The sequence below is a fragment of the Pseudomonas sp. MWU13-2517 genome, assembly GCF_023242545.1.
In the GTDB taxonomy this organism is placed as follows: Bacteria; Pseudomonadota; Gammaproteobacteria; order Pseudomonadales; family Pseudomonadaceae; genus Aquipseudomonas.
The window spans coordinates 229,162-269,829 of the sequence record NZ_JALMFA010000009.1; the positions used below are offsets into that span (position 1 = coordinate 229,162).

At 60.1% G+C, this 40,668-nt stretch carries 38 protein-coding genes and 5 tRNA genes (1 of these 43 only partly in view); 9 read left to right on the forward strand and 34 right to left on the reverse strand.

Features of this window, described 5'->3' with window-relative positions:
- Nucleotides 1-1,104, reverse strand: partial view of a sugar ABC transporter ATP-binding protein gene (locus tag M5B97_RS15375; protein ID WP_248731940.1) — the 5' portion only. The gene continues 450 nt to the left of window position 1, outside the view; only the first 1,104 of its 1,554 coding nucleotides appear in the window; the start codon lies at nt 1,102-1,104; the stop codon falls past the left edge of the window.
- 57 nt (nt 1,105-1,161) lie between these two features.
- Nucleotides 1,162-2,121, reverse strand: a complete 960-nt coding sequence (locus tag M5B97_RS15380; protein ID WP_134656749.1) for a sugar ABC transporter substrate-binding protein — start codon at nt 2,119-2,121, stop codon at nt 1,162-1,164.
- 562 nt (nt 2,122-2,683) lie between these two features.
- Between M5B97_RS15380 and M5B97_RS15385 the strand changes: the two genes are divergently transcribed.
- From M5B97_RS15385 to M5B97_RS15395, 3 genes are all read left to right on the forward strand, one after another.
- Nucleotides 2,684-3,772, forward strand: a complete 1,089-nt coding sequence (locus tag M5B97_RS15385; protein WP_134656750.1) for an asparaginase — start codon at nt 2,684-2,686, stop codon at nt 3,770-3,772.
- A 180-nt stretch (nt 3,773-3,952) separates the two neighbouring features.
- Nucleotides 3,953-4,195 carry a DUF1654 domain-containing protein gene (locus M5B97_RS15390; protein ID WP_177421565.1) on the forward strand — a complete coding sequence of 81 codons (243 nt, stop codon included), beginning with the start codon at nt 3,953-3,955 and terminating at the stop codon, nt 4,193-4,195.
- Between the two features lie 4 nt (nt 4,196-4,199).
- A complete protein-coding gene (locus tag M5B97_RS15395) occupies nt 4,200-4,889 on the forward strand; it encodes an endonuclease I family protein (RefSeq protein ID WP_123716875.1) in 690 nt (229 codons plus the stop codon).
- A gap of 31 nt (nt 4,890-4,920) precedes the next feature.
- Here M5B97_RS15395 and M5B97_RS15400 read toward each other — a convergent pair whose 3' ends face one another.
- The gene (locus M5B97_RS15400) at nt 4,921-5,286 is read right to left on the reverse strand and encodes an SPOR domain-containing protein (protein WP_248731963.1); all 366 of its coding nucleotides are present in this window, start codon (nt 5,284-5,286) and stop codon (nt 4,921-4,923) included.
- A gap of 262 nt (nt 5,287-5,548) precedes the next feature.
- Here M5B97_RS15400 and csrA point away from each other — a divergent pair, with 262 nt between their 5' ends.
- The 3 genes from csrA to M5B97_RS15415 all read left to right on the forward strand — a co-directional run bounded on the left by csrA (nt 5,549) and on the right by M5B97_RS15415 (nt 6,604).
- Nucleotides 5,549-5,743, forward strand: coding sequence for a carbon storage regulator CsrA (gene csrA, locus M5B97_RS15405; protein WP_003192511.1), 195 nt, complete (start codon nt 5,549-5,551; stop codon nt 5,741-5,743).
- Nucleotides 5,744-5,953: 210 nt separating this feature from the next.
- Nucleotides 5,954-6,217 (forward strand): hypothetical protein, encoded by a 264-nt coding sequence (locus tag M5B97_RS15410; protein WP_134656751.1) that lies wholly within the window; start codon nt 5,954-5,956, stop codon nt 6,215-6,217.
- A 90-nt stretch (nt 6,218-6,307) separates the two neighbouring features.
- Nucleotides 6,308-6,604, forward strand: coding sequence for a hypothetical protein (locus M5B97_RS15415; RefSeq protein ID WP_248731941.1), 297 nt, complete (start codon nt 6,308-6,310; stop codon nt 6,602-6,604).
- A gap of 19 nt (nt 6,605-6,623) precedes the next feature.
- On the opposite strand, the gene M5B97_RS15420 is transcribed toward M5B97_RS15415, so the two are convergent.
- The 6 genes from M5B97_RS15420 to M5B97_RS15445 all read right to left on the reverse strand — a co-directional run bounded on the left by M5B97_RS15420 (nt 6,624) and on the right by M5B97_RS15445 (nt 10,996).
- Nucleotides 6,624-7,301 carry an HAD family hydrolase gene (locus M5B97_RS15420; protein ID WP_248731942.1) on the reverse strand — a complete coding sequence of 226 codons (678 nt, stop codon included), beginning with the start codon at nt 7,299-7,301 and terminating at the stop codon, nt 6,624-6,626.
- A gap of 263 nt (nt 7,302-7,564) precedes the next feature.
- The gene (locus M5B97_RS15425) at nt 7,565-8,011 is read right to left on the reverse strand and encodes an anti-virulence regulator CigR family protein (protein ID WP_134656754.1); all 447 of its coding nucleotides are present in this window, start codon (nt 8,009-8,011) and stop codon (nt 7,565-7,567) included.
- Between the two features lie 78 nt (nt 8,012-8,089).
- Nucleotides 8,090-8,719, reverse strand: a complete 630-nt coding sequence (gene pcp / locus M5B97_RS15430) for a pyroglutamyl-peptidase I (RefSeq protein ID WP_248731943.1) — start codon at nt 8,717-8,719, stop codon at nt 8,090-8,092.
- Nucleotides 8,720-8,726: 7 nt separating this feature from the next.
- Nucleotides 8,727-9,677, reverse strand: coding sequence for a DUF979 domain-containing protein (locus M5B97_RS15435; protein ID WP_248731944.1), 951 nt, complete (start codon nt 9,675-9,677; stop codon nt 8,727-8,729).
- Nucleotides 9,674-10,390, reverse strand: coding sequence for a DUF969 domain-containing protein (locus tag M5B97_RS15440; RefSeq protein ID WP_248731945.1), 717 nt, complete (start codon nt 10,388-10,390; stop codon nt 9,674-9,676). The genes M5B97_RS15435 and M5B97_RS15440 overlap by 4 nt, the downstream gene beginning before the upstream one ends.
- 529 nt (nt 10,391-10,919) lie before the next feature.
- A tRNA-Val gene (locus M5B97_RS15445) sits at nt 10,920-10,996 on the reverse strand.
- 184 nt (nt 10,997-11,180) lie between these two features.
- Here M5B97_RS15445 and M5B97_RS15450 point away from each other — a divergent pair.
- The gene (locus tag M5B97_RS15450) at nt 11,181-12,464 is read left to right on the forward strand and encodes an FAD-binding oxidoreductase (protein WP_248731946.1); all 1,284 of its coding nucleotides are present in this window, start codon (nt 11,181-11,183) and stop codon (nt 12,462-12,464) included.
- A gap of 158 nt (nt 12,465-12,622) precedes the next feature.
- On the opposite strand, the gene M5B97_RS15455 is transcribed toward M5B97_RS15450, so the two are convergent.
- The 19 genes from M5B97_RS15455 to leuC all read right to left on the reverse strand — a co-directional run bounded on the left by M5B97_RS15455 (nt 12,623) and on the right by leuC (nt 31,669).
- Nucleotides 12,623-12,699 (reverse strand) — tRNA-Asp (locus M5B97_RS15455).
- Nucleotides 12,700-12,804: 105 nt separating this feature from the next.
- Nucleotides 12,805-12,881 (reverse strand) — tRNA-Asp (locus M5B97_RS15460).
- A 56-nt stretch (nt 12,882-12,937) separates the two neighbouring features.
- Nucleotides 12,938-13,013: transfer RNA gene (locus M5B97_RS15465), tRNA-Val, on the reverse strand.
- Nucleotides 13,014-13,173: 160 nt separating this feature from the next.
- Nucleotides 13,174-13,938 (reverse strand): SDR family oxidoreductase, encoded by a 765-nt coding sequence (locus tag M5B97_RS15470; protein WP_123716864.1) that lies wholly within the window; start codon nt 13,936-13,938, stop codon nt 13,174-13,176.
- An 11-nt stretch (nt 13,939-13,949) separates the two neighbouring features.
- The gene (locus M5B97_RS15475) at nt 13,950-15,161 is read right to left on the reverse strand and encodes an O-succinylhomoserine sulfhydrylase (protein ID WP_248731947.1); all 1,212 of its coding nucleotides are present in this window, start codon (nt 15,159-15,161) and stop codon (nt 13,950-13,952) included.
- Between the two features lie 65 nt (nt 15,162-15,226).
- Entirely contained in the window at nt 15,227-16,732 is a 1,506-nt protein-coding gene (gene purF, locus M5B97_RS15480; RefSeq protein WP_123716862.1) for an amidophosphoribosyltransferase, read from the reverse strand.
- A gap of 41 nt (nt 16,733-16,773) precedes the next feature.
- Complete coding sequence (locus tag M5B97_RS15485) at nt 16,774-17,331, reverse strand: CvpA family protein (RefSeq protein ID WP_248731948.1); 558 nt, start codon at nt 17,329-17,331, stop codon at nt 16,774-16,776.
- A 258-nt stretch (nt 17,332-17,589) separates the two neighbouring features.
- Nucleotides 17,590-18,252, reverse strand: a complete 663-nt coding sequence (locus M5B97_RS15490; protein ID WP_248731949.1) for an SPOR domain-containing protein — start codon at nt 18,250-18,252, stop codon at nt 17,590-17,592.
- A complete protein-coding gene (gene folC / locus M5B97_RS15495; RefSeq protein WP_248731950.1) occupies nt 18,236-19,543 on the reverse strand; it encodes a bifunctional tetrahydrofolate synthase/dihydrofolate synthase in 1,308 nt (435 codons plus the stop codon). Before folC ends, M5B97_RS15490 begins: the two co-directional genes overlap by 17 nt.
- The gene (accD, locus tag M5B97_RS15500; protein ID WP_123716859.1) at nt 19,540-20,460 is read right to left on the reverse strand and encodes an acetyl-CoA carboxylase, carboxyltransferase subunit beta; all 921 of its coding nucleotides are present in this window, start codon (nt 20,458-20,460) and stop codon (nt 19,540-19,542) included. The genes folC and accD overlap by 4 nt, the downstream gene beginning before the upstream one ends.
- A 244-nt stretch (nt 20,461-20,704) precedes the next feature.
- Nucleotides 20,705-21,337, reverse strand: coding sequence for a phosphoribosylanthranilate isomerase (locus M5B97_RS15505; protein WP_134656760.1), 633 nt, complete (start codon nt 21,335-21,337; stop codon nt 20,705-20,707).
- 63 nt (nt 21,338-21,400) lie between these two features.
- Nucleotides 21,401-22,225: a tRNA pseudouridine(38-40) synthase TruA gene (gene truA / locus M5B97_RS15510; RefSeq protein ID WP_123716857.1), complete on the reverse strand. Its 825-nt coding sequence runs from the start codon at nt 22,223-22,225 to the stop codon at nt 21,401-21,403.
- 148 nt (nt 22,226-22,373) lie between these two features.
- Nucleotides 22,374-24,950: a FimV/HubP family polar landmark protein gene (locus M5B97_RS15515; protein ID WP_248731951.1), complete on the reverse strand. Its 2,577-nt coding sequence runs from the start codon at nt 24,948-24,950 to the stop codon at nt 22,374-22,376.
- Between the two features lie 161 nt (nt 24,951-25,111).
- Nucleotides 25,112-26,122, reverse strand: coding sequence for an aspartate-semialdehyde dehydrogenase (locus tag M5B97_RS15520; protein ID WP_248731952.1), 1,011 nt, complete (start codon nt 26,120-26,122; stop codon nt 25,112-25,114).
- 249 nt (nt 26,123-26,371) lie between these two features.
- On the reverse strand, nt 26,372-27,484 hold the full coding sequence (asd, locus tag M5B97_RS15525) for an aspartate-semialdehyde dehydrogenase (protein WP_025856452.1): 1,113 nt from the start codon (nt 27,482-27,484) through the stop codon (nt 26,372-26,374).
- A 64-nt stretch (nt 27,485-27,548) separates the two neighbouring features.
- Nucleotides 27,549-28,631 carry a 3-isopropylmalate dehydrogenase gene (gene leuB, locus M5B97_RS15530; protein ID WP_248731953.1) on the reverse strand — a complete coding sequence of 361 codons (1,083 nt, stop codon included), beginning with the start codon at nt 28,629-28,631 and terminating at the stop codon, nt 27,549-27,551.
- A gap of 53 nt (nt 28,632-28,684) precedes the next feature.
- Nucleotides 28,685-29,449: a class I SAM-dependent methyltransferase gene (locus tag M5B97_RS15535; protein ID WP_123717679.1), complete on the reverse strand. Its 765-nt coding sequence runs from the start codon at nt 29,447-29,449 to the stop codon at nt 28,685-28,687.
- Nucleotides 29,450-29,595: 146 nt separating this feature from the next.
- Nucleotides 29,596-30,240 carry a 3-isopropylmalate dehydratase small subunit gene (leuD, locus tag M5B97_RS15540; protein WP_123717678.1) on the reverse strand — a complete coding sequence of 215 codons (645 nt, stop codon included), beginning with the start codon at nt 30,238-30,240 and terminating at the stop codon, nt 29,596-29,598.
- A 10-nt stretch (nt 30,241-30,250) separates the two neighbouring features.
- Nucleotides 30,251-31,669 carry a 3-isopropylmalate dehydratase large subunit gene (gene leuC / locus M5B97_RS15545; RefSeq protein WP_123717677.1) on the reverse strand — a complete coding sequence of 473 codons (1,419 nt, stop codon included), beginning with the start codon at nt 31,667-31,669 and terminating at the stop codon, nt 30,251-30,253.
- Nucleotides 31,670-31,816: 147 nt separating this feature from the next.
- Here leuC and M5B97_RS15550 point away from each other — a divergent pair, with 147 nt between their 5' ends.
- Together M5B97_RS15550 and M5B97_RS15555 are read left to right on the forward strand one after the other, a co-directional pair.
- Nucleotides 31,817-32,707 carry a LysR family transcriptional regulator gene (locus M5B97_RS15550; protein ID WP_123717676.1) on the forward strand — a complete coding sequence of 297 codons (891 nt, stop codon included), beginning with the start codon at nt 31,817-31,819 and terminating at the stop codon, nt 32,705-32,707.
- A 66-nt stretch (nt 32,708-32,773) separates the two neighbouring features.
- The gene (locus M5B97_RS15555) at nt 32,774-36,052 is read left to right on the forward strand and encodes an EAL domain-containing protein (RefSeq protein ID WP_248731954.1); all 3,279 of its coding nucleotides are present in this window, start codon (nt 32,774-32,776) and stop codon (nt 36,050-36,052) included.
- Nucleotides 36,053-36,110: 58 nt separating this feature from the next.
- On the opposite strand, the gene M5B97_RS15560 is transcribed toward M5B97_RS15555, so the two are convergent.
- The 6 genes from M5B97_RS15560 to M5B97_RS15585 form a co-directional block, all read right to left on the reverse strand.
- Nucleotides 36,111-37,373 carry a hypothetical protein gene (locus tag M5B97_RS15560; protein ID WP_248731955.1) on the reverse strand — a complete coding sequence of 421 codons (1,263 nt, stop codon included), beginning with the start codon at nt 37,371-37,373 and terminating at the stop codon, nt 36,111-36,113.
- A 121-nt stretch (nt 37,374-37,494) separates the two neighbouring features.
- The gene (locus M5B97_RS15565; RefSeq protein WP_123717673.1) at nt 37,495-38,457 is read right to left on the reverse strand and encodes a tRNA-dihydrouridine synthase family protein; all 963 of its coding nucleotides are present in this window, start codon (nt 38,455-38,457) and stop codon (nt 37,495-37,497) included.
- 55 nt (nt 38,458-38,512) lie between these two features.
- Nucleotides 38,513-38,947: a thioesterase family protein gene (locus M5B97_RS15570; RefSeq protein WP_248731956.1), complete on the reverse strand. Its 435-nt coding sequence runs from the start codon at nt 38,945-38,947 to the stop codon at nt 38,513-38,515.
- A gap of 39 nt (nt 38,948-38,986) precedes the next feature.
- Nucleotides 38,987-39,820, reverse strand: coding sequence for an alpha/beta hydrolase (locus M5B97_RS15575; protein WP_248731957.1), 834 nt, complete (start codon nt 39,818-39,820; stop codon nt 38,987-38,989).
- A 15-nt stretch (nt 39,821-39,835) separates the two neighbouring features.
- Nucleotides 39,836-40,375, reverse strand: a complete 540-nt coding sequence (locus M5B97_RS15580; protein ID WP_123717670.1) for a TetR/AcrR family transcriptional regulator — start codon at nt 40,373-40,375, stop codon at nt 39,836-39,838.
- Nucleotides 40,376-40,558: 183 nt separating this feature from the next.
- Nucleotides 40,559-40,634: transfer RNA gene (locus M5B97_RS15585), tRNA-Glu, on the reverse strand.
- Nucleotides 40,635-40,668: the final 34 nt, after the last annotated feature.

Sequence of the window (40,668 nt, forward strand, 5' to 3'; positions counted from 1 at the left end):
ACCGGAAATCTTAGGCATGTTGCCCAGCGCGATGTTGGCGCTGATGGATTGGGTCAGCAGCAAGCCTTCACCTTTGCGGTCTTCGGTGATCAAGGCAATGCCATGCCCCACAGCGTCTACCGGCGAACGAATGCTCACCACCTGGGCTGGCGAGCCAAGGGCAATGGTGCCACTGTCGGCCAGATCAGCGCCAAAGATCAGGCGCAGCAGTTCAGTACGACCGGCACCAATCAGGCCGGAGATGCCGAAGATTTCACCGGCACGCACTTCAAAGGACACGTCGCGGACCTTGTCCGAACGGGTCAGCCCACTCACGGTCAACGCGGGGCCACCAATGGTCCGTGGCCCCAGGTCGATCTGCTCGCCCAGCTCACGGCCAACCATCAGGGTAACCAGTTGCTCGCTGTTGTAGTTGGCCATCGGCTCGACGCAGACCAGACTGCCATCACGCAATACCGCGATGCGTTGGGCAACACGGGCCAGTTCTTCGAGCCGGTGCGAGATGTAGATGATCGCCACGCCCCGAGCCTGCAGGCGGGTGATCTGCTCGAACAGCATCTCGACTTCACGGGCAGTGAGCATGGCCGTGGGCTCGTCGAGGATCAATACATGGCAATCGCCGATCAGGTTGCGCGCAATTTCGACCATTTGTTGATGACCGATACCCAGGCTACCGACGAGGGTGTCCGGGTCGATTGCATCCAGGCCGACCTGGGCCATGGCTTCGATGGCGGCCGTGCGTAATTGCTTGCGGCTGATCCAACCGCACTTGCTGGGCAGGTTATCCAGGAACAGGTTCTCGGCCACGGTCAGCGTCGGCAGCAAATTGAGCTCCTGCATGACCATGCGCACGCCCAGCTCTTCGGCCTGGGTGCGACTGCCCGGGCGATAGTCCTGACCATTGAACTGCATGTGCCCGGCGGTCGGCGTAACCAACCCACCGATAATTTTCGACAGTGTGCTTTTACCTGCACCGTTCTCACCGGTCAGTGCCAGCACTTCCCCACGATTGAGCGTCAGGGTGATGTCAGCCAGAACCGGTTGGGCATAGGTCTTGCCGATACCGCTGACCGAGAGGACAGCGTTCGGGGCGGAAGATGACATAGGAAAATCTCCAGGCGCCCGCTCAGGACGAGCGGGCGCTGTTGGGTACTGCCAGGATTACTTCTTGAGGACGAGTTCGACAGGGGTTTCGATCACGCCGTCTTTGGCATCGACTTTCTCACCCTTGACCAGCTTGAGCGCGTTCTGGATACCGAATACGGCCTGCTGGGCAGCAGCCTGGTCGGCGGTCGCCAGTACACGGCCGTCCTGCAGCATCGGCTTGATGGCTTCGATGTTGTCATAGCCGACCACCAGCACTTTACCGGCCTTGCCTGCCGCACGTACGGCAGAGACAGCACCCAGGGCCATGTTGTCGTTACCGGCCAGGAGTGCCTTGAGGTCCGGGTATTCGCTCAGCATGGCGGAAGCCACCTTCTGACCCTGGTCGATTTCCCAGTTGCCGGACTGGGTGGAGACGATCTTCATGCCGGCGGCGTCCATCGCATCTTTGTAGCCCGCGGTGCGCTGCTGGGCATTGGTGGTGGTTGGCACGCCTTCGATGATCGCGACCTTGTCACCCGAGGTCAGGTGCTTGGCCAGGTAATCGCCGACCAGCTTGGAGCCTTTGCGGTTATCGGGGCCTACGAATGGAATGTCGAGGTTCTTGCTTTTCAGCACCTCAGGATCGAGACGGTTATCAATATTGACGACCTTGATGCCCGCATCCGAGGCTTTCTTCAGCACGGTGACCAGCGCCTTGGAGTCTGCAGGAGCAATCACGATGGCGTTAACCTTGGCGAGGATCATCTGGTTGACGATATCGATCTGCGCGCTGGTATCGGTTTCGTTCTTGATGCCGTTGGTGATCATGTCGAAGTCGGCGGCGTGGGCCTTCTGGTAGTCCTTGGCACCGTCTTGCATCGTGACGAAAAATTCATTGGCGAGGGATTTCATGACCAGGCCGACCTTGGGTTTGGCGGCGGCGTCATCGGCAAATGCAGAGGAGAGAGGCAAGGCAGCGGATGCGGCAGCAAGCACAGCGACAGCAAGAAGACGTCCAGCAAATGGCAGCTTCATGGGTTCACTCCGATCTTATGATTATTGTGAGCAACGCTTGCACCGAAACCCTCTTCGGCAGCCGTCCCACCCGGGTGGCTTAAACGAGCTGTCACGACACTCCAGGAGCGCACCGTGAAACATCTCGCAAACGTTTGCGTTATTCAAACTATGCGAACCTTGTCGAGATTTGTCAACGGGGGAAACCGTCTTTCATCCAAGGTTTTCAGCCCCTGCTTTATGCACCGTCATGGATGCGCTTGAGCATCGCCTTCGCCTGGCCTTGCTCCGAAACGACAGGCTCTGACGCCAGGGTCATACCAGAGCGAGGAATACTCCGTCATATTTTTCGGACAACCGAACGAAATACCAGCGCACCGTTCGGAAAGCCGGACAACCAAGCCTTTCACACATTAAAAAAGACAAATTAATGTGTTTTAAATCAATACGTTAATTTATATCCATGCACACAATCGGCCTGGTACAAATCCTGCTCTTTCTCAGCACCTTGAGGCGTTCAGAACCGCCCGGGTGTTCTAGATGAACCTGCTACCGCACTCATCAAAAACCAGAGAGAAAAACAATGAAATCTGCATTGAAGAACTTTGTTCCGGGCGCCCTCGCCCTTCTGCTGCTGTTTCCCGTTGCCGCCCACGCAAAGGAAGCTGAAACCAAGACCAAGCTGTCCAACGTGGTGATCCTCGCCACCGGCGGCACCATTGCCGGCGCTGGCGCCAGTGCGGCCAACAGCGCTACCTATCAGGCGGCTAAAGTCGGCATCGAACAACTGATCGCCGGCGTTCCCGAGCTTGGCCAGATCGCCAACGTACGTGGCGAACAAGTGATGCAAATTGCCTCGGAAAGCATCAATAACGAAAACCTGCTGCAATTGGGCCGCCGCGTGGCCGAACTGGCCGACAGCAAAGATGTTGACGGCATCGTCATCACCCACGGTACCGACACCCTGGAAGAAACCGCCTACTTCCTGAACCTGGTGGAAAAAACCGATAAGCCAATCGTGGTGGTCGGCTCCATGCGTCCAGGCACCGCAATGTCGGCAGACGGCATGCTCAACCTGTACAACGCCGTGGCCGTGGCCGGGAGCAAAGATGCTCGTGGCAAGGGCGTTTTGGTGACCATGAACGACGAGATCCAGTCGGGTCGCGACGTCAGCAAAATGATCAACATCAAGACCGAAGCGTTCAAGAGCCCATGGGGCCCGCTGGGCATGGTGGTGGAAGGCAAGTCCTACTGGTTCCGTCTGCCTGCCAAACGCCACACCATGGATTCGGAATTCGACATCAAGACCATCAAGAGCCTGCCTGATGTTGAAATTGCCTACGGCTACGGCAATGTGAGCGACACCGCCTACAAAGCACTGGCGCAAGCTGGCGCCAAAGCCATCATCCATGCCGGTACCGGTAATGGTTCGGTATCGTCCAAAGTCGTTCCTGCGCTGGTGGAATTGCGCAAGCAAGGCGTACAGATCATCCGCTCTTCCCACGTCAACGCCGGCGGTATGGTTCTGCGTAATGCCGAACAGCCGGACGACAAATACGACTGGGTCGCCGCCCTTGACCTGAACCCACAGAAAGCCCGCATCCTGGCAATGGTCGCCCTGACCAAGACCCAGGACAGCAAAGAGCTGCAGCGGATGTTCTGGGAATACTGATTTGCGCTGATACTCGGTAGGGGCTTTACCGCCCCTATCTCCCCCGCCTCCCCCATAAAACTCCCGCCCTACACCAAACCTCCTGAACCGCTGTCAGACGAACTTCTTGAATTTTAAGTAGTTGCGAAATCGCCCACAGTTAAATACTGTATGTGCGTACAGCCAATTAAGGAAACCTCGGTGGCAAACTCCTCTTCCGCAGCGCCCGACGCTTACGAGCGCCTGGCCCTTCGCGTGCAAAAGATCATCAATTCAACCAACGCCCAGAAAGCCAAGGCAGCGTTGATCTTCCGCCTGCCGGATGAACCTGTGGATGAATGGGAGCGCCTGCTGGAAGAGATCGCCGAGAACGACAACGTCACCCTCGCCTATCGGGATGACGGGGGCGTACAGATTTTCTGGGTTGTGCCGAAGGAAGATTGATTGAATGAGTGTCCGTTTTATTGCTGCGTGCTGCCTGCTTTTTACCCTCACCGCCAACGCCCAAGCCCCTCGAACCTTCAGCGAAGCCAAGAAAATCGCCTGGAAGCTCTACGCTCCGCAATCCACCGAGTTCTATTGCGGCTGCAAATACACCGGCAACCGTGTGGACCTGAAAGCCTGTGGTTACATCCCGCGCAAAAATGCCAACCGCGCCGCGCGCATTGAGTGGGAACACATTGTGCCGGCCTGGCAAATCGGGCATCAGCGCCAGTGCTGGCAAAATGGCGGGCGAAAAAACTGCACGCGCCACGATGATGTGTTCAAGCGCGCCGAGGCGGACCTGCACAATCTGGTGCCGAGTATCGGCGAAGTGAATGGCGACCGTAACAACTTCAGCTTTGGCTGGTTGCCGGTACAAAGCGGGCAGTACGGCTCATGCCTGACCCAAGTGGACTTCAAGGCCAAGAAAGTCATGCCGCGCCCGTCCATCCGCGGAATGATCGCTCGCACGTACTTTTATATGAGCAAGCAATACGGCTTGCGCCTGTCAAAACAGGATCGCCAACTGTACGAAGCCTGGAACAAGACCTATCCGGTGCAGACCTGGGAGCGCCAGCGCAACCAGACAGTCGCTTGCGTGATGGGGCGCGGCAATGAATTCGTCGGCCCGGTGAACTTGAAAGCCTGCAGTTGAATGTGGGCGGCACTCCCGCCCAACCTGCCCACTACTGCGCGGTTTTGTGCTCGACGACCTGCGACTCGGTGTCGTTCTTCTTGGCACGGGCCAACTTTTCGGTCAGCAGTGCCTGCTTGGCTTCGGCTTCGGCTTTGCTGGCAAACGGCCCTAGAAATACCTCGTCCTTACCGTCCACTTTCACAATATAAAAACTGAAGCCGTGTTCCAGCAACCAGGCGGTCAGGTCGGTGATCGCCTGCAGTTTGTGGTCCGGAGGACCGACCCACACATCCCATTCCTGAGCGGCAATTGCACCGGTTTGTGGCTGGCTTTCGGTCACGGCAGGCTTGGCCTTGGGAGAATCGACACTTTTACCTTCACCGCAACCGGCCAACGCCAACACCGCAATTGCCATCGCTACTTTACGCACAGCCCTGCTCCTTTGAGGATAAAGAGGCAACTTTACCATTCACTGTCTATTCTGGCCGTCATAAACGTTGGCTTAAACAATGCGAATGATGTACCGCAGACCTGTATGATGCCGCCATGGGAATTAATGTCGCCTCTATGCGTCCTAAAAGAGGCAGTCACAGGGAAGCGCTTAGCAGTAAGCTACACACATCTGACACCTACCCTGTCTGAAACATGTGTCCTTAAAAGTAATCAAGGAGAAGTCCATGCTTATACTCACCCGCAAAGTCGGTGAAAGCATAAACATCGGTGATGACATTACGATCACCATCCTGGGCGTCAGCGGCCAGCAAGTTCGAATCGGCATCAACGCCCCCAAGGACGTTGCCGTGCATCGTGAGGAAATTTACCAACGCATCCAGGCCGGCCTTACAGCTCCGGACAAAAACCAGACTCCTTGAAGCACCCCGAGTAGCCAGCCTTTTCGTTCACAGTGATGGCTGGCGAAAACCCGTTCAGCCTGCTCGCGTTTGCTTACGTGACCAGCGCGCCTAGTGCATTTCCCCTCGCCGTGAGATGAAACTGTCATGAAGCCTGGAACTTGCTGCGTTATTCGCAGCCGAACCTTCAGATAATCATCCTGCCATCTGTGTGCATTTAGGAGCACGTCGATGAGGCATCCAGCAACACAACCGCTTATTTCCAGGTCCTGGATGATCGCCCTGCTCATAGGGTTGGTTTTGTTCGCTGCCGGATGCGGTTTGAGGTTCGAAATCGAAGGCGCCACCGATCCGAGTACTCACTCCTGGCTGGACCTCGCGTTACTGTTGTGTGGTTACCTGCTGGTGTTCTGCCTCAAGCCGATCCAGAAGACTGTTTTGCGTAAGTTGTGCCAACGGGCAGCCCATCGAGCGCCTCAGAAGACCACACGTTGACATTGCCACGCTATCAGATTGCCGGTATTTACAGACTCGCAGTAACACCTATGCTTGGGCTGGCACGGGCAGTGAAAGGTGCTAAAGCTGATGGACACTCTCAATAAATCTCAAATCGAACAGGCACTGGCCGCACGCTTGCCCAGCTACACGGTGACCTGCACGCTGCATGCGGACGGCACCCTGTCAGCCATTCTCAGTGGCCCGGAAACCGACCACTTTGCGATTACCGGAATCGTGCGTGCACACTATCGCGGCGCCGAAGCCATTGCCCGGCTCGCCAATGAGATACTCAGGGAGATGGTGCTCTCGCGTCAGGGCATGAGAAGCAGCCGGTTGCAAGCCTCATCAGCTCTTGCCATGTGTGAAGAACACCGAGACCGATAACAGCCTCGGTGCTTTCACATCACCTTGGCAAATGCCTCAAGTACAACAAGCCGTCAGCATCGCGCCGGGCTTGCAGTCCCTCATACCCGTCTATGTAGGCATGCGCCGTCGCCAGGGGCGTGAGGTGCGTTGAGGTGACCACAATCACATCTGCTCCCGCAGCCTCCCCCGCGCGAATTCCCACCGTGGCATCCTCGAACACCAGGCAGTCCTGCACCGGTACGCCCAGGCGCTGCGCGCCCAGCACGTAACAGGCAGGATCAGGCTTGCCGCGATCAACATCTTCCGCCGCCACCAACACCGCCGGCGCGGCAATGCCCGCCGCTTGCAAGCGACGCAATGCCAACGCCTTGGGTGCTGATGTAACCAACGCCCATTGTTCACCTGGCAGGCTGTTCAGAAACTCGACAGCACCGGGAATCGCCACAACCCCCTGGACGTCATCGATTTCAGCCTCGGTAATCCATTGCGCTTCGGCCTCCGGGTCAACGCCCGGTAACGCCTGGCGGGTGATGGTATCGATGGCCCGGGCACCATGAATAGTGGCGAGGAACGCCTCGACATCCAAGCCATGGCGCCCAGCCCAGCGGCTCCACACACGCTCGGCGGCGGCAATGGAATTGAGCAGGGTGCCGTCCATATCGAACAGAAAGGCACGGTAGCGTTGGTTAAATACGGAGGGGCCTGGAGCGGACACTGCTGGTTTTCCTTATTCGCGAACATGGGCTGACCCCGATGCAATCTACGGATCACGCCATTGCATCGCAACCTTGGAATAAAGCGACAGGTACTCGGCCATCAACCCTGATCGGGTAGATTTCCTCGCCAGGCATATGCGCGCCAACACTCTCGAGCGACCGCCACGCACCCGCATAACGGGCGGTACCGCGTGAGCAATGAACACGGGGCGACGTGCTTTGAGCGGTGTTTACCTGATCATGAGGTGCGAGGGGCTGCAGCTCAATCAAAAACACCGTTAAGCACTTCGTAGATGATGCCAGTGGCAATGGTCACCAATATCAAGTCGGTGCCCACTTGCTGCCACTCGTAGCCATCGTAACGGGGCAAATGCCCCACCAAGCGGCCGTCCAGCTTCTTGGCGATGCCCGGCGGCAGCGGCTTGCCACGTGCCAATTTCTTTTGAATGCCAGGCGGCAAGGCCGGCCCGGGGCTCCAATAATTGCGGTAGCCACCCAACGCACTCAGGACTGCGCCGCGATCAACGTTGGGGCCGCCCCTGGCTGACCCACCCTTGCCAGTAAGCTTGTCCGGCCCCTGATCACCATGGGCATTGCCTTTATTATTACCCTGCCCTTTTCCATTACCCGGATCGGCGAAGGCCAGGCCACTGGTCACGGACACTACAAGCGTTAAAACTGCAGATACTAATTTCATCCGTTTGAACATGGTGACATTCCGCGGCAATGGTGTGCTTGAACCATAGTCGAAACGGATGCACAGCGTACTGAATCGTAGCGCCTGTCGTCAGCTTATCCGGCCACCGGGCAAGACGACGTCCACTTGGGTTTGCCAGGCTGCCGAAACCGCAACACGCAGCCCCTCCACCACCGTCGATAGCGCCATTGAGGGCTCTCCCGATCCAGGCAGGTTTGGTATGTGAATAAACCCACTGCGCACCGCAGTCCCCGCCAATGCGTGCTGCAACCGATAAAACACCTGATTGCACACAAAAGTCCCCGCCGTCTGCGAAACCGAGGCCGCAACACCCGCTTCGCGCACCGCCCTGACCATGCTCTTGATCGGCAATGTCGAGAAGTACGCAGCCGGGCCACCGTCCAGCACTGCCGTATCGATCGGCTGCGCCCCCAGATTGTCGGGAATGCGCGCATCGTTGACGTTGATTGCAATGCGCTCGATGGAAATATCGCTGCGCCCAGGTCCCAAGCCGGTGGCGATGACCATTACCGGGTGCAGTTCGTGGATCAACCGGACCAACGTCTCGGCAGCGGTGGCAAATGCGCAGGGCAGGCAACGTGCAACAATCTGCACCCCTTCGCCGAGCAGAACACCATCCAACTGACGCACCGCCTCCCATGAGGGATTCACCAGGTCGTTATCAAAAGGCTCGAAGCCCGTCAGCAGTAAACTTTGCATAGCGGCCTCACATCAACAGGTAAAGCAGCACGATATTGACCGCCAGCATCATTAATGCAGTCGGTATCTGCGCCTTGATAACCGCATTTTTATCGGGCAACTCCAGCAACGCAGCCGGAACAATATTGAAGTTGGCCGCCATCGGCGTCATCAGTGTCCCGCAGTAGCCGGAAAACATACCGATGGCTGCCATCACCGCAGGGTTGCCGCCATAAATCCCCACCAGTACCGGCACACCGACGCCGCCAGTCATAACAGGAAAAGCCGCAAAACCATTGCCCATGATCACGGTAAACAAGGCCATGCCCAGCACATAAACCATCACCGCCACCAACTTGTAGTCCAAGTTGACGTATGTGGTGGTGACATGGGCGACAGCAGCGCCAACCCCGGCTTCATTGAACAGCAACCCGAGCATCGCCAACATCTGCGGGAGCACCATGGCCCAGCCCAGCGCTTCGGTCAGACGACGGGATTCGCGCAGGGCCTGTAACGGTGTGTCGCGGGTCAGCCAACAGGCCAGGCCAAGCGCAATCAGGCAGCCGATGCCCAGGGAAACGAAAGTAGTGTTTTTCGGGTCCAGCAGCGGTATACCGCCAATTTCGGTGTGCTTGAGCAACACCGAACCCAACACCGTGGTCAGTGGGATAGCCAGCGCCGGGATAAACAGCTTGTGGCCCAGGCGTCCGGCACTGGCGCGGGAAGCCTTATCGTGAAGTTCGGCGTGCTGGCCACGGCCAACGCCGCCCAAGCCCGCGATCAATGCCATCACCACTACGCCGACACCGATGACCACCGAAGGCAGACGCTCCCCAATCAGGAACGGCACGGCGAACAATAACCAGAACAGTGCGCTGGACCACCGCTTGGGGTGGGAACGGTCCAGCAGGATCATGCCGGCGGTGATCAGCAACAGAACACCCGCCAGCCAGTAGAGATATTGAATGGAAATGATCATTGAGCAGCCTCCACCGGGGCGGCAGCAGGGCTCATTTCGTGGGTCAGCCGTCGATCGAAGCGATGGAGCCGGATCGCATGAATGATGAAGGCGCAGATCGCCGTCGGGATGCCCCACACCGCAATGTGCAACGGCTCCACATCAATTCCCGAGCCGAGCAGGAAGGTGTGCATCAACGCAATCGCACCGAAGGCAACAAAGATGTCTTCACCAAAAAACAGCCCGACATTGTCGGTGGCAGCGCACATGGCCAGTACCTTGTGGCGCAGCTTGTCTGGCAGCTTGCCATAGCGTTTCTCCGCCGCGCCTTCGGCCATCGGTGCCAACAGCGGCCGCACCATTTGTGGATGCCCACCGAGACTGGTCAGCCCCATGGCAGCCGTGGACTCACGCACGAACAGATACATGATCAGCAAGCGCCCAACCGTCGCACGCTCGAAACGGGCGATCCAGTTTTGAGCATGCAGGCGCAGGCCATGGCGTTCCAGCAAGCCAATCACCGCCAGCGGCAATAACAGAATCAGTTGCAGGGCACGGGTCTGAAGGAAGCCGTCCCCCATGGAGGCAAGAATTTTTTCCAGCGGGAACTGGGCGGCGAATCCGGTGGCGATGGCTGCCGCGGTGACTACCAACAGCGGATTGAAGCGTAATACAAAGCCGACCACGATGACAAGTACGCCGATCAACGGCCATAAGTTCACAACTGTTTGCATGGCGGAGAGGTCCTTTAGTGCGCGCTGCGGCGCCATTACAGCAGGATGTGGGCAAGGGCTCACAGCATGAAAGTGGTGTGCAGTCGGCTCGGTTTTTTTATTGTTGACCTGGAAGGTCGAGCGTCAGTGGCGGCAACTTTGCTGCCTGGAGACGGGGGTGTCCAACAAGAAAAATTGTTGCTGCGAACCAATAAATTTTGTGGGCAATGGGCAGTGGAGGAGCGCGCGCAATACGGTGCGTCGGCCCGAACGGGCTCGACAGTGAAGAATTCGATTGGGAATCTATACTCGGATAAGCAGTGGCGCGCTCGTGCGCATGCAGCGCGGCAATATCGCCGACAAAGAGGTGGCCATTATGTACGCCGGACAAAAGAGCATGGCGACAACTACAACTCTAGGTGAGTTTCGGTGCCAGGTGGTGGTTCAAATCATCTGCCTGCTATCGATAGCGACGCTTTTTTGTTGACGACAAAAAAGGGCCCACCTTTCGGTGAGCCCTTCTAGACCGCCCAGCAGAGCGGATTTTGTTTGGTAGGCGCGATTGGACTCGAACCAACGACCCCCACCATGTCAAGGTGGTGCTCTAACCAACTGAGCTACGTGCCTGCTGTGAGGCGGCATTCTACGGAATTCCGGAGGGGTGTCAACATCTTTTTTGCAGCTAACCCTATGAATATGCGAATTTTTTATTTGCGGCAGGGATGCCCGTGATTTTTGGGTGGCTGGCAGGCAATTTTCAACTCAGGTAGGATCGGAGCACTCGTAAAAAATATAAAACAGAGGTTCCAGGATGGCGAACACCCCCTACCCCCAGTCGTATTATGCAGCGTCCGCCAATGCGGTCCCGCCTCGCCCGACGCTGCAGGGCGAAGTGGAAACCGACGTATGCGTGATTGGCGCCGGCTATACCGGCCTCTCCAGCGCGTTGTTTCTGCTGGAGAACGGTTTTCGCGTGACGGTGCTGGAGGCCGCCAAAGTGGGGTTCGGCGCCTCGGGCCGCAATGGCGGGCAAATCGTCAACAGCTACAGCCGTGACATTGATGTGATCGAGCGCAGTGTCGGCCCAAGGCAAGCACAACTACTGGGGCAAATGGCTTTCGAAGGCGGCAAGATCATTCGCGAGCGCGTGGCCAAGTATCAGATCCAGTGCGACTTGAAGGACGGCGGCGTGTTCGCGGCCCTCAACAGCAAGCACATGGCTCACCTGGAGTCGCAGAAGCGCCTGTGGGAACGCTTTGGCCACACCCAGCTGGAGTTGCTGGACGAACGCCGCATTCGCGACGTGGTGGCCTGTGACAACTATGTGGGCGGCATGCTGGACATGAGCGGCGGGCATATTCACCCACTCAATCTTGCACTGGGCGAAGCCGCGGCAGTGGAGTCCCTGGGCGGTACGATCTACGAACAATCGGCGGCGGTGCGTATCGAGCGTGGTGCCAATCCGGTGGTACACACCGCCGAAGGCAAGGTCAGGGCCAAATTCATCATCGTCGCGGGCAATGCCTACCTGGGCAACCTGGTTCCGGAGCTGGCGGCCAAGTCGATGCCTTGCGGCACTCAGGTGATCACCACCGCGCCACTCGGGGATGAGTTGGCCAAGACCCTACTGCCGCAGGATTACTGCGTAGAGGACTGCAACTACTTGCTCGACTACTATCGCCTTACCAGTGACAAGCGCCTGATCTTCGGCGGCGGCGTGGTGTATGGCGCGCGCGACCCGGCGAACATCGAAGCAATCATCCGCCCGAAGATGCTCAAGGCCTTCCCGCAACTCAAGGATGTGAAGATCGACTACGCCTGGACCGGCAACTTCCTGCTGACCCTGTCGCGCTTGCCGCAGGTCGGGCGCCTGGGTGACAACATCTACTACTCGCAGGGCTGCAGCGGTCATGGCGTGACGTACACCCACTTGGCGGGCAAGGTCCTGGCGGAAGCGCTGAGAGGCCAGGCAGAGCGCTTCGATGCGTTTGCCGACCTGCCGCACTACCCATTCCCAGGCGGGCAACTGCTGCGTACGCCGTTCGCGGCACTGGGGGCCTGGTATTACGGGCTGCGGGATAAGCTGGGGTTCTGACAATACAGCGGGAGCCGGTTCGCCGGCTCTTCCAGCAGGTTTTCCGAATCCCGGAAACAAAAAACCCCGGTCTTTCGACCAGGGTCTTTGCTATCGGATCAAAGTAGCCAGAGGCTTTCTTTGTGCTTCAAGGCGTTCAGTGGGCCTTGAAACAGATATGGCGCAGCGGACGGGACTCGAACCCGCGACCCCCGGCGTGACAGGCCGGTATTCTAACCGACTGAACTACCGCTGCGTATCGCTTGACCGGCCGAGTAAAACCCCTCAACCGTCTTTAAACATCTGACTGATCAGCGTTGGCTGTTCAATCTCAAACCCGAAAAATCAGGCCTGGAAAATATGGCGCAGCGGACGGGACTCGAACCCGCGACCCCCGGCGTGACAGGCCGGTATTCTAACCGACTGAACTACCGCTGCGCGTCGGTGCAACCTTTAACGTTGCGTCTTGCCCCAAGGGCAAAACTCTCAAGAAGTGGTGGGTGATGACGGGATCGAACCGCCGACCCTCTGCTTGTAAGGCAGATGCTCTCCCAGCTGAGCTAATCACCCTTTGCTTCGTTGAGGCCGCGAAATTTACGCAGGTAGCGGACCTAAGTCAATAGCAGGATTGAGTTTTTTTCAAAACAGCTCCGAGTTGCAAGCTTCAAGCGACAAGTTAAAAGCCACCACAATCCGCCCTCACTTGCAGCGTGTTACTTGAAGCTGCTCTTCACTGCTCATAGACCATCTTCTTGCTCATGCCACCGTCCACCACAAACTCTTGCCCGGTAACGAACCCCGCTTGGCGCGACAGCAGCCATGCCACCATCGCCGCCACGTCCTCTACCGTACCCACCCTGCCCGCCGGATGCTGGGCATGATCGGCATCAGTCAAAGGTTCGGCACGCCGCGCAGCGGGATCACGGGCATCAATCCAGCCAGGGCTGACCGCATTCACCCGCACTTCCGGCCCGAGGCTCATCGCCAAGGCGTGAGTGAGCGCCAACAGGCCGCCCTTGCTCGCCGCATAAGCCTCGGTATCCGGCTCCGACTGACGGGCCCGGGTCGACGCCAGGTTGACGATAGCCCCGCCGTGGGCCCGCAGGTAGGGCGCACAGTGCTTGGCCAGCAACATTGGCCCACTGAGGTTAACGGCCAGCACACGGTTCCAGTAAGCCAGGTCAAGGCTTTCCAGGGTGATATTGTGCGGATCGGCCACCGCAGCGTTACAGACCAATGCGTCCAAACGACCGAATTGCCCGAGGACTTCGGCGACCCCTTGGGCCACCTGTTTCTCGTCAGCCACATCCATGGTGATAAACCAGGCATTCTCGCCCAGCACCTTGGACACCTTGGAGCCGCGCTCGCGGTCCAGATCGGTCAAGACCACCTGCCAGCCTTCGCTGATCAGCCACGCGGCAATCCCGAGGCCAATGCCCCGCGCCGCGCCCGTCACCAGGGCGACGCGCCCATTACTGGCCGTTGCGGCCTCCATGGACCACTCGATCACAAGGCAGCCAGCCCGCGAGCCAGGTCAGCCTGCAGATCAGCGACGTCTTCCAGGCCTACCGCGATACGGATCAGGCTGTCTCGGATGCCCGCCGCTTCACGCTCCTGCGGCGCCAGGCGACCATGTGAGGTGGTGCTTGGGTGAGTGATGGTGGTCTTGCTGTCACCCAGGTTGGCGGTGATGGAGATCAGGCGGGTCGCATCGATAAAGCGCCAGGCGCCCTCTTTGCCGCCCTTCACCTCGAAACTCACCACGGCGCCGAAACCCCGTTGCTGACGCTGGGCCAGTTCGTGCTGCGGATGGCTCTTGAGGCCGGCGTAATGCACTTTCTCGATACCGTCCTGCTGCTCCAGCCACTCGGCCAGTGCCTGGGCGTTGGCACAATGGGCCTTCATCCGCAGGTTGAGGGTTTCCAGACCCTTGAGGAAGATCCAGGCGTTGAACGGGCTCAGGGTCGGGCCAGCGGTGCGCAAGAAGCCCACCACTTCCTTCATCTGCTCGCCGCGACCGGCAACCACGCCACCCATGCAACGGCCCTGACCGTCGATGAACTTGGTGGCCGAGTGCACCACAATGTCTGCACCCAGCTTCAGCGGCTGCTGCAAGGCAGGCGTGCAGAAGCAGTTGTCGACCACCAGCATCGCGCCTTTGGCGTGCGCCACTTCGGACAATGCGGCGATATCCACCAACTCGGCCAGCGGATTGGACGGCGACTCGACGAACAACAGCTTGGTGTTGGACTTGATGGCCGCATCCCAGCCGGACAAATCCGCCAGGGGCACGTAGTCCACTTCAATGCCGAAGCGCTTGAAGTACTTTTCGAACAGGCTGATGGTCGAACCAAACACGCTGCGCGATACCAGCACGTGGTCGCCGGCACTGCACAGGCTCATCACCACCGCCAGGATGGCAGCCATGCCAGTCGCTGTGGCCACCGCCTGCTCGGCGCCCTCCAGCGCTGCGATACGCTCTTCGAAGGCACGCACGGTCGGGTTCGTATAACGCGAATACACGTTGCCCGGCACCTCACCGGCAAAGCGCGCAGCGGCGTCGGCAGCGGTACGGAACACGTAGCTGGACGTGAAGAACATCGGGTCACCGTGCTCACCTTCCGGAGTGCGGTGCTGGCCGGCGCGCACAGCCAGGGTGTCGAACGCTACGCCATCGAGGTCGCTGTCCAACCGACCGGCATCCCATTCCTGACTCATGCTGCGACTCCTTACTCAATTCTTTATTTAAGATACAAAACCGGCCCCTCAGGGCCGGTGTTCACTCAGTTGTTGTACAGATCGATGATCGCGCTGACCGCCTGGGTCTTGATCTTCGAGGAGTCGTTACGCGCCTGCTCGATCTTGTTCAGGTAGGTTTCATCGACATCACCGGTCACGTACTTGCCGTCGAACACGGCGCAGTCGAACTGCTCGATCTTGATCTTGCCACCGCCGACCGCTTCGATCAGGTCCGGCAGGTCCTGATAGATCAGCCAGTCGGCGCCGATCAGGTCCGCCACGTCCTGGGTGGTGCGGTTGTGGGCGATCAGTTCGTGGGCGCTCGGCATGTCGATACCGTACACGTTCGGGTAACGCACGGCTGGTGCGGCGGAACAGAAGTACACATTCTTCGCGCCGGCTTCGCGGGCCATCTGGATGATCTGCTTGCACGTGGTGCCACGCACGATGGAGTCATCCACCAGCATGACGTTCTTGCCGCGGAACTCCAGTTCGATTGCGTTGAGCTTCTGGCGTACCGACTTCTTGCGCGCCGCCTGGCCCGGCATGATGAACGTACGGCCGATGTAACGGTTCTTCACGAAGCCTTCGCGGAACTTGACGCCCAGATGGTTGGCCAGCTCCAGCGCAGCGGTACGGCTGGTGTCCGGAATCGGGATGACCACGTCGATATCGTGCTCAGGACGCTCGCGCAGGATCTTCTCGGCCAGTTTCTCGCCCATGCGCAGACGTGCTTTGTAAACCGAAACGCCATCGATGATCGAATCCGGACGCGCCAGGTAGACATGTTCGAAGATGCACGGGGTGAGTTTCGGGGCAACGGCGCACTGGCGGGTATGCAGCTTGCCATCTTCGGTGATGTACACCGCTTCGCCCGGCGCCAGGTCGCGGATCAGGGTGAAGCCCAACACGTCCAGGGATACGCTTTCAGAAGCGATCATGTACTCGACGCCTTCGTCGGTGTGACGCTGGCCGAACACGATAGGACGGATACCGTGGGGGTCGCGGAACCCGACGATGCCATAACCGGTGACCATGGCCACGACGGCGTAACCGCCGACACAACGGTTGTGCACGTCGGTGACGGCAGCGAACACGTCCTCTTCGGTCGGCTGGAGCTTGCCGCGCTGGGCCAGCTCGTGAGCAAACACGTTGAGCAACACTTCCGAGTCGGAGCTGGTGTTGACGTGGCGCAGGTCAGATTCGTAAATCTCCTTGGCCAATTGCTCAACATTGGTCAGGTTACCGTTGTGCGCCAGCGTGATGCCGTAAGGCGAGTTGACGTAGAACGGTTGAGCTTCGGCCGAAGTCGAGCTACCGGCCGTCGGGTAACGCACATGACCAATACCCATGTGCCCAACAAGGCGCTGCATGTGACGCTGATGAAACACGTCACGCACCAGGCCATTGTCCTTGCGCAGGAATAACCGGCCGTCATGGCTGGTCACAATACCGGCAGCGTCCTGGCCGCGGTGCTGGAGGACGGTTAGCGCGTCATACAGCGCCTGATTGACGTTCGACTTACCGACGATACCGACGATGCCACACATGCGACGCAACCCCTACTTAATGAATCTTGACTGAACACAACTTACTGAGGCGTTTTGGCCGGTAAGAGGTGCTCCTTGAACGGAAGGTCAGCGGGTACGCTGATTCCGCTGGCCAGCCACTGACTGCTCCACCCCAATATGAGGTTCTTGGACCAATCTGCAACCAATAGAAATTTTGGCACGAGTACCGACTCCTGCCACCACGAATCCTGCTGTACCGGCCCAAGGCTCAACAGCCCGACCGCCACGACCACCAGCAACGCGCCACGCGCAGCGCCGAAGGCCATGCCGAGAAATCGATCGGTCCCGGAGAGGCCGGTGACACGTATCAACTCGCCGATAAGATAATTGATCATTGCTCCCACCAGCAGCGTGGCGATGAACATGATGGCACAGCCCGCGATGACGCGAGCCGAAGGTGTCTCGATGTATCCGGCCAGGTAAACCGACAATGAACCGCCGAACATCCAGGCTACGACTCCTGCGATGATCCAGGTCAGCAACGACAGTGCTTCTTTTACGAAGCCGCGGCTTAGACTGATCAAAGCGGAGATGGCGACGATTGCAACGATCGCCCAATCAACCCAGGTAAATGGCACAGTGCAGCCTACGTACGGATAAGGCGGCGCATTTTAGCAGAGCGCCGGGCTATCGGTAAGCGGTGATTGTCAGTGCCTTGCAAATCAGTAGTTGGGGGCGAGAAATTCCGATCTCAACCCCACCACAAAACGAAAAGTGGGGGCGGACTTGCTCGCGAACGCGTAGGTCAGCAACAACTAAGTCAACTGATCTACCGCATTCGCGAGCAAGCCCGCCCCCACATTTGAACCGCATTGCCAAGCGGCGTCGGCCGTTGTTCAGCCGCGCTCAGGCTGGAAACGCGTGACGAAACCCTTGAGGTTTTGCTGGCGATCCAGCATATCGCGTAGACGATCCGCCTCGGCACGCTCGATCAGCGGCCCGATAAACACGCGATTCTTACCGTCGGCACTACGGATATACGCGTTATACCCCTGGCTGCGCAGCTTCTTCTGCAAGGCATCGGCGCCTTCACGGTTGCCCAGGCTGGCCACTTGAATCGACCAACTCACCGGCAAGCCATTCGGATCGATGCGGCTCTGGCCCACATCCGGCTTGCCAGGCGCAGCAGGCTGCGGTGCGACCGGCTTTGGCGCAGGCGCGGGCACGGCTGGCTTGGCGGCGGCGACTGGCGCTGCCGGTGCCGGCTTGACCACTGGCACGCTCGGCTGCACCGGCATCGTCGGAGCCTGTTGCGCCGCCACTTCAGCATCGCTCGGCACCGGTTCTTCTTCAGGCAACGCCTGCGGCTCAGGCACCACCACCGGCTCGACCTGAACCTGCGGCATCACCGGAGCCTGAGGCGCAGCAGGTGCCTCGACAACCACCTGGCGTTGTTCGTCCTGACGGGAAAACAGCATCGGCAGAAAAATCACCGCCAACGCCACCAATACCAGGGCTCCAACCATTCGCTGCTTGTATGCGCTATCCAGTAATGCCATCTGCAGCTTCCTCCGTGGAGCGCCGGGACAACCACTCGAGCGCCTCGGCAACACAATAAAATGATCCGAACAACAGAATCTCGTCCTCGGCCGTAGCCACCGCACATTGCGCTTCGAGCGCGGCGGTGACGCTTGCATACGACGCCACAGGCGCGCCAAGGTTCTGCAACGCCACTTCCAGCTCGGCTGCCGGACGACTGCGCGGGGTATCCAGCGGCGCTACCGCCCAAGCCTGGACACTGCTCGACAATGGCGCAACCACACCGTCCAGGTCCTTATCGGCCAACAAACCGAACACCGCCAGGCGGCGACCGGCCGGCGGGCTAAGCGACAGGCGCCGCGCCAGGTATTCAGCCGCATGCGGGTTATGCCCCACATCCAGCAGCAGGTTCAGGCGCTTACCTTCCCAGTTGAACGTACGACGGTCCAGACGCCCGACCACACGGGTCGCCAGCAACGTCTCGGCGATCTGCCCGGCATCCCATGGCAGATCCAGCAACAGATAGGCCTGCAGCGCGAGTGCGGCGTTTTCCATCGGCAGGTTCAGCATCGGCAGATCGCGCAGCTCAACACTCTGCCCCCGGGCATCACGCCCGCGCCAGTGCCAATGCCCGGCGCCTATCTCAAGGTTGAATTCGCGCCCACGCAGGAAAAACGGGCAATCCAGCTCGCGCACTTTGTCCAGCAAGGTGTGTGGCGGGTCCAGATCACCGCACAGTGCAGGCCTGCCCTGACGGAAGATCCCGGCCTTCTCAAAGGCCACGGACTCACGGGTATTGCCCAGGTAATCGGCGTGATCCACGCCAATACTGGTCACCAGCGCCAGGTCGGCATCCACCACGTTGACCGTGTCCAGACGCCCACCCAGGCCAACCTCCAGAACAACCACATCCAACTGCGCACGCTCGAACAGCCAGAACGCCGCCAGGGTGCCCATCTCGAAATACGTCAGGGAAATCTCGCCGCGCCCCGCATCCAGTGCGGTGAAGGCTTCACAGAGTTGCTCGTCGGTGGCTTCGACACCATTGATCTGCACCCGCTCGTTGTAACGCAGCAAGTGCGGCGAGCTGTACACGCCGACCTTCAGCCCTTGGGCCTGAAGCAACGCCGCGACAAAGGCACAGGTAGAGCCTTTGCCGTTGGTGCCGGTCACCGTGATGACACGCGGTGCCGGCCGTCCCAACCCAAGGCGGGCCGCTACCTGCTGCGAGCGCTCCAGGCCCATGTCGATGGCTGACGGATGCAACTGCTCAAGGTAGGCGAGCCATTCGCCAAGGGTACGCTGGGTCATAGGTTTGCTGGCACCGGCGGAACAACGACAGGTTCGACTTTAGGCGCGACGTACACAGGCGTCGGCAGGCCCATCATTTGTGCCAGCAGGTTGCCCAGGCGCGGACGCAGCTCAGCGCGCGGGATGATCAGGTCGATCGCACCGTGCTCCAGCAGGAACTCACTGCGCTGGAAGCCTTCCGGCAGTTTTTCACGCACGGTCTGCTCGATTACACGCGGGCCGGCAAACCCGATCAGGGCCTTGGGTTCGCCGACGATCACGTCACCCAGCATCGCCAGGCTGGCGGACACACCGCCGTAGACCGGGTCGGTCAGTACGGAGATGAACGGGATACCTTCTTCACGCAGACGCGCCAATACCGCAGAGGTCTTGGCCATTTGCATCAGGGAAATCAGGGCTTCCTGCATGCGCGCACCGCCGGAGGCGGCGAAGCAGATCATCGGGCAACGATTTTCCAGGGCATAGTTGGCTGCGCGAACAAAGCGCTCGCCAACGATGGCGCCCATGGAGCCGCCCATGAAGGAGAATTCGAAGGCCGAAACGACCACCGGCATGCCCAGCAGCTTGCCGCTGACGGAAACCAAGGCGTCTTTCTCACCGGTCTGCTTCTGTGCAGCGGTCAGGCGGTCTTTGTACTTCTTGCCGTCGCGGAACTTGAGACGGTCAACCGGCTCCAGGTCCGCACCCAGTTCGGCACGACCATCGGCGTCCAGGAAGATATCGATGCGCGCGCGCGCGCCAATACGCATGTGGTGGTTGCACTTGGGGCAAACGTCCAGGGTCTTTTCCAGCTCGGGACGGTACAGCACCGCGTCGCAGGACGGGCACTTGTGCCACAGACCTTCAGGAACCGAGCTTTTCTTCACCTCGGAACGCATGATCGAAGGGATCAGTTTGTCTACTAACCAGTTGCTCATGCTTTCTTTCTCCAGTACCGGTGGCTTGAACACAGCCCCGCGTATGCCCTTGAGCTAAATTCATATGTGGCGATGACACAGACTGGACGGGGTCAGACGTTCGACCTGCCATTTCCCGCCTGTATCCTCAGCCTTCCAGACAACCTGCCAGTGCAGGGTTGCCACTTCATTTCCGGGCCACCCACAGGCGGCGCCGGGCTGTTTTACACAGTGGTAGTTATGGACGGCGGCAGACTGCCAGCCGTCACATCCCGCCACTGCTGTTGCGCACGGCCTGCATGAATGCGCGAATCTTGCTGTGATCCTTGATGCCCCTGCCCTGCTCCACACCGCCACTGACATCCACGGCATACGGCCGAACCTGGGCGATTGCTGCCCCGACATTCCCGGGATTAAGCCCCCCGGCCAGGATAATCGGCTTGCTCAACCCTTCAGGAATCAGCGACCAGTCGAACGCTTCACCAGTCCCCCCGGGCACGCCCTCAACATAGGTGTCCAGGAGAATCCCGCGGGCACCGGTATAGGCAGCACACGCGGCGGCGATATCATCCCCGGCCTTGACGCGCAGCGCCTTGATATAAGGACGCTGGTAGCTTTCGCATTCATCCGGACTTTCGTCACCGTGAAACTGCAGCATGTCCAGCGGCACGGCATCCAGGGTTTCGTTGAGTTCGCAACGGCTGGCGTTGACGAACAACCCCACCGTGGTCACGAACGGCGGCAGCGCAGCGATGATCGCCCGCGCCTGCAGCACATTCACCGCCCTTGGGCTTCTGGCGTAGAACACGAAACCAATGGCGTCGGCCCCCGCCTCGACTGCCGCCAGCGCGTCTTCTATGCGGGTAATCCCGCAAATCTTGCTGCGAACGGCTGACATGTCGTGGAAACCTCAGGGTTGGACCGAGAAAGTCCCGGATGTTAACAAAAGCTTTTCCGGGCGTCAGCCGCCAAGTTCGCTGAAGCCCGTGAGGAAGTGCGGCCCGATGAACCGCTCCGGCAGTTCGAACTCGTCGCGGTACTCCACACCCACCAGGTACAGTCCGAACGGATGCGCCGTTACCCCCCCGGTGCGACGGATGCGGCTTTCCAACACTTCCCTGGCCCACTCCACCGGGCGCTCACCGGCGCCGATGGTCATCAGCACGCCGGCAATATTGCGCACCATGTGGTGCAAAAAAGCGCCGGCGCGGATATCCAGCACGATCATCTTGCCGTGACGCGTCACCCGCAGGTGATGGACCTCCTTGATCGGCGACTTGGCCTGACACTGCCCGGCCCTGAACGCACTGAAATCATGCACACCCACCAGATGTTGCGCGGCCTCGGCCATACGCTCGGTATCCAGCGGGCGGTGGTTCCAGGTGATTTCTTCGTTGAGGTGCGCCGGGCGGATCTGATCGTTGTAGATCACATAACGGTAGCGCCGGGCAATGGCCTTGAAGCGCGCATGGAAGTGCGCAGGCATGACCTTGGCCCAACTGACACTGATGTCATGGGGCAAATTGATATTGGCCCCCATCACCCATGCCTTCATCGAGCGCTCGGCCTGGGTGTCGAAGTGCACCACCTGGCCGCAGGCGTGTACACCGGCATCGGTACGCCCGGCGCACATCAGCGACACAGGTGAGTCAGCGACCTTCGACAACGCGTTTTCCAACGTTTCCTGCACGGTCAGCACACCGGAGGCCTGGCGCTGCCAGCCGCGATAACGCGAACCTTTGTATTCCACGCCCAAGGCGATGCGATGAAAGCCTGCGGCCGCCATTTCGGCGGCCGCGTTATCTATATTTGCCAAGAACTGAGAGCCCGATGAGTTGCGCAAAGGCTGCCATTATAAGGAAGCAGGTCCGCGCCAGGCGCTTTTTTTGTGATGAGGGAACGTGCGCCCTCATCACCCAAAGCAAACGATTGGATTAAGCCAGTCGCCCGAGCATCTCTTTGGCTTCACCGCGCTGGGCTTCATCACCTTCGGTCAGCACTTCGGACAGAATGTCCCGTGCGCCGTCCGCATCCCCCATGTCGATATAAGCCTGGGCCAAGTCCAGCTTGGTCGCGACCTCATTCGTACCGGAAAGGAAGTCGAACTCAGGTTCGTCACCGCCCAATGCAGCATCTTGCGCCGTGAAGGTAGGCTCGATAGGCGGATGTTCCAGACTCTGGGACAGACGATCGAGTTCGGCGTTTACGTCGCCCAGTTCTGCTGCAAAAGCATCGGGTTTGGCCGCCGGCGAGGCAACAGGTTCGTCCCCCAGGGACAGGTCGAAGTCTGCCGGCAGGTCGAAATCGTCCAGTGCGGCAGGCGTCAGAGTCGGAGGCTCAACCGCCGACACGTCCTTCATCGAGTCCTCAAGCCCCGAGAGGAAATCGTCATCGGACTGCGAGGATGGCGGATCAAGCTGCAGATCCAGGTCGAAGTCCGACAGATCGTCTGCGCCGTTCTTGGCTTCAGTCTGCTGCTGCAGAAGCGCCTCGAATGTCTGCTGATCAGCCTTGATCTCGGCCGGCGATGCCGCTTCCAGATCGTCCAGGCTCAAGTCAAAATCCGTGTCGAACGGCTCTGGCTCGGGAGTTGACGGGGCAGGCTTGTCCTCCAGCAGATCCTTGACGTACTGGGCATCCAGCGCCGCCGCCGCGACGGCAGCGCTGACACCCGCCGCCAATACGGCCATGGCCGGGAAACGGCTCTTGAGCTGCTCAACCTGGGCATGGTTTTCACCATTGGCCACCAATTGACGCTCTTGAGTGACGAAGCCGTCCTTGTCGCTTTGCAGGCCGTAGACCTCCATCAGCTTCAAACGCAGGTCGCTGCGCTTGGGCTCATATTTGATCGCCTGCTCCAGGATGTCCGCGGCCTGGTTCAAGTGGCCACGATCAATATGGGATTGGGCCTGGGCCAACGCGTCACTGGAGTTAGCCGGGGCCACGGCCACGGCTAACGGGGCCAGCACGGAAGCCACTGTGGGTGCCACAACGGGCTCAACCACCGGTGCAGGGGCTGGAGCCGCCGTCAGCTTGACGCTCGGCGGCGGCACTTCGAGACCTTCAAAGCTGTCGGGAGGCAGGTCATGGTCCATATCCGGCGCGAACACCGGCTCTTCAGCCAACGCCCGCGCCATGCGCAGGTGTTTTTCTTCCTCGCGTCGGGCATTGCGATGGCGCGCCCACAGCAACAGAAGCAGCAACACCACCAAACCTGCCGCCCCGCCCACCACACCGAGCACAATCGGATTGGTCAGCAGTTCGTTGAACGGCCCTTCGGTGCTGGCCGGCGCCGCGCCAGGCTTGTTCGCTTCAGCTTTGGTCGCCTCCGGCGCCGGGGCCACGGACGCCACAGGCTCCGTAGGTGCAGCGGCGGCAGCGGTGGCAGCGGCGGGCTCACCTGGCAACTGAGCAGGAATCGCTGCCGTCACAGGCGCGGCCGGGTCGGCTTTTTCGGCCTGCAACCGTGCCAACTGATCGTTTTTCAGCTGAATCAGCTTTTGCAATTTGTCCAACTGGCTTTGCAGGTCCGCCGCACGGCTTTTCAGCTCAGCATTGTCGCGACGGGTCGTGTCCAGCTGTTCCTGGGTCATCGCCAGCTTGTCGCTCAAGCCACGGTTGTCACCCGCATTACCCTTGGCACCTTTTTTCGCGGACTCGGCCGAGACCAGGCTCAGGTTGTCCTTGCCAGTGGTGCTCGACGGCGCATTGCCCGCCTGGGTGCGCTTGGTGGCGTCCAGTTGAGGCTTGCCTGTCGCTTGACGGGACGCGGTACGGCGCCCCTGCCGCCAGGCGGTGTTTTGCGCGCTCACTTCAGCGATTGCTTGGGGCTGCGGCAGGCTGGTCGCTTGCACGCGGTCCGGCAGGCGCAGGACCTGGCCGGTTTTCAGACGGTTGATATTGCCATCGATAAAAGCGTCGGGGTTGAGCGCCTGGATCGCTAGCATCGTTTGCTGGATCGACGCGCCGTTGCGATTCTTCTCGGCAATTTCCCACAAAGTATCGCGGGGTGTGGTCGTGTGCTGGGCAGGCTTGCTGGCAGCGGGTGCCGCGCCTGCCGGTGCGCTCAAGCGCGGGGCGGGTGCACCGGCGACAGGGGCTGGCTGATCGAACTTGGCCGGATCAAGCAACACGCTGTAGTCGCGCATCAGGCGGCCATTGGGCCATTGCACCTGCAACAGGAAACGGATGTAGGAATCCGGCAGCGGCTTGTTGGACGTGACGCGCACGACGCTGCGGCCATTAGGGTTGACCACCGGAGTGAACGTCAGGTCATCGAGAAACGCCTGGCGGTCCACGCCCGCATCCACAAACGCCTGGGACGAAGCCAGGCTCGGCGTGATCTCGGAAGCGGTGAGGCCACCGACATCGAGCAATTCGATTTCCACCGACAGCGGCTGGTTCAGCTTCGACTTGAGGGTCATTTCCCCAAGCTGGAGCGCCTGCGCCATACCGGAGGACAGCGCCGAGGCGGCCGCTATAGCTAACACCAGTTTGCGAACTTGAACCATAGCCTCATCCTTTGTTTGAACACTCCCCGGCCTGCGAGAAGGTTGGTAACCGCTGCCATAAGGCATGGCGAGCCGATAGGTCACCGACGCACTTCTATTGCGCTTCGGGCCAAGCATAGCGCTTAGTTAGAATCAATCTACAAATTGCCGCCAAGTATCTTTTACACAAGGCCTTTTATCAACAACTGCGCCAGCTGTACGGCGTTGAGGGCCGAGCCCTTGCGTACGTTATCTGACGTCAGCCACAGATTTAGTTCCGCAGGGTCGTCCACGCCTGCGCGAACCCGTCCTACGTACACCACATCCTGGCCGACTGCATCGCCCACAGCCGTTGGGTAGTCACCCTCCTCCACAAGCTCGATTCCAGGCGCTGCGTCCAGTGCACGATTGACGGCGCCAAGGTCGACCGGCGCACCCAACTGCAACGACACAGTCAGGCTATCGCCAAAAAACACCGGGGCTTGAACGCAGGTCGCGGAAATCTTCAGTAAAGGTGTTTCCAGTAACGCTCGCAGCTCGTGTACGAGACGTTTTTCCAGAGCGGTATGACCTTGGCTATCCGGGGTGCCGACTTGCGCCAACAGGTTGAAGGCCATTTGCCGATCAAAAAACTGCGGTTCCAGCGGTCGCACATTCAAAAGCTCAGCGGTTTGCCGGGCCAGCTCGCTGACGGCCTCGCGGCCCTGCGCAGACACCGCCAGGCTGGCGGTAACGCTGACGCGCTGAATATCCAGCACACCGCGCAATGGCGCGAGCACCACGGCCAGGTTGGTAGCTGAGGGGCTTGGGCTGCCGAGCTGGAAGGGCTTTTTCAAACCCTCGAGGACATGGGCATTGGCTTCCGGCACAACCTGAGGCGCCTGATCGCTCGGCAAGGCACCCGACAGGTCGATCACCGAGCAACCGGCTGCCGTGGCGCGCGGAGCGAAACTCAGGGTTACCGCCGGACCTGCCGCAAAGAACGCCAGCTGAGCCTTACTGAAGTCGAACTCATCGACCTCCTTGACCCGCACATTCTTGCCGCGAAACGGCACCGAGGCGCCGGCGGAGTTGCTGCCCGCCAGCAGATACAGGGTGCCCACCGGAAAATCCAGCTCTTCGAGAATCTGCACCAGGGTCTCACCCACGGTGCCGGTAGCGCCGATCACGGCAATTTCAAAGGTCTGGGTCATGGGGGCTTGCCTCGGGCATTGCAGGGGGAGCGGCACTTTACCGGGTGACCGGGGGTGAGGCAATTGACCTGAGGGTTGCGGTGTGGCGAATGCTCCTCCGCGAGCAGGCCCGTTCCCACACTTGATCGCATTTCAACTGAAGCAACTCAGTCGAACAGGGACGCGGGCTTGCTCGCGAAGAGGCCCTTAAGGGCAATAAAAAACCCGCGCCTGTCACCAGTCGCGGGCTTTTCGTACAGCCATGAACGATCAACGTTCCAGCAAGATCCGCAGCATGCGACGCAGCGGTTCGGCCGCGCCCCACAACAGCTGGTCGCCAACGGTGAAGGCACCGAGGAACTGGCTGCCCATGTTCAGCTTGCGCAGACGGCCCACCGGTACATTCAGGGTGCCGGTGACCTTGGTCGGGCTCAGCTCCTGCATGCTGATATCGCGATTGTTCGGCACCAGCTTGACCCACGGGTTGTGCTGGCTGATCAACGCTTCGATATCCGCGATCGGCACATCTTTGTTCAGCTTGATGGTCAGCGCCTGGCTGTGGCAACGCATGGCGCCAATGCGCACGCAGATACCGTCCACCGGGATCGGGCTCTTGAAACGGCCCAGGATCTTGTTGGTTTCGGCCTGCGCCTTCCACTCTTCGCGGCTCTGGCCGTTCGGCAATTCCTTGTCGATCCACGGGATCAGGCTGCCGGCCAACGGTACGCCGAAATTCTCGGTCGGGTACGCATCGCTGCGCATGGCTTCGGCCACGCGACGGTCAATGTCGAGAATCGCACTGGCAGGGTCTGCCAGTTGATCGGCGACAGCAGCATGGGTCGCACCCATCTGCTTGATCAGCTCACGCATGTTCTGCGCGCCGGCACCGGACGCCGCCTGATAGGTCATGGCGCTCATCCACTCGACCAGGCCCGCTTCGAACAAGCCACCCAGGCCCATCAGCATCAGGCTGACGGTGCAATTGCCGCCCACGTAGTTCTTGGTGCCGGCATCCAGTTGCTGATCGATGACCTTGCGGTTCACCGGGTCAAGGATGATCACGGCATCGTCCTGCATACGCAGGCTCGACGCGGCGTCGATCCAGTAACCCTGCCAGCCGGCCTCGCGCAGCTTGGGGAAGACTTCGCTGGTGTAGTCGCCACCTTGGCAGGTCAAAATCACGTCGAGGGTTTTCAGCTCTTCAATGCTGTAGGCGTCCTTGAGCGGAGCAATATCCTTGCCCACTGACGGCCCTTGGCCACCCACGTTCGAAGTGGTGAAAAACACCGGTTCAATAAGATCGAAATCCTGCTCTTCCAGCATCCGCTGCATGAGCACGGAACCGACCATACCGCGCCAACCGATCAGACCTACACGTTTCATCGCAACTGCACCTTGTTAAAAAGTGGGCCGCCTTGCAGCAACAACTGCAAGTGGGCCCGAGAGATTACAGATTCCGCAGCGCGGCGACTACTGCGTCGCCCATTTCTTGCGTCCCGACCCTGGTGCAACCCTGCGACCAGATGTCGCCGGTACGCAGCCCCTGGTCCAGCACCAGGCTCACGGCTTTCTCGATGGCGTCTGCCGCATCGGCAAGGTTGAAGCTGTAACGCAGCATCATCGACACCGACAAAATGGTCGCCAGCGGGTTGGCAATGCCCTGGCCCGCGATATCCGGTGCCGAACCGTGGCACGGCTCGTACATACCCTTGTTGTGGGTGTCCAGGGACGCCGACGGCAGCATGCCGATGGAGCCGGTGAGCATCGACGCCTGGTCGGACAGGATGTCGCCGAACAGGTTGTCGGTGACGATCACGTCAAACTGCTTCGGTGCGCGTACCAGTTGCATGGCGGCGTTGTCGACGTACATGTGGCTCAGTTCGACATCCGGGTAGTCCTTGGCCACTTCTTCGACGATTTCACGCCACAGCTGGCTGGACGCCAATACGTTGGCCTTGTCCACCGAGCACACCTTCTTGCCACGCACGCGGGCCATGTCGAAGCCGACGCGGGCGATACGGCGGATTTCACTCTCGCTGTAGGGCAGCGTGTCGTAAGCCTGGCGCTCACCATTCTCCAGTTCGCGCACGCCACGTGGCGAGCCAAAGTAGATACCGCCGGTCAGCTCACGCACGATCAGGATATCCAGGCCCGATACCACTTCCGGCTTCAGGCTCGACGCATCGGCCAGTTGCGGGTAGAGGATCGCCGGGCGCAGGTTGCCGAACAGGCCCAGTTGCGCGCGGATTTTCAGCAGGCCGCGCTCCGGGCGGATGTCACGCTCGATCTTGTCCCACTTCGGGCCACCTACGGCGCCGAGCAACACCGCGTCGGCAGCACGAGCACGGTCCAGGGTCTCGTCGGCCAGCGGCACGCCGTGCTTGTCGATGGCGGCACCGCCAATCACGTCGTGGCTCAATTCGAAGCCCAGGCTGTACTTGGTGTTGGCCAATTCCAGAACCTTGACCGCTTCGGCCATGATTTCCGGACCAATACCGTCGCCAGGGAGAATCAGAATCTGCTTGCTCATGGGTTCCTCATTTCATCAAGCGACCCGCCCATGGGCAGGTCGGGGAAAATTGATCAGCGCTCGGCCCACACCACCAGCACATCGGTGCTGAAGGTGCCGTCGGCTTGAATTTCGTAGTAATCGCGCACTTCCTGGCCCATCGCCTGTTGCAGCTCAAGGATCGCGGTACGCAAGGCCTGAGGCGTGCGCATGCGCTCGACCCAGGAGGTGTATTCCAGCCGCAGGCGCTGGCGACTGCTGTTGCGTACATGCAGGCCAGCTTCGCTGAGCTGGCGCATCCACTCGGCGGCGGAGTAATCGCGCACGTGACTGGTGTCGCGCAGTACCTCGACGGTTTGCAGGTAAGTGTCCAACAGCGGGCTGCCCGGTGACAAGACGTCGACAAACGCCGCCACGCCGCCCGGCTTGAGCACCCGGCGCACTTCACGCAGGGCCAGGCCCAGGTCGCTCCAGTGGTGGGCCGAGTAGCGACTGAACACGAAGTCGAACTCGCCATCGGCAAACGGCAGGCGCTCGGCGGCGCCATGCACGGTGCGGATGTTGTCCAGGCCACGGTCTACCGCGGCAGCGGCGACCACATCGAGCATCTGTTGGGACAAGTCGTAGGCCACCACTTCCTTGACCAACGGCGCCACATGGAAGCTGACATGACCGGCGCCACACCCCAGATCCAGCAGTCGCGCGCCGCCCTGCCCGGCCAGTTCGGCCTGCAGCAGCGCAAATTCGGTACCTTGGGCGTGTACGGCACTGCTCAAGTAGGCGGAGGCTTGCTCGCCGAATTGTTTCTGCACGACTTGGGTGTGGGCGGTGCTGGTCATGGTGGTTTCCTTGGGACTTGCGTTGTGGGTACTGCCGCCTTCGCGAGCAAGCCCGCTCCCACATTTGATTGCCTTTCAACTGAAGAAACTCGGTTGAATGTGGGAGCGGGCTTGTTCGCGAAGCGGCCAGACCGGCTTACATCAAATCAGGCGTCGCGAAACAACCATGGTTGGCTCGCCCGGTGCCTGGCCTCAAACGCCGCAATTGCGTCGCCATCCTGCAAAGTCAGGCCGATGTCATCCAGACCGTTAAGCAGGCAGTGTTTGCGGAAGGCATCGACTTCGAAGTGGTACACCTTGCCATCCGGACGGGTCACCGTTTGCGCGGCCAGGTCGACGGTCAGTTGGTAGCCCACCTCGGCCTCCACTTGCTTGAACAGCTCATCCACTTCGGCATCGCTCAAGATGATCGGCAACAGGCCATTCTTGAAGCTGTTGTTGAAGAAGATATCGGCGTAACTCGGCGCGATAATGCTGCGAAAGCCATATTCTTCCAGGGCCCACGGCGCGTGTTCACGGCTGGAGCCACACCCGAAGTTTTCCCGGGCCAACAGCACGCTGGCACCTTGGTAACGCTCGGCGTTGAGCACGAAGTCCTTGTTCAGCGGGCGCTTGGAGTTGTCCTGGTAGGCGTAGCCCACGTCCAGGTAGCGCCACTCGTCGAACAGGTTGGGCCCGAAGCCGGTACGCTTGATCGACTTCAAAAACTGCTTGGGGATGATCTGGTCGGTGTCCACGTTGGCACGGTCCAACGGCGCGACTAAACCTGTGTGTTGTGTAAAAGCACGCATCGGGTATTCCTCAGATCAATTCGCGAACGTCGATGAAACGACCGTTGACGGCAGCCGCAGCGGCCATCGCCGGGCTGACCAGGTGGGTACGCCCGCCGGCGCCCTGACGCCCTTCGAAGTTACGGTTGGAGGTCGACGCGCAATGCTCGCCCGACTCCAAACGGTCCGGGTTCATCGCCAGGCACATGGAGCAGCCCGGCTCGCGCCATTCAAAACCGGCCTCGAGGAAAATCTTGTCCAGGCCTTCCGCCTCGGCTTGCGCCTTGACCAGGCCCGAGCCCGGCACCACGATCGCCTGCTTGATGGTCGAGGCCACTTTGCGGCCCTTGGCGATCACGGCAGCAGCGCGCAGGTCTTCGATCCGCGAATTGGTGCAGGAACCGATGAACACACGGTCCAACTGGATATCGGTGATTGCCTGGTTGGCCTTCAAGCCCATGTACTTCAACGCTCGTTCGATGGAGCCGCGCTTGACCAGGTCAGCTTCCTGGGCCGGGTCCGGCACGTTCTGGTCGACCGCGAGGACCATCTCAGGCGAAGTGCCCCAGCTGACTTGCGGCTTGATCTGGGCAGCGTCGAGTTCAACCACAGTGTCGAACACCGCGTCGGCGTCGGAGACCAGATCTTTCCAGGCTTGCACAGCAGCATCCCAATCGGCGCCCTGCGGGGCGAATGGACGGCCCTTCACGTATTCAATGGTTTTTTCGTCCGCCGCCACCATGCCCACGCGGGCACCGGCTTCGATGGACATGTTGCAGATGGTCATGCGGCCTTCGATGGACAGATCACGAATGGCGCTGCCGGCGAACTCGATGGCATGGCCGTTACCGCCGGCGGTGCCGATCTTGCCGATCACGGCAAGCACGATGTCCTTGGCGGTCACGCCAAACGGCAGCTTGCCTTCGACCCGCACCAACATGTTCTTCATCTTCTTGGCGACCAGGCACTGGGTGGCGAACACATGTTCCACCTCGGAAGTGCCGATGCCATGGGCCAAAGCGCCGAACGCGCCATGGGTTGACGTGTGGGAGTCACCGCAGACCACGGTCATGCCGGGCAAGGTGGCACCCTGCTCCGGGCCGATCACATGCACGATGCCTTGACGCACGTCATTCATCTTGAACTCGGTGATGCCATATTCGTCGCAATAGTCATCGAGGGTCTGTACCTGCAGACGCGACACCTGGTCGGCAATAGCGTCGATACCGCCTTTGCGCTCAGGGGTGGTCGGCACGTTGTGATCCGGGGTAGCGATGATGGAATCGACGCGCCACGGCTTGCGGCCGGCCAGCCGCAGGCCTTCGAACGCTTGAGGCGAGGTCACTTCATGGATGATGTGACGGTCGATATAGATCAGCGACGAGCCATCGTCGCGCCGTTTCACTTCATGGGAATCCCAAAGCTTGTCGTAAAGCGTTTTGCCGGCCATCAGTCGGTCCTCATCAGCGGTCTTTCTATGCCCCGGGTCTTGAGACATTCAATAACCCTTTGGCTTGTGAGGCTGATGGTATGGCGCTACATTAAATAACTCAAATTCATATTTTTTATGCTTTGGATTACCAACTGGAATACAAGAATGGACCTGGCCAACCTCAATGCCTTTATTGCCATCGCCGAGACCGGCAGTTTCTCCGGGGCCGGCGAACGCCTGCACCTGACGCAGCCGGCCATCAGCAAACGTATTGCCGGGCTGGAGCAACAATTGAAGGTGCGCCTGTTCGATCGCCTGGGCCGCGAGGTGGGTTTGACCGAGGCCGGCCGGGCCTTGCTGCCGCGCGCTTATCAGATTCTCAACGTGCTGGACGATACACGCCGCGCCCTCACCAACCTGACCGGCGAAGTGAGCGGCCGGCTGACCCTGGCCACCAGCCATCATATTGGCCTGCACCGCTTGCCACCGATCCTGCGCACCTTCACGCGGGAGTACCCGAATGTGGCGCTGGATATCCAGTTTCTCGATTCAGAAGTGGCCTACGAAGAAATCCTCCATGGCCGTGCCGAAGTGGCGGTGATCACCCTGGCGCCCGATCCGCACCACGTGGTGAAGGCCACGCCGGTGTGGGATGACCCGCTGGATTTCGTAGTGGCGCCGGAGCACAGCCTCATCAGTAATGGCGGCGTCAGCCTGGCCGATATCGCCCGGCACCCGGCGGTGTTTCCAGGCGGCAATACCTTTACCCACCATATCGTCAGCCGACTGTTCGAAGCCCAGGGCCTGACGCCGAACATCGCGATGAGCACTAACTACCTGGAAACTATCAAGATGATGGTCTCCATCGGCCTGGCCTGGAGCGTACTGCCACGTACTATGCTGGATGACCAGGTGGCACGTATCGCTTTACCGGGCATACAGCTCTGTCGCCAGCTAGGCTATATCGTGCATACCGAAAGGACGCTATCGAACGCTGCGCGGGCTTTCATGAGCCTATTGGATGCACAGGTCGATCTGCCAGGGACACCGGCATGAAACTGTGCGGCCTCAAGGCCTGAAGAAAACCGCGCCGAACGCCCATTGAGCCAAGGCCCTTTGATAATGCCCAACCCCGTCGACTCCGTACCACCTCTGCCCCGTATCTACGCCCTGGATCCCAAGGACGCCGAACAAAGCTGGGACAGCGCGCCCCAGCTACTGGCGGCACTCAATGCTGCGCGGCTGGGTGCATGGTGCTGGGAAATCGACACCGGCCGGATCAGTTGGTCGCGGGGTACCCAGGCGCTGTTCGGCTTTGACCCCAGACAACCGCTGCCCCAAGACCTGGATTACCTCGACCTGCTCGCACCGTCCGATCGCGCCCGCGTGGTGCGGGCTTTTCACGCCGTGCTGGCGGGCGAGCCGTTCGAACAGGCCATGCATCACCGCATCCAGTGGCCGGACGGCAGCCTGCACTGGCTGGAAATCAGTGGCAGCCTGGTCTCGGACAAGGCCGGCCGACGCCGAATGATCGGGGTGATCCGCGAGATCACCCAGCAACGTGAGCGGGAAACCGCCCTGAGCCATTCCGAAAAGCGTTTCGCCACGCTGTTTCACCTGTGCCCCAACATGGTCCTGCTGACACGCCAGGCCGACGGGATGATCAGCGAGGCCAACCAGTATTTCGAAATGCTGTTCGGCTGGCCGGTGGCCGATGCCATCGGCCGCACCACCCTGGAACTGGGCCTGTGGCGTGACCCCGAGCAACGTGCGCTGCTGGTCAAGGCCACCCAGCGCAAAGGCGAACCGATCACCATGGAGGTGCAGTTCTGCGCCAGCAATGGCCAGATCCATGACGGCACCCTCAGCGCGCAAAAGGTCGAGCTGGAGGACGGCGCGTACCTGATCAGTACCTTCCTCGACACCACCGAACGCAAAAATGCCGAGCAAGCCCTCAAGGATAGCCAGGAACGCCTCGACCTGGCGCTGGATTCGGCGCAACTGGGCACCTGGGATTGGCACATCCCCAGCGGCATGCTCTACGGCTCGGCTCGCGCCGCCCAACTGCACGGCCTGCCGCCCGCGCCTTTCCACGAGTCTTTCGACGCTTTCTTTGAAGGGATGTCCGATGAAGAACGCGAGGGCATGCGCAACGCCTACCGCACCTTGCGTGAAGGTCCGGACGGCAACTATCAACTGACCTACCGCGTCGTGATGGAAGACGGCAGCCAGCGCTACCTGGAAAGCCGTGCCCGCCTCTATCGGGACGAAGCCGGCAAGCCCCTGCGCATGGCCGGCACCTTGCTCGACATCACCGATCAGGTCGAACGCGAACAACGCCTGATAGCGTCCGAAGAAAAGTTCGCCAGCCTGTTCCAGGCCAGCCCCGACCCGATCTGCGTGACTTACCTGGACAGCGGCGCCTTTATCGAAATCAACCCGGCCTTCACCCTGACCTTTGGCTGGACCGCCGCCGAGGTGATCGACAAAAGCGCCGAACAGATCGGCCTGTGGGATGACTCCAGCAAGCGCCTGCAACGCATCGAGCAAGTGATCCGCGAGCAGTCATTAAGCAATGTGGCCATTGTGGTGCATCACAAGGATGGCCAAAGCCTGACCTGCATGATTTCCAGCCGGCTGATCAAAGTCGGCGACCAGCCCTGCATCGTCACCACCTTGCGCGATATCACCCAACAGCAACGCTCGGAAGCCGCCCTCAAGGCCAGTGAAGAGAAGTTCGCCAAAGCCTTTCATTCCAGTCCTGACGCCATTTCCATCACCGAGCGCGATACTGGCCGCTACGTTGAAGTCAACGACGGTTTCTGCCGCCTGACCGGCTACCGCGCCGAAGAAGCCATCGGCCTGACGCTGTACCAGATCGGCATCTGGGCCGACGAAAACCAGCGCACCGCGCTGCTGGCCGAACTGCAGATCAAGGGCCGCATTCATCATTTGGAAATGCTCTGGCACAACAAGCATGGCGATTTGCTTGCAGTGGAAGTCTCGGTCGAACCCATCACCCTGAATGAAACCCCGTGCCTGTTGCTGACGGCCCGGGACGTGAGTTTGCTGAAAAATGCCCAGGCACAGATTCGTCACCTGGCCTATCACGACCCGCTGACCAACCTGCCCAACCGCGCGCTGCTGATGGACCGCCTGAGCCAGCAGATCGCCCTGCTCAAGCGTCATAACCTGCGCGGTGCCTTGCTGTTCCTGGACCTTGACCACTTCAAGCACATCAACGATTCCCTCGGCCACCCGGTGGGCGACACGGTGTTGAAAATCGTCACGGCGCGCCTGGAGGCCAGCGTGCGCATGGAGGATACGGTGGCACGCCTGGGCGGTGATGAGTTTGTCGTGCTGCTCAGCGGCCTGGACGGCACACGAATGGAGGTCAGTGCCCAGGTGCAGGAGCTGGCCGATACCCTGCGCGAATTACTTTCGGAACCGATGTTCCTCGATGGTCAGCGCTTGCAGGTCACGCCGAGCATCGGTGTAGCGCTGATTCCCGATCACGGCTCCACACCGGCAGACCTGCTCAAACGCGCCGATATTGCCCTGTACCGGGCCAAGGACTCGGGCCGCAATACCACCCAGATGTTCCATAACAGCATGCAAAAAACCGCCAGTGAACGGCAGCGCATGGAGACCGACCTGCGCCTGGCCCTGTCACGCGGCGAGTTCAGCATGCATTACCAACCCCAGGTGGATGCGCGTGGCAATGTGATCGTCGGTGCCGAAGCCCTGGTACGCTGGCAGCATCCGCAACTGGGCGCGCAGTCACCCAGCGAATTTATCAAGGTACTGGAAGACAGCGGCCTGATCCTGGAGGTCGGCACCTGGATTCTCGATGAGGCGTGCGGCGCCTTTGCGCAATTGATCGCCGAGCGCCTGATAGATCCGCTGAATTTCAGCCTGTGCGTCAATATCAGTCCCCGACAGTTTCGCCAGAACGACTTCGTCGAGCAGGTTGAGCGCAGTCTCAAGCACCACCAACTGCCCTATAGCCTGCTGAAGCTGGAAATCACTGAAGGCATCGTGATCCAGAATCTGGATGACACCGTGGCCAAAATGCGTCGCCTGAAAAAACTCGGGGTGAGCTTCGCGATGGACGACTTCGGCACCGGCTATTCATCGCTGACTTACCTCAAACGCCTGCCGGTGGATACGCTGAAGATCGATCAGTCCTTTGTGCGTGAGGCCAACCATGACCCTAACGATGCGGAAATCATCCGTGCCATTGTGGCCATGGCGCGCAGCCTGAACCTGACGGTGATTGCCGAAGGCGTGGAAACCCCGGAACAGTTGGCATTCCTGCAAATGCTCGGGTGTCACTTGTTCCAAGGGTATTTGCATAGCCGGCCGTTGCCGATCGAGGGGTTCCGGCGGCTATTGGAGTGAGCCCACTGGGCAGAATCTTTTCCTTTCGGCATTTCAGTTCGGGTTTGTAAGGACGGCCTCAAACCAGCTTCAACGCACGGAACCCCGTGTTCATCCACCCGGAAGACGCCAGCTCATGTTTTTGCCCATAAAAGTCGAGCATCCCCTCAATGACGGCGACCGAATGGCTACTGTTCGCCAGCGTGCCGATGGCACCTTTGGCCAATTCATTCACGTCACTTTCCCGTATATAACCAAATAGCCCCAGTCGCCGCAGGGCCTGCCCTGGAAACTCGCCATCATTGAGCGCCTTCAAGGCCGATTGATAGCTCTGGCCGGCGCGAAAGTCGCTGTTCTTCAGATGGGCCCGCTTGGCACTCACGGCGTACAGGAAGTTGGCGTCGCCGAGCAGCCGCTGGTCACTGCCGGCCAACCCGGAGGCGGCCCTGGCCTGGTTCAACTCTTCATGGGTCAGCGACAGGCTTAAGCCATCCCGCATGACCACCTCATACCCACCGGGGGTTGCAGTGACCTGCCGAAAAATATCTTGAGGCCTTTGCCCGAACCTCATCATTGCCGCCTTGATCGCCGACACCGTCACGCAATTACCCGGCTGCCCCTGATAAAAGCCGCTCCAGATGTCCGCCGGCTTTTGACCCGCCAATACGTTGTGCGCTGCGGTGCCCGAGCGAGGCTTGTCGGCGAACAACCTGTAACCATAACGGCCATCCACCTGGCACGCACGACCGTTGTCGCTCCCCACCCCACCCACCACCAGTGCACTGCCAAACTGGCGGGTGCCCATCACAGCCACCACACCCTCGCCCATCATTTCGCTCGGCGGTACATGCTGGGAGAGGCCATACACCCCCATGCCCTGCAGGCACCGCAGGGTGGTTTCACCCTGGAGCGTCTTGGCCAGCGCAGCCTCAAAACCAGCGTAATCGCCAACCTGTTGCTTGCGCTTCACAAAGACGGCCAATGCAAAGTTGGCCGCCCTGACCGCCACATAGTCATCACCGTAGAACCTGGATGCCTGAGCGGTTTGCCTCAGTTCATCCTGCGTCACATGGACTTTGAATTCATCCTTCATCGTGACGTCGTATCCGTTACCTGAAGGCTTCACCTGATTGAACATATCGGCGGGCGTGGGGCCCAAGGTTGCCATCATCAGCTTGATCACGGCGGCATGGGTGCTGCCGTCGAAGTGCTCACCAAACCGCCGCTCGGCGACCTTGAAGGGATTCACGAGAGGCTGCTTACTCCCCGAAACCGGCTGAGTGGAGGCCATCAGTTGAGCATGGGCTGTAGAGATGGTGGATTTTAAGCTCGAAGCAATCATGGGCCAGATTCCTGATATATGCCCTGACGTTCGTGGGATAACGCACCGTTCGGTTCCGGCTGTCACGTTTCACAATAAGAAAAGGGCGCCAATGGCGCCCTTGCTGGGAAGTCTCTCTACGTTACGCGGCCACCGCCGGATGGGGCATGCCCAACAGCCGGCTGACCTGCTCCAGCTGCGTCTCGCGACGCATCGCGGCGAACAGTTCCACCGCTTCCGGATAATTACGCGTCAACATTGCCAGCCATTGCTTCAAACGGCCCGGAGCCTGGCGCTCGGTCAGTTGCGCCACCGATTGGGTCCAGAAGTCCTGGAGCATGGGCTGCATCTGCGCCCAGGTCATTTCCACGACTTCCTCACCGGCTCGCGCGGCGGCGATCTGTCGTGCCAAGTCCGGGCGCGCTACCAGGCCGCGGCCAAGCATGATGTCCTCGGCACCGCTGACTTCCCGGCAACGCTGCCAGTCTTCCACGCTCCAGATATCGCCATTGGCGAACACCGGCACCTTGACCACATCCTGCACTCGCGGAATCCATTCCCAATGAGCAGGCGGCTTGTAGCCGTCGGTCTTGGTGCGCGCATGCACCACGATATGCGCCGCGCCACCTTCGGCCAAAGCCGTGGCGCAGACCAGCGCACCGTCCGGGCTGTCAAACCCGAGGCGCATTTTGGCGGTGACTGGAATATGCGCCGGAACCGCACGGCGTACGTGCTCGACGATCTGGTTGAGCAACTCGGGCTCCTTGAGCAGCACCGCGCCGCCTCGGGATTTGTTGACGGTCTTGGCCGGGCAGCCGAAATTCAGGTCGATCACCTGGGAGCCCAGTTCGCAGGCCAGGGCGGCGTTTTCCGCCAGGCAGACCGGGTCGGAGCCGAGCAATTGCACGCGCAATGGCACGCCCGCTGCGGTATGAGCGCCGTGCAGCAGTTCCGGGGCAAGTTTATGAAAATACGCAGGCGTCAACAGACGGTCGTTAACGCGGATGAACTCGGTCACGCACCAATCAATACCGCCCACGCGGGTCAATACGTCCCGCAGGATGTTGTCGACCAACCCCTCCATGGGCGCCAAAGCAATTTGCATGGAAAACACTCAACAAAAATCGTGGCGCAGTTTACTGGGTTTCCTACGGCAACCGTTAACCCCCTGTCAGGGCGGGGCCGTAACCTTCAAGAAATTCGGCAGGCATGCGCTTGGGCTTGCCGCTGGACAGCTCGATACAGACAAAGGTGGTTTGCGCACGCAGCAGCGTCACGCCGTCGCGTGGGCGCACCAGCTGGAAACGACGGGTCATTTTCAGGCGCTGGTCCCAATCGACGATCCAGGTGGCCAGTTGAAGCTCGTCACCTTCATAGCCCGCCGCCAGGTAATCGATCTCGTGACGTACCACTGCCATGGCACGATCCAGGCGGCGGTACTCGGTGAGGTCCAATCCCAAGCGCTGGGAATGGCGCCAGGCGCAACGCTCCAGCCAGGACACATACACCGCATTGTTGGCGTGCCCCAGGCCATCAATGTCCTCAGGGGCGACCTGCAGATCGATGATAAACGGCGTTGCCAAATCCCAGCCCATGCCTTGCTCCAGTCGATTAATGTCGGCGGGGGCAGTGTATCAGGCGGTTTGCCGCGCCTGTAGACGGCAGCCGGCCAGCAGGCTCAGCACACCGTCGATCACCCGGGGATCAGCCAGTACTTTCTGGTGACCACCGCTCTCCAGACGCAACAGCCGGCTGTCGAACCAGGCCTCGTGAATGGCTTGAGAAGCCTTGACCGGCACGAACGTATCGTCTTCGGCATGCACGATCAGGCCCGGGATATTCATTTGGTAGTGAGCGACATCCAAGTGTTTGAGCGGCATGCCGAAGGCCCATTCGACCTCCTGGATAAAGGCCGAGCGTGCCCGTGGCGGCAAACCGACCATCCCGGCGAACCCGCGCAACACATCCAGGAAGCGCGACGGCGCAGCGATACTGACCAACGCCTCGGTACGCAAACCCAACTGAATGGCCAGCATGGCACTGGCACCGCCCATGGAATGGCCGATCACCGCATGCAGCGGCGGCAATTCGGCAGCGGCTTCAAGCATGGCCCGGGCGAACAGCAACACATGCGCTTCACGCCCCGGCGAACGACCATGGGCAGGCCCCTCCAGTGCGATGACCGAATAACCTTCGCGCACCAACACCGTGATCAAGCTGGCGAACTGCGTGGGGCGCCCTTCCCAGCCGTGCATCAGCAATACGGCAGGCCCTTGCCCCCATCGCAGTGCGGACAGACCGAAACGCAAAGTGATGCGCTCTGATTGGGCCAATAGCGGCAGCTCCCAATCGCGCGGAGGCAGGTCCCGAGGGGTCATGAAGGTACGACGCATCTTGCTTGCGACCGTGTGCGGCGCCAGGCGGCCGACGGTGCCGTTGAAACCCCGAATCCATGTCAGTGCGCCCATGATCGACTCCTCTTCTCAGCGCACCGCCGACTTGGCTGCGCGTAACACTCGGTCAGACAGCTCGCACGGGCCCAGGGCTCGCGCAAGGGCCAGGCCACCGATCATCAACGCCATGTCAGCCAGGGCTTTGTCGGTGTCTTCAGGACTGGCGGCCAATTGCGCCGCCATCAGTTCCACATGCTCATTCAATGCGTGGCGAAATTCATCCGGCAGGCGACTCATCTCGCCGACGGTTGCCGGTATCGGGCAGGCCTGGGCGGTTGAGTCACGGTGTTTGCGCGACAGGTAAAACGCTGCCACCAGACTTCTGCGCTCCTCACCGGTGAGCTGCGCATCCATATCGTCAATCGAGGCACGCCGCCTCGCCAACAATTGGGTGAATGCCTCCAGCATCAGCGCGTCCTTGCTTTCAAAGTGCGCATAGAAACCGCCGACCGTAAGCCCGGCGGCGCCCATGACTTCACCCACACTGGGCTCGGCAGGGCCGCGCTGGATCAATGCAGCACTGGCCGCTTGCAGAATGCGTTCGCGGGTTTGCGCCTTTTTATCGCTCATCGTTGCCTCCCTCTCTCATGGGCTGAATATTATTACCATAATAATATTGCGCAAGCGACAGGCATGACCGCTGGTCAGAAGAGAAGATTGAGTGAAAAGGAGAGAGAGGGTTAAACGCCAGACAAACAAAAGGGCCATTCAATAATTGAATGACCCTTTAAAATCCCGCAGAGCGGGTAATCGTGGCGTCCCCTAGGGGACTCGAACCCCTGTTACCGCCGTGAAAGGGCGGTGTCCTAGGCCACTAGACGAAGGGGACACAAACCTTCTGTACAACTGATCAGTGCTGAGAA

Bases quoted from the DNA above. Each gene is read 5' to 3' on its own strand.
- M5B97_RS15440 (WP_248731945.1), bottom strand. From the start codon at position 10,390: ATGCAAACAGTTGTGAACTTATGGCCGTTGATCGGCGTACTTGTCATC.
- M5B97_RS15380 (WP_134656749.1), bottom strand. From the start codon at position 2,121: ATGAAGCTGCCATTTGCTGGACGTCTTCTTGCTGTCGCTGTGCTTGCT.
- M5B97_RS15550 (WP_123717676.1), top strand. From the start codon at position 31,817: ATGGACCTGGCCAACCTCAATGCCTTTATTGCCATCGCCGAGACCGGC.
- purF (WP_123716862.1), bottom strand. From the start codon at position 16,732: ATGTGTGGCATCGTCGGTATCGTCGGTAAGTCGAACGTCAATCAGGCG.
- M5B97_RS15560 (WP_248731955.1), bottom strand. From the start codon at position 37,373: ATGATTGCTTCGAGCTTAAAATCCACCATCTCTACAGCCCATGCTCAA.
- M5B97_RS15575 (WP_248731957.1), bottom strand. From the start codon at position 39,820: ATGGGCGCACTGACATGGATTCGGGGTTTCAACGGCACCGTCGGCCGC.
- asd (WP_025856452.1), bottom strand. From the start codon at position 27,484: ATGAAACGTGTAGGTCTGATCGGTTGGCGCGGTATGGTCGGTTCCGTG.
- M5B97_RS15505 (WP_134656760.1), bottom strand. From the start codon at position 21,337: ATGTCAGCCGTTCGCAGCAAGATTTGCGGGATTACCCGCATAGAAGAC.
- M5B97_RS15385 (WP_134656750.1), top strand. From the start codon at position 2,684: ATGAAATCTGCATTGAAGAACTTTGTTCCGGGCGCCCTCGCCCTTCTG.
- M5B97_RS15470 (WP_123716864.1), bottom strand. From the start codon at position 13,938: ATGGAGGCCGCAACGGCCAGTAATGGGCGCGTCGCCCTGGTGACGGGC.
- M5B97_RS15565 (WP_123717673.1), bottom strand. From the start codon at position 38,457: ATGCAAATTGCTTTGGCGCCCATGGAGGGGTTGGTCGACAACATCCTG.
- M5B97_RS15555 (WP_248731954.1), top strand. From the start codon at position 32,774: ATGCCCAACCCCGTCGACTCCGTACCACCTCTGCCCCGTATCTACGCC.
- accD (WP_123716859.1), bottom strand. From the start codon at position 20,460: ATGAGCAACTGGTTAGTAGACAAACTGATCCCTTCGATCATGCGTTCC.
- csrA (WP_003192511.1), top strand. From the start codon at position 5,549: ATGCTTATACTCACCCGCAAAGTCGGTGAAAGCATAAACATCGGTGAT.
- M5B97_RS15415 (WP_248731941.1), top strand. From the start codon at position 6,308: ATGGACACTCTCAATAAATCTCAAATCGAACAGGCACTGGCCGCACGC.
- leuD (WP_123717678.1), bottom strand. From the start codon at position 30,240: ATGCGTGCTTTTACACAACACACAGGTTTAGTCGCGCCGTTGGACCGT.
- M5B97_RS15400 (WP_248731963.1), bottom strand. From the start codon at position 5,286: ATGGCAATTGCGGTGTTGGCGTTGGCCGGTTGCGGTGAAGGTAAAAGT.
- M5B97_RS15580 (WP_123717670.1), bottom strand. From the start codon at position 40,375: ATGAGCGATAAAAAGGCGCAAACCCGCGAACGCATTCTGCAAGCGGCC.
- folC (WP_248731950.1), bottom strand. From the start codon at position 19,543: ATGACCCAGCGTACCCTTGGCGAATGGCTCGCCTACCTTGAGCAGTTG.
- M5B97_RS15535 (WP_123717679.1), bottom strand. From the start codon at position 29,449: ATGACCAGCACCGCCCACACCCAAGTCGTGCAGAAACAATTCGGCGAG.
- M5B97_RS15410 (WP_134656751.1), top strand. From the start codon at position 5,954: ATGAGGCATCCAGCAACACAACCGCTTATTTCCAGGTCCTGGATGATC.
- M5B97_RS15450 (WP_248731946.1), top strand. From the start codon at position 11,181: ATGGCGAACACCCCCTACCCCCAGTCGTATTATGCAGCGTCCGCCAAT.
- M5B97_RS15570 (WP_248731956.1), bottom strand. From the start codon at position 38,947: ATGGGCTGGGATTTGGCAACGCCGTTTATCATCGATCTGCAGGTCGCC.
- M5B97_RS15425 (WP_134656754.1), bottom strand. From the start codon at position 8,011: ATGTTCAAACGGATGAAATTAGTATCTGCAGTTTTAACGCTTGTAGTG.
- M5B97_RS15490 (WP_248731949.1), bottom strand. From the start codon at position 18,252: ATGGCATTACTGGATAGCGCATACAAGCAGCGAATGGTTGGAGCCCTG.
- truA (WP_123716857.1), bottom strand. From the start codon at position 22,225: ATGGCGGCCGCAGGCTTTCATCGCATCGCCTTGGGCGTGGAATACAAA.
- M5B97_RS15515 (WP_248731951.1), bottom strand. From the start codon at position 24,950: ATGGTTCAAGTTCGCAAACTGGTGTTAGCTATAGCGGCCGCCTCGGCG.
- M5B97_RS15395 (WP_123716875.1), top strand. From the start codon at position 4,200: ATGAGTGTCCGTTTTATTGCTGCGTGCTGCCTGCTTTTTACCCTCACC.
- M5B97_RS15520 (WP_248731952.1), bottom strand. From the start codon at position 26,122: ATGACCCAGACCTTTGAAATTGCCGTGATCGGCGCTACCGGCACCGTG.
- leuC (WP_123717677.1), bottom strand. From the start codon at position 31,669: ATGGCCGGCAAAACGCTTTACGACAAGCTTTGGGATTCCCATGAAGTG.
- M5B97_RS15475 (WP_248731947.1), bottom strand. From the start codon at position 15,161: ATGAGTCAGGAATGGGATGCCGGTCGGTTGGACAGCGACCTCGATGGC.
- M5B97_RS15435 (WP_248731944.1), bottom strand. From the start codon at position 9,677: ATGATCATTTCCATTCAATATCTCTACTGGCTGGCGGGTGTTCTGTTG.
- pcp (WP_248731943.1), bottom strand. From the start codon at position 8,719: ATGCAAAGTTTACTGCTGACGGGCTTCGAGCCTTTTGATAACGACCTG.
- leuB (WP_248731953.1), bottom strand. From the start codon at position 28,631: ATGAGCAAGCAGATTCTGATTCTCCCTGGCGACGGTATTGGTCCGGAA.